At 60.9% G+C, this 57,671-nt stretch carries 42 protein-coding genes (1 of these 42 only partly in view); 30 read left to right on the top strand and 12 right to left on the bottom strand.

Annotated elements, in window-relative coordinates; translation table 11 throughout:
• Nucleotides 1-155, bottom strand: partial view of a hypothetical protein gene (locus VGG64_23160; GenBank protein HEY1602522.1) — the 5' portion only. Its footprint begins 442 nt before the window's first position; 155 of the gene's 597 nt are visible here — the first part of the coding sequence; its start codon is at nt 153-155; the stop codon falls past the left edge of the window.
• Nucleotides 156-703: 548 nt separating this feature from the next.
• Here VGG64_23160 and VGG64_23165 point away from each other — a divergent pair.
• Complete coding sequence (locus VGG64_23165) at nt 704-1,633, top strand: nuclear transport factor 2 family protein (GenBank protein ID HEY1602523.1); 930 nt, start codon at nt 704-706, stop codon at nt 1,631-1,633.
• Nucleotides 1,634-1,715: 82 nt separating this feature from the next.
• Nucleotides 1,716-2,516 (top strand): hypothetical protein, encoded by an 801-nt coding sequence (locus VGG64_23170; protein HEY1602524.1) that lies wholly within the window; start codon nt 1,716-1,718, stop codon nt 2,514-2,516.
• Nucleotides 2,517-2,560: 44 nt separating this feature from the next.
• On the opposite strand, the gene VGG64_23175 is transcribed toward VGG64_23170, so the two are convergent.
• The 4 genes from VGG64_23175 to VGG64_23190 all read right to left on the bottom strand — a co-directional run bounded on the left by VGG64_23175 (nt 2,561) and on the right by VGG64_23190 (nt 6,571).
• Nucleotides 2,561-3,130, bottom strand: a complete 570-nt coding sequence (locus tag VGG64_23175) for a hypothetical protein (GenBank protein ID HEY1602525.1) — start codon at nt 3,128-3,130, stop codon at nt 2,561-2,563.
• A gap of 38 nt (nt 3,131-3,168) precedes the next feature.
• Nucleotides 3,169-4,920, bottom strand: coding sequence for a HEAT repeat domain-containing protein (locus VGG64_23180; GenBank protein HEY1602526.1), 1,752 nt, complete (start codon nt 4,918-4,920; stop codon nt 3,169-3,171).
• 88 nt (nt 4,921-5,008) lie between these two features.
• A complete protein-coding gene (locus VGG64_23185) occupies nt 5,009-5,638 on the bottom strand; it encodes a hypothetical protein (protein HEY1602527.1) in 630 nt (209 codons plus the stop codon).
• A gap of 183 nt (nt 5,639-5,821) precedes the next feature.
• The gene (locus tag VGG64_23190) at nt 5,822-6,571 is read right to left on the bottom strand and encodes a hypothetical protein (GenBank protein HEY1602528.1); all 750 of its coding nucleotides are present in this window, start codon (nt 6,569-6,571) and stop codon (nt 5,822-5,824) included.
• Nucleotides 6,572-6,836: 265 nt separating this feature from the next.
• Between VGG64_23190 and VGG64_23195 the strand changes: the two genes are divergently transcribed.
• From VGG64_23195 to VGG64_23205, 3 genes are all read left to right on the top strand, one after another.
• Nucleotides 6,837-8,699 carry a glycerophosphodiester phosphodiesterase family protein gene (locus VGG64_23195; GenBank protein ID HEY1602529.1) on the top strand — a complete coding sequence of 621 codons (1,863 nt, stop codon included), beginning with the start codon at nt 6,837-6,839 and terminating at the stop codon, nt 8,697-8,699.
• 206 nt (nt 8,700-8,905) lie between these two features.
• Nucleotides 8,906-10,213: a carbohydrate porin gene (locus VGG64_23200; protein HEY1602530.1), complete on the top strand. Its 1,308-nt coding sequence runs from the start codon at nt 8,906-8,908 to the stop codon at nt 10,211-10,213.
• A gap of 467 nt (nt 10,214-10,680) precedes the next feature.
• Entirely contained in the window at nt 10,681-11,961 is a 1,281-nt protein-coding gene (locus VGG64_23205) for a Gfo/Idh/MocA family oxidoreductase (GenBank protein HEY1602531.1), read from the top strand.
• A 34-nt stretch (nt 11,962-11,995) separates the two neighbouring features.
• On the opposite strand, the gene VGG64_23210 is transcribed toward VGG64_23205, so the two are convergent.
• A complete protein-coding gene (locus VGG64_23210; protein HEY1602532.1) occupies nt 11,996-13,798 on the bottom strand; it encodes a serine/threonine-protein kinase in 1,803 nt (600 codons plus the stop codon).
• A gap of 641 nt (nt 13,799-14,439) precedes the next feature.
• On the opposite strand from VGG64_23210, the gene VGG64_23215 reads away from it, so the two are divergent.
• The 5 genes from VGG64_23215 to VGG64_23235 all read left to right on the top strand — a co-directional run bounded on the left by VGG64_23215 (nt 14,440) and on the right by VGG64_23235 (nt 19,656).
• Nucleotides 14,440-15,687 (top strand): efflux RND transporter periplasmic adaptor subunit, encoded by a 1,248-nt coding sequence (locus tag VGG64_23215; GenBank protein HEY1602533.1) that lies wholly within the window; start codon nt 14,440-14,442, stop codon nt 15,685-15,687.
• Between the two features lie 58 nt (nt 15,688-15,745).
• Nucleotides 15,746-16,465 (top strand): ABC transporter ATP-binding protein, encoded by a 720-nt coding sequence (locus tag VGG64_23220; protein ID HEY1602534.1) that lies wholly within the window; start codon nt 15,746-15,748, stop codon nt 16,463-16,465.
• Nucleotides 16,462-17,625: an ABC transporter permease gene (locus VGG64_23225; protein HEY1602535.1), complete on the top strand. Its 1,164-nt coding sequence runs from the start codon at nt 16,462-16,464 to the stop codon at nt 17,623-17,625. Before VGG64_23220 ends, VGG64_23225 begins: the two co-directional genes overlap by 4 nt.
• Nucleotides 17,626-17,628: 3 nt before the next feature.
• The gene (locus tag VGG64_23230) at nt 17,629-18,792 is read left to right on the top strand and encodes an ABC transporter permease (protein ID HEY1602536.1); all 1,164 of its coding nucleotides are present in this window, start codon (nt 17,629-17,631) and stop codon (nt 18,790-18,792) included.
• Between the two features lie 87 nt (nt 18,793-18,879).
• Nucleotides 18,880-19,656 carry an alpha/beta hydrolase gene (locus VGG64_23235; protein ID HEY1602537.1) on the top strand — a complete coding sequence of 259 codons (777 nt, stop codon included), beginning with the start codon at nt 18,880-18,882 and terminating at the stop codon, nt 19,654-19,656.
• Nucleotides 19,657-19,706: 50 nt separating this feature from the next.
• On the opposite strand, the gene VGG64_23240 is transcribed toward VGG64_23235, so the two are convergent.
• The 4 genes from VGG64_23240 to argB all read right to left on the bottom strand — a co-directional run bounded on the left by VGG64_23240 (nt 19,707) and on the right by argB (nt 24,154).
• Nucleotides 19,707-20,717: a TlpA disulfide reductase family protein gene (locus VGG64_23240; GenBank protein HEY1602538.1), complete on the bottom strand. Its 1,011-nt coding sequence runs from the start codon at nt 20,715-20,717 to the stop codon at nt 19,707-19,709.
• A gap of 102 nt (nt 20,718-20,819) precedes the next feature.
• Nucleotides 20,820-21,749: an ornithine carbamoyltransferase gene (argF, locus tag VGG64_23245; protein ID HEY1602539.1), complete on the bottom strand. Its 930-nt coding sequence runs from the start codon at nt 21,747-21,749 to the stop codon at nt 20,820-20,822.
• Between the two features lie 44 nt (nt 21,750-21,793).
• A complete protein-coding gene (locus VGG64_23250) occupies nt 21,794-22,993 on the bottom strand; it encodes an aspartate aminotransferase family protein (protein ID HEY1602540.1) in 1,200 nt (399 codons plus the stop codon).
• A 279-nt stretch (nt 22,994-23,272) separates the two neighbouring features.
• Nucleotides 23,273-24,154, bottom strand: a complete 882-nt coding sequence (argB, locus tag VGG64_23255; GenBank protein HEY1602541.1) for an acetylglutamate kinase — start codon at nt 24,152-24,154, stop codon at nt 23,273-23,275.
• A gap of 1,020 nt (nt 24,155-25,174) precedes the next feature.
• Here argB and VGG64_23260 point away from each other — a divergent pair.
• On the top strand, nt 25,175-26,986 hold the full coding sequence (locus VGG64_23260) for a BBP7 family outer membrane beta-barrel protein (GenBank protein HEY1602542.1): 1,812 nt from the start codon (nt 25,175-25,177) through the stop codon (nt 26,984-26,986).
• A 198-nt stretch (nt 26,987-27,184) separates the two neighbouring features.
• Here VGG64_23260 and VGG64_23265 read toward each other — a convergent pair whose 3' ends face one another.
• Nucleotides 27,185-27,367 (bottom strand): hypothetical protein, encoded by a 183-nt coding sequence (locus tag VGG64_23265; protein HEY1602543.1) that lies wholly within the window; start codon nt 27,365-27,367, stop codon nt 27,185-27,187.
• Here VGG64_23265 and VGG64_23270 point away from each other — a divergent pair.
• The 6 genes from VGG64_23270 to VGG64_23295 all read left to right on the top strand — a co-directional run bounded on the left by VGG64_23270 (nt 27,360) and on the right by VGG64_23295 (nt 33,935).
• On the top strand, nt 27,360-28,658 hold the full coding sequence (locus tag VGG64_23270; GenBank protein ID HEY1602544.1) for a glycosyltransferase family 87 protein: 1,299 nt from the start codon (nt 27,360-27,362) through the stop codon (nt 28,656-28,658). The genes VGG64_23265 and VGG64_23270 overlap by 8 nt on opposite strands.
• A gap of 207 nt (nt 28,659-28,865) precedes the next feature.
• Nucleotides 28,866-30,062, top strand: a complete 1,197-nt coding sequence (locus VGG64_23275; GenBank protein ID HEY1602545.1) for a hypothetical protein — start codon at nt 28,866-28,868, stop codon at nt 30,060-30,062.
• A 357-nt stretch (nt 30,063-30,419) separates the two neighbouring features.
• Nucleotides 30,420-31,100, top strand: a complete 681-nt coding sequence (locus tag VGG64_23280) for a hypothetical protein (GenBank protein ID HEY1602546.1) — start codon at nt 30,420-30,422, stop codon at nt 31,098-31,100.
• 1 nt (nt 31,101) lies between these two features.
• On the top strand, nt 31,102-31,965 hold the full coding sequence (locus VGG64_23285) for a hypothetical protein (protein ID HEY1602547.1): 864 nt from the start codon (nt 31,102-31,104) through the stop codon (nt 31,963-31,965).
• Between the two features lie 59 nt (nt 31,966-32,024).
• The gene (locus tag VGG64_23290; GenBank protein HEY1602548.1) at nt 32,025-33,077 is read left to right on the top strand and encodes a hypothetical protein; all 1,053 of its coding nucleotides are present in this window, start codon (nt 32,025-32,027) and stop codon (nt 33,075-33,077) included.
• A 75-nt stretch (nt 33,078-33,152) separates the two neighbouring features.
• Nucleotides 33,153-33,935 carry a glycosyltransferase family 2 protein gene (locus VGG64_23295; protein ID HEY1602549.1) on the top strand — a complete coding sequence of 261 codons (783 nt, stop codon included), beginning with the start codon at nt 33,153-33,155 and terminating at the stop codon, nt 33,933-33,935.
• A gap of 15 nt (nt 33,936-33,950) precedes the next feature.
• Here the strand turns inward: VGG64_23295 and VGG64_23300 are convergent, their stop codons facing one another.
• Nucleotides 33,951-35,390: a DUF1501 domain-containing protein gene (locus VGG64_23300; protein ID HEY1602550.1), complete on the bottom strand. Its 1,440-nt coding sequence runs from the start codon at nt 35,388-35,390 to the stop codon at nt 33,951-33,953.
• A 239-nt stretch (nt 35,391-35,629) separates the two neighbouring features.
• On the opposite strand from VGG64_23300, the gene VGG64_23305 reads away from it, so the two are divergent.
• From VGG64_23305 to VGG64_23365, 13 genes are all read left to right on the top strand, one after another.
• Nucleotides 35,630-38,773 carry a PSD1 and planctomycete cytochrome C domain-containing protein gene (locus VGG64_23305; protein HEY1602551.1) on the top strand — a complete coding sequence of 1,048 codons (3,144 nt, stop codon included), beginning with the start codon at nt 35,630-35,632 and terminating at the stop codon, nt 38,771-38,773.
• Nucleotides 38,774-38,783: 10 nt separating this feature from the next.
• Nucleotides 38,784-40,289, top strand: coding sequence for a DUF1501 domain-containing protein (locus tag VGG64_23310; GenBank protein HEY1602552.1), 1,506 nt, complete (start codon nt 38,784-38,786; stop codon nt 40,287-40,289).
• A 124-nt stretch (nt 40,290-40,413) separates the two neighbouring features.
• Nucleotides 40,414-40,800 carry a diacylglycerol kinase gene (locus VGG64_23315; GenBank protein ID HEY1602553.1) on the top strand — a complete coding sequence of 129 codons (387 nt, stop codon included), beginning with the start codon at nt 40,414-40,416 and terminating at the stop codon, nt 40,798-40,800.
• Nucleotides 40,801-40,950: 150 nt separating this feature from the next.
• Nucleotides 40,951-43,911: a PSD1 and planctomycete cytochrome C domain-containing protein gene (locus VGG64_23320; protein ID HEY1602554.1), complete on the top strand. Its 2,961-nt coding sequence runs from the start codon at nt 40,951-40,953 to the stop codon at nt 43,909-43,911.
• Between the two features lie 4 nt (nt 43,912-43,915).
• A complete protein-coding gene (locus VGG64_23325; GenBank protein ID HEY1602555.1) occupies nt 43,916-45,397 on the top strand; it encodes a DUF1501 domain-containing protein in 1,482 nt (493 codons plus the stop codon).
• A gap of 476 nt (nt 45,398-45,873) precedes the next feature.
• Complete coding sequence (locus VGG64_23330) at nt 45,874-46,047, top strand: hypothetical protein (protein ID HEY1602556.1); 174 nt, start codon at nt 45,874-45,876, stop codon at nt 46,045-46,047.
• A gap of 357 nt (nt 46,048-46,404) precedes the next feature.
• On the top strand, nt 46,405-48,567 hold the full coding sequence (locus VGG64_23335; GenBank protein HEY1602557.1) for a BBP7 family outer membrane beta-barrel protein: 2,163 nt from the start codon (nt 46,405-46,407) through the stop codon (nt 48,565-48,567).
• A gap of 449 nt (nt 48,568-49,016) precedes the next feature.
• On the top strand, nt 49,017-49,400 hold the full coding sequence (locus tag VGG64_23340) for a hypothetical protein (GenBank protein HEY1602558.1): 384 nt from the start codon (nt 49,017-49,019) through the stop codon (nt 49,398-49,400).
• Nucleotides 49,401-49,490: 90 nt separating this feature from the next.
• Entirely contained in the window at nt 49,491-49,724 is a 234-nt protein-coding gene (locus VGG64_23345) for a hypothetical protein (GenBank protein HEY1602559.1), read from the top strand.
• 181 nt (nt 49,725-49,905) lie between these two features.
• Nucleotides 49,906-51,828, top strand: coding sequence for an acyl-CoA dehydrogenase family protein (locus VGG64_23350; protein ID HEY1602560.1), 1,923 nt, complete (start codon nt 49,906-49,908; stop codon nt 51,826-51,828).
• 167 nt (nt 51,829-51,995) lie between these two features.
• On the top strand, nt 51,996-53,429 hold the full coding sequence (locus VGG64_23355; GenBank protein ID HEY1602561.1) for a VWA domain-containing protein: 1,434 nt from the start codon (nt 51,996-51,998) through the stop codon (nt 53,427-53,429).
• A 619-nt stretch (nt 53,430-54,048) separates the two neighbouring features.
• Nucleotides 54,049-55,776: an SPFH domain-containing protein gene (locus VGG64_23360; protein ID HEY1602562.1), complete on the top strand. Its 1,728-nt coding sequence runs from the start codon at nt 54,049-54,051 to the stop codon at nt 55,774-55,776.
• Between the two features lie 83 nt (nt 55,777-55,859).
• A complete protein-coding gene (locus VGG64_23365; protein HEY1602563.1) occupies nt 55,860-57,443 on the top strand; it encodes an SPFH domain-containing protein in 1,584 nt (527 codons plus the stop codon).
• Nucleotides 57,444-57,671: the final 228 nt, after the last annotated feature.

Below are 57,671 nucleotides of genomic sequence, written 5' to 3' on the forward strand. Positions count from 1 at the left end.
GCATAGCGCACGTCGAGAGTCTTCTCCGCACCGGAAGCGTCTTCAGATGCGGGGGCATCGTCTTTTTGCTCCGCCTGCAGGGGCGCCCCGATCTGTACGCTCAGCCAACCACAGGCCACAAGAACTGGTACGAATATCCACCGTCGGTTGTACATAAATTGCGCCTCGATCCCTGAAAAATGGTACGTGCGTTTGTAACAGACCACGACTCACCGGCAATTTCGCGGACCTATAGCTTGCCGCTCGGCGGGCTAAGTTGCAACGCGTTTTTTAAATGTGGCGAGCCCGCTGTGATTTCGCGTGGCAATATTTGAGACCAACCATCTTCTGGGTGTGGCCCTGTGGGCATTGTAAGTCTGTCCGCCCATTCCAACGATCGGGCGAGCCCGCCGGGGTGCGCCAGAAACAGCCCCTCCTACAAAACCATTGCGCGATGGCTGAACTCCGCCCGAGTCTTGCAATTGTTAGCCGTGACGACTTAGAATCGTGGGAGTTGCCATTCTCCCATCGGGCAACGATTTAGTCTGCACAGAGTTCGCTCTTGTGCCCCTGTCCCACGACTTCGCCGCCGTGGTAAAACACAACTTCTCTTGTCGTTGACAGGGAAACTTGGGGTCGATTGTGCTTTAGGGATCTCACTGCAAACCGTGCCCGATTCAAAACTATGAAGACACCCGGTCATTGTTTCTCGCTGATGCACATTATGCATCGATCGTGTCCAGCGCTAGCCCTCTGTGCAGCAGTCGTGGCGACGTTGCTAGGGCCGACCAAGGTGTCGTCCCAGGAGGCCGCCAAAGGTTCCGTGGCGACGGGCGAGGAAGCCATCCGCAGTGCCACGGCCGCTTATCGCGAGGCAGTCGAGAACGGCGATGTCGACGCGGTGGCAAAATTCTGGACGCCGGATGCTGACTATGTCGACCATGCAGGACACGCATTCAAGATTCAGGCCGCGTTGGCAGCCGCACGAAATCGCGCGCAAACAGCGGGTCGCATCGCGCGTCCTCCTCTAAAGATCGAAACTTTGGCAGTTCGGCTTCTCAGCCCTGATGTCGCTGTGGAAGACGGCATTCTCGAACGGGCCGTCGCGGCCGGAGACGAGCCTGCTAAGAGTCGCTATTGTGCGGTGTGGGTGAAACGGGACGGCAAGTGGCTCATTGACGGCGTTCGCGAGTCGGCCTACAGCCCGGTAACATCTTCCAATCATTTCGAAGGCCTCGATTGGTTAGTCGGTGACTGGTCGGCCGAAGGTCCACAATCCACAGCCGAAGCAACCTACATTTGGGGCCCCAAGAAAAGCTACCTCCTGCGTCAGCTTAAGCTGACGCCGAAAGGAGCCGAGCCGATTACCGCGACCCAATGGATCGGCTGGGATCCGGTACACGAGCATATCCGCTCGTTCGAGTTCGATTCCCAAGGCGGATTTCGCGACGGGGTTTGGAAAAGGGACAGTGACGACGCGTGGATTGTTTCCAGCACCACCGTCGCGGCAGACGGTCATGTCGGCACCGCGACAAGCGTCTACAGCCGCATTGACGACAACACGGCAACTTGGGAGTTGGTAGACGAAGAGATGGATGGCGATCAGGGTTCGGAAATCCAAATGCGTGCCACCCGCAAACCACGCAGCAAATAAAGGCTTGAATCACTTGATACGCAACAGCTCTCACAGCGCAGGCATTGAACGCAGTTCGACGCCAAATTACGGCGGCCGTGCCGTGCGGCTGCTCCCCACTTTGCTGGTCTTGCTGTGCGGGACGGCGGCGATCGGCCTGTGCTGTTTGTTGCCAAAGTCTTTGGCGGCGCAGGCCGGTGCAGCCAAGGGGAACGCACCGGCAACCAAGGCGCCGCGCAGTGCTCCTAGCGCGGGGGCGGCAACCGGTAAGGCTCCGGCGGCGGCGCCGGCTCGTCCGGCGGCCGACGACGCCGCCGCGCGGAACGATATTTTGCAAAGCCGCAGCTGGCAAGACACGATGCAGCAATTCGATAACTGGCTTTCCAACCAGATACTGTACGACGATGACGAAGTTCGGCACATTCGCGCGCGATTGAATGCCGGGATCGGTCGGATGTCGGCCACGCAATTGGAAGTATTTCTGAACGACATGCGGCAGAAGCTGGCCATCCTGTCGAGCGACCGCGCTTTGGACGCGCAGGATTATTTGGCGGAAAAATTCCTGGTGGCGTCCGACGCGTACGCGCGGCGGATCCGTGAGCAATTGCCCGATCTGCTGTCGATGTCGCCAACACAGGTCGAACAGCGCCTGTCGATGTTCGCCGCGAAACGCCGGTCGCGTCAGCAAGCACAAGGCGCGTTTGAACAGAGTCGCGAGCGGCGCCTAACCTCGAATACGGCGCAGGTGAAAGCTCGCCAGGAACACCGGCAACGGATCGCCACGCGGAGCACGGCTGCCACCGCGGCGGCATCGACGCCCAATGATTTCACACCGTCGCGCGATTATTTTCCCGACGTGGGTAACAACGGCCCGTCAATGGTCATTGGCGTCGGATTCTACTAAAGGGCTGCGTCGCCCGCGATCATGAATACGACTATTCCGCTCGCTCAGTTGGTTAGCACCCAATTATTGCGTAGCGTCTGCTTCATGTTTTCGAGTTCAGCCGGCGTCATGGGCGTTTGCTTTTTCAGCGCCTCTTGAGTGGCCTGGGCCTTTTCGACGCTGGCTTCTTGCACGAGACGTACGATGCCGTTGGCATCTTCCACGGCGAACCAGGTTGGTTCCAGTTTCAGACTGGCTGGATTTGTGGCGGGCAGACGCAATGTCATAAAGCCGCCCAGCGTTGGCTCCCGAAACCGAACGATCACAAACCCCTGTCCATTTCCCGAGATCCCCAAGATGTCGTCACGCTGGCCTGTTGTCGGCACCTTGACCGAGAAGAACTTTCCAGGCTGAACGACATAGCCGTCCGTCCATTTCACGCCATCGCGGCGATGCAGTTGGAAGGTAAATGGCCGGGACGTGAGGTTGTAAAGACGCCCCTCGCCGGTGACGCGTGGCGGAACTGTGCCTTGGGCAAATGTGGAATGAGCTGCCCCCACCGCCAAGGAGAGCGACAATAACAGCCCCACTACGTTCTGTCGCACGTGATTATCCTTCATCGAAAGGCGTGGCATCATTGTCCTCCTTTGGCAAGGGAACCCGCCGGGATTTGTTATTCACCGATTTTTACAAGCGCTTCGGCCGCCGCTTCGCGGACGGCCAGGCTATCGTCCGAAAGCGCCTTCTGCAGAGCCGATCGAGCAGGTTTTGCCTGCGCGCCTATGTCGCCCAAAGCCGCGGCCGCTTCGGTGCGCGCCAGATCAGTCTCTCCCTGAGTCACGACATTGGTCAGCTCCGGGACAGCGATCTGCACGATCTGGCTATCGTCCGGCTTGATGCGGAGGAGTGCCCAGATGCTGACCAATCGCAGCGTGCGGTCTTGCCCATCGATATACTTTCGCAAGGCGTCCACGGCGGCCGAGGCACCCGGGCCAATTTTTCCCAAGGCATAGGCCGCTGCCACGCGCACGTCTTCGTCCGAGTCGGCCAACAACGGTACGATCGCCGCCGTAGCTGCGGCGCTATCGGGGCCGATGCTCGCCAAAGTGAACAGCAGGTCGCGCCGCTCTTGGGCGTTCGCGCCCGGTAACGCCTCGGTCAACGGCGGCACGGCCAGCTTAGCCTCGGAACCCATTAGGGCGAGCACGCGCATCGCCTTATCACGCAGCCGCGGGTCGGCAAGTTTTTCGAGTAATCTTGGTACTGCGACCTGACCGAGAGAGGCTAACCCCGCATAAACATTGGCTTGCACCACAGGATCGGCATCTTCGAGTGCGGCCACAAGCGCCGTGCCAACCACCTCGGGCGGAGCGTTCAATTCCCAGAGGGCCTTGGCGGCCCCGCGGCGCACGTTAGCATCCTGGTTCTTGAGTGCAGCCACGATAAGCTCGATGGCCGTGTTCAGAGATTCCTTATCGTCGGGCTTTAGCTTCGCGACGGCCCAGGCAGCTACCAGACTGAAAAAGGGATCCGGATCGTGCTCGGCTTTTTCGAGATCCGGCAAGGCAGCCGTGGCGCCAATCTTTCCCAACGAAAAGCCCGCAGCATAACGCACGGCAGGGGTCGCGTCGGCGAGGGTCTTAATCAATGCCGGGGTAGCGGATACGGCATCTGGCCCAATTTCGCCTAGCGCCATCACGGCCTCCATGCGAACTTCCGGCTCGTCGTCGCTCAGCAGCGACGTTAGTTGAGGCACGGCGTCTTTCGCCTGGGGGCCCATTTCGGCGAGTGCAATGCAGGCCCAATAGCGGCCTTCCTTGTGCTTAAGGCCCTCGATCAGAGCCGGCACGGCCGCCGTGCCCCCTTCGGCCAAGGATTGCAAGGCGGGCATAACGACCGCGGGGTCGGCGTCTTCGAGCACTTGGACCAAGAGCGCAAACGTATCTTTACCGACGGGGCGCAAACGGACGAGCGCCGAAATCGCGGCACGGCGCACGCGCGGATCGGGATCGGCCACCAGCCCCACCAAACCTTTGATCGCATCGTCCGACTTTTCGCCGATCAATCCCAACGCGCGGGCCGCGTGGCCCCGCACGCGCGGTTCTGTGTCTCCCAGCGCTTTCAGCAACGCGGGCACTGCGGAGGCGGCCTTCGGGCCTACGTCCCCTAGCGACCTGGCGGCGCGCCAGCGGGCGTCGGAATCGGGACCGGCGACTCGGGCAGTAAGAGTCGGCACGTCCGCTTCGGCAGCGAGATTTGCACTAGCCGACTCCGTGATTTTCGTGAGAGTCCCATCCGTTTGCGCGGAATCTTTCTTGCCGTCGGCCTGGCGCGCCGGCTCATTCTTCTGTGGAGCGCAGCCGAGAGGCGCCACAAGTACGACGGTCCCCAGGGCAATCAACGAAACTCGAATGATAGATTTCACAACCCCTCGCTCGGTGATCGGCGCTTCGAAGTGTCGCCGCAAATCGCTAGAAACCGGCAATAACCCACGCCATTCGATGAACTCCGGTTCAACCGGTGGGAAACCGTACTTCGTACGCCAGGCTTTCCACGAACTTTCGTGCGCCAAGCCAATCATTAGGCTTGTATTGGGCGATGCTCTTCTTGAGTGTCGCCAGCAATTCGTCGGTATTCGTTTTGATTTCTCGATAAACGTCTGGCGAAACCGATGTGGCCTCGGCACGCTTGCCGAAAAGCTTTTCCAATTGTTCGCGTTCCGACGCGTACTGCGACTCTTGCAATATGACCGGCCAGTTAACCTCGCCGGTCAGTGGATCGAGTTCAGCCGAGGTGAGGCGTCGCGGCAGTCCCTGCCGGGCGTTACGGGCAATTTCTTCTTGCGAGAGACGGGGCGAGCGCTTCGATTCGCGATAGGCCCGGTTGGCCCTGCGCATCTGGTAGTAAGCTTCGGTCCACTGGACCCGGTTTTGAATGTCTTGCGAGCGGGCAGCGACATAGTTTTGTGCTGCCAGAGAGTCCATCAAATTCGCTTCGCCCGCCGAGCGAACGACGTCGGCAAAGCCGCGCTGATAGCCCTCTGCCGCTGTCGAGGCTCCAAAACCCGGCGCGAAGAATTGCGCCACCGCCGCGACGGGCGCCAGCATGCCCAGCCCAAGGAATGCCCAGCACAGCCGATTCATTTTGATCTCCTCGCGCGAAAACTTTCGCTCTATGGGCCGGTCCCACGTGCGCGACGTAAACATAGACACACGGCTAAGAAGGCGAACGCCGAACGGCGTGCGAGCGCAAGTTTCGGCAGCGGACAAGGATCGAAGCGTTATTCTAGCTTTGAGAGCGCGAATGTCCACGCGCGCAATCGTCTGCTAGTTCTTTGCATCGCGGCGGGCTTGAGCGCGCTTGCCACTGGACTTCACATGACTTTTCAGGCGCGTTGTTTTGCCGCTACGGGCCACGCGTGAATGCTTGGCTGCGGTGGTGGCTTGCCGCTGTTTCGCTTCGTTGACGATTGCCGGAATCTTATGGCGCACTTTTGGCAGCACTGATTTCTTTGTTGAAACCGCGGGCGCAACGGCCTTTGCCGGCGCTGCCGCCTGGTTCACGGATACCGAGGGCTTAGCCGCCGACGCCGTCCCCTTGGTGGAGTGCGTCGAGACCTTGGCCGAGGGAACGGCCGAAGGCTTCGTCTCGGCTTTCGGCTCGCTATTGACTAGATCTTGCGCGGCAATCATCCCTTTGCGAACGGCCGCGCGCGTGGCCCGATGCTCTGCGCTACGATCCTGCTTGGATTTGGCCCGTGGCTTGTCGGCGGAATGATCGGCAGAGGAGTCGAGCGAAGCTAACCTGGCTTCGAAGCTCGCCAAGGCCTCGCGAAAGATCTCTCCTTTGAGCTTCGTGTTTGCTTCGATTTTGCCAAAGCCGACTTGACTGCTGTGCGCCCGCGATTGGCCCCGCTTCAAATCGCGCCACTTAGTCGTCAGTTTCCTTGCGCGGGCGGCCAGCTGCTTGACCTTGGCAGGGCTGAGAGCCTCGAGTTCGCCTTTGCGACTCGCCCGCACCAGCGCGGCCTCGGAATCTGTACACAGCGTCTTCACTTTAGCAGCAGGGACTGTCATCGCGGCGGTTCCCAGAAGGCTGGTCGATCAGAGTCAACGAAAGCATAGCATACGTCAGAAATGTATGCATGTATCCGGCGCGATCTGAATCGGGTGACGCACAGCAGGCAGAGAGGCAAAATCACCGAATGCCTTGGACGGCGATTGCCGCTTGGGACAGGACGCGATCAATGAATGGCTGGCGCTGCCCGATAGCGTCGACGCTACGCTACGCATAGAGTAACGACTGAGTTGTTCCCAGCGAGCTTGAACCGATCGATCCCCTATGAGCCACCGCGATGCTATTCGGCCGGATTGCGACCGACCACGCGGCGCAGTGCCGGTGTTGCGGGCGATGGCGGGCAGTTGGAAGTCGCTGGTCATGTACGAATTGCTGATGTCGCTCGTCAGCGCAACGGTCCTAGCCCCCTTGGTGTTGGCCGGATCTTACCAGTTGATCGGGATCTCGGGCGAGGTAGTCCTCGGCAACTGGGATCTCATCCGGTTTTTGGCCTCGCCCTTGGGGCTAGTGGCGTTGTTGCTAACCGTCAGCCTGTCATTGAGCCTGCTGCTCATCGAATACGCAGGGCTAATCCTGCTGGCCGACGCTGCGCTGCACGGAATAGCGCCTTCGATGCGCCAGATTGTTGCCCGCATGTTTGCTGCGGCACCGCGATTGTTTGCGTTGGCGAGTTTGCAGTCGGCAGTTGTCCTGCTCGCGCTGCTGCCGTTTTTAGGTCTCGCCGGTGCCACGTACTGGTTACTGTTGGCAGGCTCGGACATCAATTTCTATCTCGCCGAGCGACCGCCGCGTTTTTGGCTGGCAATAGCAATCGGCGCTGTTTTTGCCATCGGACTTGCCATATCCGCGGCGTGGCTGTTCGTTCAGTGGGCCCTTTCCGTGCCGCTATGCTTATTGAACGGCCAATCCTGGCTGGGAGCGTTGCGTCTGAGTTCGCGACTGGCGCGTGGTCGAAGTCGGCGACTACTGCTTCTGATCGTTGGCTGGCTGGTGACCAAGGAAGTTGTGCTTCTCCTTGCCCTCAATGGCTTGGACGGACTCAACGAAATACTGTTGGCAGCTTTCTCGCAGCGCCTTTCGACCATTTTATGGTCCACGATGGCGCTGCTGGTGTTTGACACGCTCGCGCTCCAGCTTCTCGGGGCGGTGTTTGCCATCGGTTTGGCGGCGCTGATTGCCTATGAGTATGAGCAAGCTCGGCTGCAAGAGGCCGTTTCTCTGCTCAGCACGATTTGGGATCCGGCGGAATTGGCTGCGCCGTGGCCAGCCTGGCGAACGCGTGTGGCGATCATCGTTCTGGCCGTTGCGGGACCGATCGCCAGCATCGGTTACGCGATCGTGGCGACGCGCGAGTACGCTGAGCACCACGCGGCCAACGTCACCGCGCACCGTGCCGGCCCCAAGGCCGCACCGGAAAATAGTCTTCTGGCACTGCAAATGTCGATCGATGCCCACGCTGATTTTGTTGAGATCGACGTACAGCAGACGGCCGACGGACATGTCGTATTGCTGCACGACCGCGACTTGCGGCGGGTCACCGGGGACGTGCGCGATCTGCACGAAATGCAACTGGCTGAATTACAGGATCTGCGGTTGACGGTCGAGGGACAATCGACCGCGGCTCGCATTCCAACGCTTGCCGAGTTCATCGCCGCTTGCGACGGCCAGATCCGATTGAACGTGGAAATGAAAGATTTCGGGCATGGCACGCACTTGGCCGCGGCCGTGTTGGATGTGCTGCGCGATCATGACTTTGCGCAACGGGCCATTATTTCATGTTTTGAACTGGCGCCTCTCGCCGAAATACGCCGAGCCGAGCCGAGCTTGCCTATCGGGGCGATAGTATCCGTCGCTCAAGGCGATATCACCTTGCTACCGGTCGACTTTCTGAGTTTGAATCATCGCCTGGTAAGCGGAAACGTGGTGCGCCGCGCGCACCAACGAGGTATGCAAGTCCATGTCTGGACCGTCAATGAGCGGGAGATGGCGTTGCGCCTATTAGATCTCGGGTGCGACAATCTCATTACGAGCGACCCGATGCTGATGCGAGAAGTCGTCGATTGGTACGCCGGTTTGGGTCAGGTTGAACGGATGCTGCTCCGGTTGCGACGCTGGCTGCGCGAATAAGCGCCTCGATGGGATCGAAGAACGTCAATCAGGCAATTGCCCTGCGATGTCTTCGTAATCGGCAAGGTCGGTGCATATTGTCGCATTCGCCAAAATCGACCAATGGCGGCGCGTCGTAAGTGCCGAGAAATCGAAAATCATAGTTCGCCTACTTTTGGGCTAGGGTTCGCTGCTTTCTCTCCTCTCGCGCAGCCCGCGTTTTAATCGTGAAACTGCGTAAATCGAAAATCTCCTGCCGTTCGCAGCCCGGAATCGCCGGCCTATGGGCGCCACTGGGATTGGCGATCGCGCTATTGTTGTCTGGGTCTACTTCGGCACAGCAGTCGGATTGCGCCGTCGACTCCTCTTGTTACGAGGCCAGTCACCTTACCGGCGACTGGTGGGGAGCGCGGACAGGTCTGGCCGCGGGGGGCGTAACGCTGCAGGCAGACAGTACCAACTTTTTGTTCGGCAATACCACCGGTGGCGTACAGCGCGCCGCAGATTTTGGAGGCCACGGCGACTATGTGATGTTGATCGACGGTGAGAAGCTGGGAATCCAGGACGGCCTGTCGTTGAAGATTCGCGCCGAGCATCGCTATGGCCAAACCATCGTCAGTGACGTGGGCTGTTTCATTTCCCCGACGCTGACCGCCGATCTGCCTGTGTTCGGCAGCGACCAACTGTACCTTACCAATTTTCTGCTTACGCAAACCGTCGGAGATTCGCTAGCCGTCTACGCCGGCAAGATGGATACGCTCGACGGCGACATGAACGCCTATGCTCACGGACGCGGTAAGACTCAGTTTTCGAACATGGCGTTTGTCTTCAATCCGATCGTCGGCGCGACGGTCCCCTATTCGACGTTGGGGGCGGGGTTCGTCATTCTTCGCGAAAAGGTGCCGCTGCTGACCTTCAGCATCCTCAATTCGACTGACACGACTAACACCAGCGGTTTCAAGCAGTTGTTCAACGACGGTGTCTTGTTGTCCGCGAGTCTGCGGTTGCCGACCCAACTGCTGGGCATGTCCGGGCACCACTTGCTCGGGGCCACCTGGAATAGCCAGAATTACACTTCGATCAGTGAGGCGTACATCGAGTATCCGAACGTCGCAATACCAACCACGCGCGGATCGTGGTCTCTGTTCTGGAATTTCGATCAGCCTTTGGTCACATTTTCGGACGACACTGCACGTGGTTGGGGAACGTTTGGCCGTGCCGGTATTGCAGACGACAATACCAGTCCGCTAGCGTGGTTCTTGAGCTTTGGAATCGGCGGCGATAGCCCGCTTGTGTCGCGGCCGGCCGATACCTTTGGCGTGGGGTGGTACTACGGCGGAACAAGCAACAAGATTGGACCCTTGATCACCGCGCAGTACGGACCGATCGGCAACGGCGAGGGCGTCGAGTGTTTTTACAACATTCAACTGACCGAGGCGATTCGCCTGACGCCCGACTTGCAGGTAATCGTCCCGGCACTAGAGGATATCGGTACGGCGCTAGTTATCGGCGTGCGGGCGCAGTTGATCTTTTGATCCGCGAAGCCGTGCGCCCGAAAAGACAAAGGGCCCTGCGACCCCAAATGGAAATCCTTGGGCCGTCGAACTTCATTGGGCTCCGGTGGTACACGGTCTTGGCTCCGTGTGAGGGCGCAGATACCGCGGGTAGCTCTAAAAGCTGGCCGATGCACCGTTTAAGCCAACAAGCCCTAATCGCGCATCCGTCCAGACGTTCTTGCCGGAGACGTGGCAATTGTCAGCGACATTTGTCCCGACTATGCTGCCTTGCACTGCCCGTGAACACCCGCCTCAACCGAACCTTGACCCAAAACCTCACGTAGTTGCCCATGAGGCAACTATGTGTGTGAGTGACCGTACCCTAGTTTTTGACACACCCCCAGAGGGGCCATGCCAGAAACGGCGCGCAGATCCCAATCCCGTTAGTTCGCGGATGTAAGCACCTGGCGAGCCACTATTTCCCCCGTTCTCGGAGTACATCTGATATGCCGCCGATCCCTCCTGTATCGCGTCGAGATTTTCTTGCTACCAGCGGCGCCGCCACCGCGGCCGTTGCCTGGACGGCAAGTAGCTACGCGAAGATTATCGGCGCGAACGATCGCATTCGCACCGCCTTCATTGGTGCGGGCGGCATGGGAAGCGGGCATTTGGGCGCGATCAATCAGCTTAAAGAACCCGACAACGTCGAAGCCGTGGCGGTCGCCGATTGTTGGCTATCACGCGCGCAACAGGGGGCGTCTACCGTTGGCGCGCCGCACGCGATGCAGGACTATCGCAAGCTGCTGGATATCAAAGAAATCGACTACGTCACTATTGCCACGCCCGAGCATTGGCACAGCCGTATGACAATCGATGCGCTGGATTCCGGTAAAGCGGTGTACTGCGAAAAGCCCATGACGCATTCCATTCCCGAGGCACAGGAGGTCGTCAAAAAGCAAAAGGCCACGGGACTGCCCGTGCAAGTCGGCGTACAGGCCATGTCCGATGACAGCTATTCTTCGGCCGCCGCCGCGATCGAGCGCGGCGTACTGGGGCAGGTCGTGCAAGCGCAGATCGAATACGTGCGCCGCTATGACAAACAAGGCCCCTGGCGCGATCCCGATATTTCCGACAATACGCCGCAGCCGGTTGATCTCGATTGGAACGCCTGGCTTGGCAAGGCGCCCAAGGCGAACTGGAACCCGCATCATTATTATGAGTGGCGTTGCTACTCTGCCTACTCGGGCGGAATCTGCACGGACCTGTTCATTCATCGCATCACGCGAATCATGAAGGCCTGCAAGCTCACCTATCCGCGCCGCGTAGTGGGCATGGGAGGCATATGGCAGTGGCCCGATGGTCGCGACCTGCCCGACAACTTCGAGATGATCTGCGAATACCCCCGCGGCATGACAGTGTACGTGTTGGGCACGATGAGCAATCGAGTGCCGGTCGATCATCTCATCCGAGGTTACCGCGCCACGATGTATTTCACGCCTACCGGCTGGGTCGTAAAGGACAAAGATGGCAAAGTGCTCGAGACGCACACTAAGACCGGCGGTGAAGACATCGTGCCGCACCACTCGAATTTGCATCGCAACCTGCGGACGGGCGAGCCTTTGAATTGTCCGGTCGAGTTGGGCTTGGCGGGCGTCGTAGCCGTTAACATGGCCAACGAGTCGTGGCGCACGAGCCGTGTGATGGGCTGGGACACAGCTAACGAGCGGATGGTCCCGGCCGATACACTCGATTTGACTCACTCACCGGATCCCAAGGCGGCCGTATAGAAACGGTGCTGAGATGCAAATGTGCCTTGCACGCTCATGTGCAGAGCTTGACGATAACGCCGACCAGGATGATCACGCCGCCGAGTGCGGCCCCCACGGCAATCACAAACCAAGTCGACCCCATCCACTTCTCGAAGACGCCCCCTTTGCGTTTCTTGTTCGACCCGACCAGAGGCGCGCCGATGTCGAGCCCAGGCATATCTCCGGCCGGGCCTTTCAGCGTCTCACCAGCGAGCAAATCGTCCAAGGTATCGCCGGCCGTTGTCGGCCGAGAGCCGGGCATGACCTCGTCCAGGATCGACGTCGGCCTGGTTGCCGTGGTGATGGCATGGGCGCCCGACCGACTGCCGGCCGAGCTTGCCGGCTTGGCCGACGCGGCAATGGGCTGTGGTCCCGACTTGCGGGGGCCGGCGCCTGAATTGGGTTTCGTCTGACCTGGGGCTTGCCCGCCCTGGGGCTTGGCAGTTGAGTCGGGCTTCGTGGACGTGGCCGCAGGCATCGCCGGCGCGGCCACAATCTTGGGTGCCGAGCCTGGCTTGGCCGTCGTCGGCGTTGATGCGGTCAACTCGTCGTCCGGGCCGGCCGGCTTGTCGGCGCTGCTGGCGGCGATCGTCGCCGGAGCGGTGGCCGGGGTATTCTTTCGGTCGTCGTCCAAGGGGGCCAGCGTAAGGTCTTCTTCATCAATGATCTGTGCAGCAGTCTGACTCGTGGCGCGGCGGGCCATGTCTCCCAAGCGCGCCCACGATCCGCTGGTGCCAGGCGGCTTGAGCGGCGTGTCGGTAACGGAACCTGCGTGCCCACCGTGTACGCCCAGCCACCGCGACAGCGCCTCGACCACGTCATCGGCACTTTGATAACGGTGCTCGCGCTTCTTAGCCGTCATACGGTTGAAGATCGCGACCAAATCCTCTGGCACTTCCGGACGTTGTTTGCGAATGCTCTCGGGCTGTTGCGTCTGGTGCATCATCAAGCGCTGCGTGCAGGTGCCATCCGGAAACGGAGGATGGCCAACCAGCGCGAAGTAGAGCGTACACCCAAGACCGTAAATATCGGCCCGGGCGTCGACTGTGTGGCTATCGATGGCTTGCTCTGGGGCGAGATAGTCAACTGTCCCCAGCACCTTCTCGTCGTGGGCGATCGTGAGAGAAGCCTGATCGTCATCCGAGAACTGGGCCAGCCCCATATCTAGGATCTTGACGGTTCCCTTGCGATCCACGAGCAGATTGGCAGGCTTGACGTCGCGGTGGATCAAGTTCGTGCGGTGCGCATGCGCCAATCCCGATGCGGCCTGGCGGATATATTCCGCGGCCTGCGGCACGGACAGCGGCCCGTCGGCGGTGACCTGGACCTGCATGTCCCGACCGTCGACGTACTCCATCACGAGGTAATGTGTCCCCTCGTGTTGATCGACATCGTAGGCCCGGACGATATTCGGGTCGTCGAGCGCTGCGGCGGCGCGGGCCTCGCGATAAAATCGCGCCAAGTAGGAAGTGTCTTTGACCTTGGAGTTGGGAAGCACTTTAATGGCCACGCGACGGCGCATGGCTACGTGTTCGGCCAGGTAAACACTGCTCATGCCTCCGGTGCCCAGGTGGCCGAGCAGTTTGTACTTGCCGAGAAAGAATCCCTTGTGGCGCCCTTCGAGGAGCTTTTCCGTTTGCCATTGCGTGAGCAAGCCCGTCTCAACGAGATGCGCGCAGACGGGATCGCAATCGGTGACGGGGCTTTCGGGCGCACGCCGATCCAGCTCGGCCAAGGCAGAGTCCAACTGACTCTGCTCTATCAGGCCGCTGCGCCTGAGGAGATCAAGAAATGTATCGAGCTTGATCGTACTCATGCTGAGTCAGTTGATCACCCTAACCGGACTCAACGACGCCCCAATAATGCCGCAACAAACGTGTTGCGCGCAACGTTCAACATGCATGTATCAAGAGCAGTTACAGCATTGCAAGGATGGTAGCGAATGGCGCCAAACCTAAATAGTCTCTCTTATATAAAATTCGGCATTGCACCAGGCGCCGCTACGACATTCCCCGGCACTTTATCTTACGCAATCTCCATGCCCACTCAAAGCAAAAATCGGCCAACCGGCAGCTTGAATATGGGCCCTGCAATCGGCTGCAAGCTATTTCACGATAGCCATTTGCGCGCTAACGACTAGGACAAAGGGCGCCCAGTCGCCCGATCGGGACGTAGGGAGGCCACCTTGCGCAGCTGCGCGCCACCATTGTCTGATGATTCGCGCTAAGCGCGAAAGGGGGGACGATGACACCGGCGAGGGCCAACGAAACGGGGATTGGGGAAGCGCAAATCGGGCATCCGAGGACCCTTAGATCGTCCAATCTTTGCATAATTGCCGAGGCAACTGTTCTAGAAATTCGTTAGCGCTATTATCATCGTTGCATGGGGAGGCGCGGCCGCGAGGCCCTGCGCCAGCTGAAACACTTCTTGCATGGCTCTGTGCCACGTTGCTTGCCTGTGGCGACCGCACCCAAATTGCGCGAAGAATTGGCCGCCCTCCGGATCGACCGGTCGAGGGGGTCTCAGCCTTCGGGCGTAGGGCGCGGCTTGATTTTTGCCTTGGTGGTTCTGTTGCTTACCGGGGGTGGCGCCGCTGGCTACCTATTGCTTAAAGATCGGCTCGCTGGGGCCATCGTTGTCAAGGTCGATACCGTGCGCCTCGTCTCGCTCGGACAGATGAACACGGTGCTCACCGCTACGGGCTATATCGAGTCCCGCCAACAAGCGGCCGTGGGCGCCAAAGCGCCGGGGCGCGTGGCGCGCGTCTTAGTCGAAGAAGGGCACAAGGTTCGCGCTGGCGACTTGCTCGCCGAATTAGAGCATTCGGATCTCGACGCCATTTTGGCGTCGAAGCAGGCGCAAGTCGCCTATGCCGAGGCCGTCGCTGCGGAATCGAAGCGACAGGCGGCGCAGAAAGAACGTGACTTCGCCCGAGAGCAATCGGTCTTTGAAAAAAAGGCCGGCACACAGGCAGCTCTGGAAACGGCCGAGACGGATTATCACACTTCAGCGGCGCGGGCGGATGCGCTGGCAGCCAATGTCGCCGTAGCCAAAGCCCAGGTGCGGGAAGCCGAAGAAGCCGTCGCCAATTTGCGAGTCTTTGCGCCATTCGCCGGCACGGTGGTGACCAAAGATGCCGAAGTGGGGGAGACGATCATGCCGGGTGGAATGGGGTTGGCGTCCGGCCGAGGCTCGGTGGCCACATTGGCGAATCTGGATCAACTCGAGGTCGATACCGACGTCAAGGAAGATTATCTCGGCCAATTAGAAAAAGGTCAGCCCGCTGAAGTTACGGTTGATGCGGTGCCGAGCCGCCATTATCAGGGGCGCCTGCGCGAGATTATTCCCATGGGCGATCGCACGCGTGGCATCGTCAAAGTGAAAGTCGCGATCGTCGATCCCGACGAACATTTGTTTCCCGACTTGAGCGCGACCGTACATTTTCAACCCGCCAAGAGCGAACGCGCGACCGACGCCGATGCCAAGCGATTGTTCTTGCCGCTGGCTGCCGTCGTCACCAAAGACACGCGGCAATTCGTTTGGCGTCTGGAAAAAGACCAAGTTGTGCAGGCCGGTGTGACCACCAGCGGCGAACCAAAGGACGGACTGATTCGTGTCGAGGGAAGCGTCAAGGGAGGAGACCGTGTGGTAATCGACCCTCCTGCCGAACTAATAAACGGGGCGCGAGTGCGAATTCTGGAATAACGACCGCGGCGGTATGCGATTGCCATACCGTCGCTTTGCTTGCTCGAAAGGCCTCGCTATGCCCACTGGCTCCGAACCAGGTCTTGTGCAACTACGTGGCGTGTCGAAGGAGTACATGCGCGACAAGATCCACGTGCCGGTCTTGTCGAATACGAACCTCGACATTCCCAAGGGCGAGTTCGTCGCCGTGATGGGACCGTCGGGGTCAGGTAAGTCAACACTTTTGAACCTGGCTGCCGGGCTCGATCGACCGACGACCGGAAGCGTCACGGTGGCTGGCACCGAGTTGAATCTGCTCTCGGAGAGCAAGCTCACGCGTTGGCGCTCGCAGCACCTAGGGTTCATTTTCCAACTTTATAACTTGATGCCTGTGCTGACGGCGTTTGAAAATGTCGAATTGCCCCTACTGTTGACGTCGTTATCGCGCCGACAGCGGGCCGAACATGTGCAAACGGCATTGCGCATTGTCGGACTGGCAGAACGCGTGGACCATTACCCACGGCAGTTATCTGGTGGGCAGGAACAGCGCGTGGCGATCGCACGGGCGCTAGTAAACGATCCGATATTGCTGCTTGCGGACGAGCCCACCGGGAACCTCGACGCCGCCGCGGCGCAAGAGATTCTCGATCTGCTCCAGCAACTGAACGAAGAGTTCGAGAAGACGATCGTGATGGTCACGCACGATCCCCGGGCCGCGCGCAGGGCTCATCGCATGTTGCATTTGGAAAAAGGAACGTTTGTCGAGACCGAACTCGACGCGCTCGAGGCCGCCGGATGAAATTCCTGCCCTATATTCTCCGCAACGTGATGCGCAACAAACTGCGCAGCATCTTTACCGGCGTGTCAATCGCGGTGAGTTTGTTCCTGGTTACGGTCATGTTCGCCTACGTCAACATGCAGGACGAGATGGCGATCGAGTCACTAAAATACGCCCGCATCGTGACCACGGCCAGGCAAGGATTGACGTTTCCTGTGCCCATCGCGCACGTCGACAAGGTACGTGCAATGGAGGGGGTCAAGACCGTGGTGCCGTTGGCCTGGTTCGGCGGCAAATACAAGGACGATAAAATCCCCTTCGCGCAATTTGCCACCGATCCGGCGAAAGTCTTCGATGTATTTTCCGAGTTCACGATCCCGCCCGAACAATTGAGTGCCTGGCAAAAGGATCGGACCGGATGTGTCATCGGCGAAAAGATCGCCCGCAAGCGTGGCTGGAAGGTGGGGGACAAGATCGTGCTCAAGGGGGACATCTACCCGGTGAATCTCGAGCTTACGGTCGACGGTATCTACGATGGGCCATCGACTTCGGACAAAGAGATGCTCTGGTATCACTACACGTATCTCGACGAGCTGCTCAAGCAAGCCCGCTCGCAAATGGCGGGCAACGCCGGCACGATGTTCGTCAAGGCGGAACGCACGGAAATGCTCCCTGACTTAATGCGCCGCATTGATGCACGGTTCGCCAACTCGGAAAGCCCAGTGAGGGCCATGACGGAACAAGCCTTCCGACAGATGTTCACCGAGATGCTGGGGAACATTCGGGCGTTTATTCGCAATATCGCGATCATCGTCGTGGCGGCATTGATATGCGTAACGGGCAATGCGATGGCCATGTCGCTGCGCGAGCGCACGCGTGAGGTGGCCGTGCTCAAAGCGATCGGCTTCTCGCGCCTGATTGTACTGACGCTGGTGTTGGTTGAAGCGGTCGTCATCGCGGTTGGCGGCGGCATAGTAGGAGTATTGGCCGCCCGAGGACTATTCTCTTTCAGCGATCTCACGCTCAGCGGTATTCCCGGATTCAGCACGTTCTATGTCCCTTGGTCGACCGTGTTGTTCGGCCTGGCGTTGGCAGCCGCAATTGGCCTGGCAAGCGGCCTGATTCCAGCATGGCGCGCCGCGCAAGTTTCAGTTGTCGATGGTCTGCGGAAGGTGGTTTAAGCATTGATTCCCGTTAAATACAACATCCGTAGCCTGCGCACTCGATGGGTCAGCTCGCTGATGACCATCCTCGGCACCGCGCTCGTGGTGTGGGCAGTCGTGCTAACCTTCGGCCTGGCCGACGGGTTGGACCACACGCTGGCGGTGTCGGGCGAGCCGTTGGATCTGATCATTATGCGCAAGGGGGCCACGGCCGAGACCAACAGCATTGTTAACGAGGCGGCCGCACGCGAGATGGCGGCACTGCCAGGCATCGCCTCGGATGCGGTCGGCGAAATGCTCTGCTCGCCTGAGCTGGTGGTGGTCGTCAATACCCCCCGCCGCGGCGATACCGGTAGCGGCAATATGATCCTCCGCGGAGTAACGCCCGCCGCGCAGCAAGTGCGCACAGGGTTTCAAATCGTCGAAGGGCGCGAGAACAGGCCGGGCCTACGAGAAGCTATCACAAGCAAGCAGATGGCGCGCCGCTTCGAAGGAGCGGGTTTGAACGAAGAACTTGACGTGTTCGGCAACAATTTCACCATTGTGGGGCTATTCGAGGCGGGGCACAGCGCCACCGAGTCGGAAGTTTGGACCGATTTGGAAGTGTTGGCGCAAACGACCAGGCGGGTGGGCATCCGCTCGTCGATCCAGATTCGCGCCAACAGTGCCGACGATGCACAGTCGCTTTCCGATCGCATTGCCAGCGACGAGCAATTTGGCTTGGCGGCACTTAGCGAACCTGAATATTACGCCGAACAGGCCAAATCGAGCCGCGCCATTAAGGTGGTCGGAGTTTTCATAGCGGTTGTCTTGTCGGTCGGCGCGGTGTTCGCCGTGGCCAACACGATGTATGGCGCCGTCGCGTCGCGCGCCCGGGAAATCGGCACTTTGCGGGCCCTGGGATTTGGCCGCCGCACGATTCTGGTGTCATTCATGCTCGAGTCTCTTGCACTGTGCCTGGCCGGCGGCGCCCTGGGCTGCCTGGCTGCGCTACCGTTGAACGGCATGTCGACGGGCACTGCCAATTGGGTCACCTTCAGCGAGTTGGCCTTCACCTTCCGTTTCGGCCCCTGGGTGCAAGTTCTAGCCCTTCTGCTCGTCGCTGTGGTAGGAACCATGGGTGGGCTTTTTCCCGCGCTCCGTGCCACCCGCATGAAGATCGTTGATGCGCTACGCGAGATCTAAAGCCCCCGGCTCGACACTTGCAAACCGGCACAGAAAACAATCCCATTCCGCGATCTATACTTTCCCGGGGTAGCTGGGAGAGAAGCCATGGTCCGATCTTTGCGCGAAATCTTGATCGTGCCGACCGTGTTGCTTTCGATGTCAGCGGTCGCATTTAGCGCCGCCGCGGCGCCAGCATCTCGCGCCTTCTCGGTAAACGGCGTAAAAATCCACTACCTTGTCGAAGGACAAGGAGAGCCGGTCGTTCTGATTCATGGATTGCACTCGAGCGCCCTGATGAACTGGGGCCCAAACGGGATCATGTCCGAGCTGGCCAAAGATCATCAGGTGATCGCTCTTGATTTGCCGGGCCATGGCCAGTCGGACAAACCGAACGACGAGAAGGCTTATGGACTGCAACTCGTCGCTGATGTCGTCGCACTGCTCGATGAATTGAAGATCAAAAAAGCTCACATCGTGGGCTACTCGCTAGGGGGCATGATCGCCATCAAGTTTCTTGTCATGCATCCAGACCGGGCAATTTCGGGCACGATAGGCGGCATGGGCTGGCTGCGCGCTGGTAGCCGCCTGGAACGAAGTTGGGGTCAATTGCCGGCTCGTGAGAGGAGCCGTACACCGACGGTGTGCGTTCATTCGATGGGCGCGTTGTCGATCACTCAGCAGGAACTCGAGGACATTCACGTGCCGGTCGAAATCGTGATCGGCCAGCGCGACCCGGTGAAACGCATGTATGTATCTCCGCTACAGCAAGTCCGCCCGGACTGGCCGATCGTTGAAATCGAAGGTGCGGGGCATATCACCTGCGTCACGCGCCCCCAATTCGGCCAAGCAGTCGCCCAATTCGTCAGGAAACAAACGAAGTAGTAGCCGACAATCACTCGATCGGGCGGTCTTTCGACGTGCTTGATGCGACGTCATTTCTGCCGCAGCAGTTCCCGACCGAGACGGGCCGCCTCACTGTCGGGCTGTTCGTCGATGAGCTTTTGGATCGCTGCCCGCGCCTTTTCTCGCACAGCCGGCTTGGCCGAGTCGGCCAAACCACGCTGTTTCTCCAGTTGCTTAAGCGCCACGATTTCTTTTTTCAGGGCCGGATCCTTGGCCAGATCGCGGCGCGCGGCCGTCGCCTTCTCGGCGGCAGGATAGCCTGCGAATCTCTCGGTGATGGCGCCATAGCGATCATATGCTTGCAACTTATGTCCGGCCGATTCGCTCTTGGCCGTCAGGTTTAGTTCCTTGTCGCTGCGCGCTTCGACGAAGTTCGAGAGCTTCTGCGCGGCGGCCTTAATTTCTGCCTTGCGCGAGGTCAACGCCTTGGTAAGTGCCGGTTTCACTCCGACGTAATTGCCATACTCGATGCTCAGCCAGGTCGCATGCAGCTCGGCGGGAATCGCCTCGGGGTCGACATTCCATTTTGCGCCCTCCAGCGCCTGGCGGATCGTCTCGTCGAATTTCGACCAGTTACCGTGCTGTAGCTCGCCCCCTGGCGACAGGTAGCCGACTTGCATCGTGTTTTGCAAACTAATCTCACCGATATCGGCCCGCCGCTCGAACGATCTATCCGTGTCGACGATCACGGGCCAGGAAAGGCCAACGCTGCGGACATACTGCTCGACTTGTGCCTTCGACGTGCCGGAACTGACCGCGATGAACACTACCGGCTGATCCGCATATTTGGCGGCAGTGGCCATCAGCGCGGGCCAACGTTCGCGGCAGCGCGGGCAGCTCTCCTCGAAGAAGTAAAGAATCGCCGCCTTGCCATGCAACGATTCGGCCGAAATCGGATCGCTATTGGCCCACGTTGTGGGAAATTCAAGGGCCGATGCATTTGTTTCGACCTTGGTCGCGTTTTGCGCCGTGGCCGTAAAGGCCCACCACGTTCCCACTGCGAGCGATGCAAGCCAATAGATGGCTGCTGTGCGACGCATAAGAGCTACCCCGAAAAGACGACCTACCGAGGGGACACATTCGAATGCCGATGTTTCGGCAGGCCTATCTTAGCATGGGCAACGAGCACCAGGACGTACAGTCTACTCGCGCCCGTGCCCCTGCGCACCCAGCAGCCAGGCCAGGATGCCTTTTTGGGCGTGTAGCCGGTTGGCGGCTTGGGCTACTACGATGCTGGCCGGGCCATCGATCACGTCGTCGGTCACTTCTTCGCCACGATGCGCCGGCAGGCAGTGCATGAAATACGCGTCGCTCGGGGCGTGTGCCATTAATTCAGCGTTCACTTGGTAAGCGGCAAATGCATTGCGGCGCGCTGCCGCCTCGGATTCCTGCCCCATGCTTGTCCAGACGTCGGTGTAAACGGCCGAAGCAACCTTGACCGCCTCGCGCGGGTCGGTGCAGACAAGTAACTCGAGGTCTGGCACCTCGCTCTTAAGTGTCTTCAAGAAATCCGCTCCGAACTGATAGGCTTTGGGTGCCGCAATGGCGAACCGCATGCCCGTCTTCCCACAACCCATCGCCAGACTACGTGCGACGTTGTTGCCGTCGCCGATAAAGGCGAGCGTTTGCCCGACCAGCGAACCGGTCAGCTCGCGCAGGGTGTACAGATCTGCGAGTGCCTGGCAGGGATGATCTTTATCGGTCAATCCGTTGATAACGGAGCATTTGCAGAACTTTGCCAGCTCCACGACCTTCTCGTGGCTGTTCGTGCGCACCACAACGACGTCGACATACTCAGAGAGCACTCGTCCGAAATCGGCGATCGACTCGCGCGAGCCCCAGCCCACATCGTCGCCCAAAAAGAGACTATGGCCGCCGAGATTCACCATGCCCGCCTCGAAACTGACGCGCGTGCGCAGACTCGGCTTCTCGAAAAGCAGAGCCATTACGCGTCCCGGCAAGAGCGCCTCGCGCAGGCCGTTCTGATACTTCGTCTTTAGGTCCTCGGTGATCGCGAAGATCCGTTCGATCTCGCCGCTTTTCAAGTCGGCCAGCGTAATGAGATGTCTCATTGTTGCCACGGTCCCTGTTGCGTCTGCCGCCACGTGTAGTGTTTTTAGCCGACCTGATTCTTGAGAACTTCTGCCAGGATGTCGCAGCCCTGGTGCGCCTGATCGGCCGTGAGATTCAGTGCGGGCAGGAGTCGCAGGACAGTGCCGTGGGTACAGTTGATGAGCAGGTTCTTTTCGAGGCAGCCTTTGACGATCGCGGCTCCTTCGATCGAAAGTTCGACGCCGATCATCATGCCCAGCACACGCACATCGCGTACGATCTCGCATTCGCTGCGCAGCTTTTCCAGCCGCTCGCGAAAAACTTTGCTGACGGCCAGGCCATTTTCCAGCAGATGTTCTTGCTCGATCATCTCGATCGCCGCGATACCGGCCCGGGCCGCGATGGGATTTCCGCCGAACGTCGCCGCGTGCATCCCGGGGCGCAGGCTGGGGGCGATCTCGGCCGTGGTCATCAGCGCCCCGCCGGCGATGCCGCCGCACAACGCCTTGGCCAGAGTCATGATGTCGGGCGTGACGTCGAAATTCTGATAAGCGAACCATTGCCCGGTGCGCCCGCAACCACTCTGGACCTCGTCGAAGATCAGCAGCAGGCCGTGCTCATCGCACAGCTTACGCAAACCTTGCAGAAATCCGGCAGGAGGCAGGTTAATACCCCCCTCACCTTGCACCGGCTCGACCATGATGGCGGCCGTTTCCGCATCAATGCGGCGCGATACTTCGTCTAGATTTCCGAAGGGGGCATAGACGAATCCGGCCATCAGCGGACCGAGCCCCTCGTGATACTTCGGCTGTGCCGTGGCGGCCGTCGCGCCGAGCGTGCGCCCGTGAAAGCTGCCCTCGAAGGTGATGATCTTGTAGCGTTCGCGGGGTGTGTGCAAACGGGCAAGCTTGATAGCGGCCTCATTGGCCTCGGCGCCCGAGTTACAAAAGAATGCCTGGCCGCCAAAACTGCGTTCCGAAAGAGCCCGGGCCCACTGGCCCTGCGCCTCGGTGTACCAGGTGTTTGGTACGTGGATCAGGGTCGCAACCTGTTCCTGAACGGCGCGGACGACTGGCTCGGGGCAATGTCCTAGCAGGTTGCAGCCCCAGCCGGGGAAAAAATCGAGATATCTATTTCCCTCGGCGTCCCACACGTAGCTTCCCTCGCCGCGCACCAGGCAGACCGGATAGCGCACATAGTTGGGAACCACGAACTGTTTGAACAGCTCGACGATCTCGGTCGAGCTTGTGTTTGCGGTGGCCACGGCGTTTTGACTCCTGTTTGGGGAGATCGACTCGGACCCTTTGGCGTTGCGAATTGCGCTAGCTCATATTCGACCCGCGAGCGGCCCCACGGGTTCAGGGCATTAAGCGGACAGGCACGGCTCGCGCCACGACTACCAGTTTATTGACCCGATCGCCCCACACCTAAAACAATAACAACCACGAGTGACACGAATTACACGAAAGAGGTAAGACCACAGCCTTATTTGGTCTTTCTTCTGATTCGGGCGATTCGTGTGACTCGTGGCTTTCGTGCTCTCCTATCGCGACTTGACGATTTCGGTGCCGACGCCGCGGCTGGTATACACTTCCATCAACAGCGAGTGCCGCTGCCGCCCATCGATTATGTGTATCTTGCGGACACCGCGGTCGAGCGTTTCCAGGCAGGCTTGCACCTTGGGTATCATACCTGCCTCGATGGCGCCGGATTCGATCAACTTGTTGGCTTCCTCGGCGGTGAGCGAGACAATGAGCGAGTTCGGATCGTCCTTCGAGCGACGGACACCGTTGACGTCGCTGAGAAACACCAACTTTTCTGCGCCCAACGCCTGGGCAACTGCTGTGGCTGCGGTATCGGCATTGACGTTGAGTTTTTCCCCTTGAGCATCCAAGCACATCGAAGGGATGATCGGCACCGTGCCGGCATAACACAGGTTGGCGATCGTGGCGTGGTCGACGCGCGTGACGCGTCCGACATAGCCCAGGTCGATAGCCGCGCCTTCGTTATCGGTGAGCGTTAGTTTTTCGCCGAAGAGTACGTTCGTCGTGCGAAAATTGAGCGGCGATGCGCGTCCGCCGAGTTCTTCCACGCGTTCGACCAGGTGCTCGTTCGTTTCATAGGCCAACACTTGCTCGACGATGTCGCGAGTTTTGTCGTCTGTGTAGCGACGCCCCTGAATGAAGTGCGCTTCCAATCCGGCGGCCTCCATGGCGCGGCTGATGGCCGCACCCCCGCCGTGTACGACCACCGGTCGGACATCGACCGTGGACATGAAGACGATATCCAAGAGCAAATGCCGCAGCGCGTTCTCGTCCTCCATGACGCTGCCGCCGACCTTGATCACGACGACCTTGCCGCGAAACTTGCGGATCCATTCCAAGGCCTCGATGAGGACATCCGCCTTTTCGATCGCGCGTTCCAACGGTTTGCTCCCGGCGGTGCCATTCTGTTGGCCCTTCGCGGCGACCGTTCTGCTCACGGAAAACACTCCCCCCACTTTAGAAAAAGCTCTATTGTAGGTGGACAGTGAACAGTGTCAACGCTGCGGCGCTGACGACCCGAGGAGGACTGCAAAGTCAGGTATTGAGTATTTTCAGTCCGCGGGCGGGGTTCCAGGCGATATAGTCGGCGGCGGCTCGCAGGGGGATGGTGGGGTCAGAGCGGAGAAGGTGGATCGAGAGGGCGGCGTTGTTGAGGGCGGCCAACCAAACAAACCGACAGGCCTGGCCGTCGGGTGTGGTGGCGATCTTCGTCCCACCAACGGTCTTTCAAGAAGTGCAGACCGTTTTCCAGTCGCCAATGCTGGCGGAGGTGCCGCAACAGTTCCGCCGCCCGTGACCTGCTCCGGGTCGAGGCTGGAGATGAAGTAACGCACGTCGTGCGTGAGCACGACGCCGTCTGCGGAATGAACGATGTGATCGCCGCGCAGCGCTAGGCGACAGCTGTGCAGATCGAGCGATTCACGAATGTAATCCGCGTTGCCGAGATCGACCCACAGGCGGCGCGTTTCTTGGTGAGCCTCCTTTTATCGGTGGCTTCCGCGGCCGGTGGACGCAGCGCAAGCTGGGCAAAACAGTTCCGCAAAGCGTCCAACGTATCGCCCTGGTTGGCTTCGACCAAATGCTCCGTTGCTGGCGGCATCTGCGCGAAAGATGCCAGCAGCAGGCCCGGTGCCTGCTAGCGCCGGGCCTGCGGGAGGGCAATCCGAGCCGCAACGTCAGCTCTTTGCTTAACCCCGCTACGCACAACCGACTGGCGGGCCGCGATATCCGCCGCAAGACCAATTTTCTGGTCCCGTGACTCCAGCCCTATGACCGGTACAACCGATAAGCCAGATACAACCCGCAAGGTTTCCCGCATCGGAATGCCTCACCTCGACCAGGTAGGCAGCCGGGGCGCGAGCGTGCTGGGGGCTTTTAGTTCAAGAGGGGGGAGTGGGGGAATGAATCTACGTCTCTACGTGTGCCTGGCTGCGCTGTGTGGCGCCGGCCAGGCCGCGGCCGCGGAACAGCCGACGGTTGTGACGCAGCCGTACACGCAGTCATTGGAACCGGCGCGATCGGCCGACAAGCCAAGCCGCGCCCTCAAAGCGCGCCCGGCGAAGGGGCCGGTCAAGACATCCTCGGCCCAGGCCGAGCGGGCCCGAGCGGCGCTTGCGCAATCGCGGATGGTCCGCCTGGCCCAGGCATCGAAAAAGGACGAGCCAGCGGACACACCCTCGGATCCGTTCGAGGAAACCACGCCTCCGGCCGACGAGCCGGCTACTCCCTCAGAAGAAATGGAAACGCCTCTCGGAGCCGAACCGCCCACCCGCCCGGACGACCAGGTCTTCGAGATAAATCCCGGCGACGAACCTCAGCCGGCGGAAGTGCCCGCCGAACGATCAAATACTAAGCCCGGCCGCAAAGAGCCGACCGCCGCACCGCCGAAAGCGCCCGCCAAGCAAATACCGCGCTCCGAACCGCACGCGGCGCCACCGGCGGGTCGCCCTGGGCAGCCGGAGGAAGTGGCGCCGCCGCGCAGTGGCGTGCCGTCGCGTAACGGCGGACCACCGCCGGCCGAATTCGCGCCGTCGGCAGAGGAACCTTTCTATGAGGAATCGGAGCCGTATTTCGACGGAGAGGGCTGCGACGGCTGCACTTCTTGCGAAGAGGCCGTCGGTTCCTGCGGCTACTGGGAAAACTTTTGCTATCCACCGATTTCCATGCACCCACCGAGAGGGAGCTGGGTGACGGTCGACTACCTGATGTGGTGGAGCCGCGGCCAATCGTTACCGGCCTTGGTGACAACCGGCGATCGCGGCGGGGCGCTTACCGATCCCGCCCTCTCGATGCTGTTCGGCAACGATCGCGTCGATAATGGCATCCGCTCCGGCGGCCGGATTAACGTGGGCACCTGGCTCAATATGGAACAAACCTGGGGCCTCGGCGCGTCGTTCTTGCAGATGCAGAACGTGTCCACGAACTTCAGTGCCACGAGCAATGGATTTCCGACGTTGGCACGTCCGTTCGTCAACTCGCAAACCGGAGCAGACGACTCCTCGGTCGTGGCCCAGTCGAATATTCTCAGCGGCGGAATTCAGGCCCGCACCACTGGCAGCTTCGTGGCGGGGGATGCCTATTTTCGCCGCGCCTTGGCCTTCAAACCTGGCCGGCGGATTGATGCGCTCTTTGGTTGGAGATACATGCAGCTGGACGATTCACTGCAGATTAATGACCACTCGTTGTCGCTCGACTCGACCAATCCGCAGGTGCCGCTGGGCACGGTCTTTACCGGCCAGGATCAATTTCGCACCCGCAACATTTTTAACGGTGCGGAGCTGGGGTTAATGAGCGAGCGCCGCCGCGGCATCTGGTCGTTGAACACAGTGGCCAAAGTGTCACTGGGCAATATGAACCAAACAGTGCTGATCAACGGCAGCCACACAACCACCGAGCCCGGCGTGACTCCCTTTACAGGCCCGGGAAGTTTACTGACGCAACCCAGCAATATCGGCCACTACCAGCGCAACGTTTTCGCCGCCGTGCCCGAGGTGACTTTGAATCTGGGAGTTCAGATCACGCCCCGCCTGCGCGGTACGGTCGGTTACTCGTTGATCTACATCAGCAATGTCGTGCAATCGGGACGACAGGCCAACCTGTCGATCGATCCGACGCAAATCTCGGGAGGCACGGGCACACAGCCCTCCTTCCAGTTCCACGACAACACCTTCTGGCTGCAAGGTTTGAACTTCGGTTTGAATTACCAGTTCTAGAAATCGCCAGTCAATCTGAACTCCGGGTGACGGATGGCGGCCTGCCATCTCCACGCCGGGTGCCGTGTCCACGCAAGGCCTGGACATGTTAACTAGCACTCAAACCAGACATGCTCACGCGTTGCCTGAGCATGGTACCGGGCATGCACCCGTCGAAGTACAACGGTCGCGACATAGGTCGCCTGAGTCTTTTTATTCTCAAGCCTGGGCGCAGGGCCGGCCGATCCCCATGCGGACGACCTTACCGATCGCGCAGGCGGGGCGGCGGCGGTCGCTAGCAGTGCGCGCAGCAATCGCGATCGGAAAGTTTGGCCAGGAACTTTCCAGCTCGCGCCGACGCTTGTCGCCCATTAGGTTACAAAGGGCCGCTTCGATGCGCATCGAACCGACTCCATCCTTGTCGCCGCGTGCCGCGCGCCTGATCGCGCTGGGGATGTGCGCGCTCGTGCCGCTGGCGGCTGTGGAATTCTTTCTGTGCGTTTTTCGTTATGACAACGACTTCCTGTGGCATCGCTTGCTCGGAATCTCGTTCCTTCAGGACCAGCTGTACGACGCCTTCGGCCATCATTATCTACCAGCGCGGGCGATGATCGACGCCGCTACGGCGTGGATGCCGTATCGGCTGGACCGCGCCATCTGGCTCTTGGCAACGTGCGCGGGACTGGCGTGGTGTGTCAGATTCTGGTCGGATTTCGAAAGGCGACCCGTTCCCGCCTGGGCAATTCCCGCTCTCCTGGCACTGGCTGTGACCGGGTCTTACGTCCATCGCGACCTGGTCGAATGCGGCTTGCAGCTGTTCTTGCTGGAATTGCTTTCCGTGGCTCTGTGGGGATTGCTGCACGGGCGATCCTCGCTGTGCGGACTGTCGTTGGGTCTGGCCGCGGTCTACAAAGTCACGCCGCTCATCTTTCTGCCGTTCCTGCTCTGGAAGCGCCAATGGCGCGCCGCAGGCTGGATGGCTGGATCAACCGTTTTCTTTTGCCTGTTGCCGGGCCTCTTTGTGGGTTGGCAGCGGAATATCGAGTTGCATTCACAATGGTTTGACTATGCCGGCCGTCTGATGGCGCAAGACGACCCGGCCGAAAATGGCATCGAACCGGCAACGATGCACAACCAGTCACTGCCCGTGATGCTGGCGCGACTGGTGGAGGATTTTCCAGAGGGTCATCCTCTGTACATTGGTCGCGGACCGCTCGCACGCTGGGCGCGTTTCGATCCGCTATCCGCCAAGCGCTTCATGCAAGGGGCGCTGCTGGTGTTTGCCCTGGGGCTGGCGTGGCGCTTCCGGCGGTCAATTGACCTGACGGACGGTGGCGAAGCAATCGCCTGGGAGTGGTCCGCGATGTGCTCTCTCACGGCGCTTTTGTCACCTATGTGCTGGCTTCAGCACCTGGTGCTGGTCATTCCCACGGCTTTACTGTTCGCACAATATGCCGCTGCAGGTCGAGCCCGACGGTGGCAATGGAATGCGGCCGGAGCGGCCACGGCGCTGATGTTGTTGGTTCACAAGGACCTGTTGGGCTTGACACTCTGTGACCTGCTCAGCTCGTACCAGCCTCACACCGTGGCAAGCGTCCTGTTGGTGGTGCTGGCTATAGGCACTCGGTCGCCCGGTCCGTCGGCAAATGCTGCCGAGGAAGTATCTCCCAACGGTTACAGCCTGGCAGCTTGAAGGGTGCGTCCCTTCTCTTGCCCCGAGACCTCGACGCGTTTCCGCCGGTGGCCGTAATGAAATGCACGGATCGGCGGACCCTGAAAAGTCCGTTAGTTTTCCAGGGCCGTTTCGCTGCCAGGTGCGTAGTGTGATAGGGTGAGGCTTGTTCGCCCAAAGTCCGCCCGAGCCCGAGGGAAAGGATGGTCGCACATGGCGGGGCCAGGCATGTTGCAGATCTTTCGTGCCAGTGGCGTTGCGCTGCTCCTATCGGCGTTGTGGACCATGTCCGTTTGTGCCGCCCCTCCTGGTAGTACTTCCTCGTCGGCCGTTCCGGCAGTTACACCTTCGCCACGCACGGGCGAGGTCGACGGTGCGATGCTCGACTCGATCGAGCGTGTGCGGCAGGTTTCGCGGCAAGCGCTGGCCGCCGAGGTTCGGGCCGCACTGACCAAGGCCCACGAGCGGATGGCAGCAGACCCGGTGGGAACATCTCGCGCGCTGACGATGGTCCGCCAACGCGTCCGTGCCGCTCCTGAGCTAGCGCCGGCCGAGCGCGATCAATTGCTCGCGCAGATTGGCACTGTGCAAGGCCAGGCGGAGAGTGCTTCGAGAGCGCGCAACCGTCGCGCCATTGATCAGGACCAGGCCCAAAGGATGCGCGCGGCGCGGCAGGAGCTCAATCACGCGCTAGTGACCAATCAACAGGCAGCATCACGGAACGTGGCACGCGTCAATGAACTGGCGGCCGGCCAGCAATACCGCCAAGCCGAGGCGCAAGCACGCCTGGCCGGTGAGGGCACGTCAGCGGTTGCGGCCAGCACGGCCCTGGCTCTCGAATCGCGTACGCGCCTCCATATCGCGGAGGCGCAATCGTTGGCCGAGCGTCGACGCCAGAAACTGTACGAAGAGTTCCGAACCGAGGACAGGCAGCAGGCCGTCATTTCCGACGATCCGCCGATCGTTTATCCGTCGGCCACGCAATGGCAGTCGTTGTCCGCACGCCGCAGGAAGTGGGGCGAGACGGCCAGCACCTATCAGCCTGGCCCCGGCGAAGAGAAAATCAACAAGGCTCTCCGTGAGACGACCAGCATCGATTTCCAGAACATGCCGCTGGCGGACGCTGTCGACTATCTCAAGGACAAGCACGGCATCGAGATCCAGCTCGACAACAAGAATCTGTCTCTGGTCGCGATCAGTAGCGCCGTGCCCGTCACCTGCAAAGCCCGCGGCATCACACTGGCTTCGGCTCTGCGGCTGGTCCTTAATGACTTGGACCTGAGTTGGATCGTGCGCAACGACGTTCTGTTGATCACGACGAAGGAACAGGCTGACAGCGTGATGAGCACACGCATCTATCCGGTAGGCGATTTGATCATACCGGTGCAAAACCCGTTTGGTCTGCCCGGACATATGCCGTTCTAAAACGCCGTTCTGTTTCGGCGGCGGCCCACGCGCCGCGACGAAGTGCGGACGAAAGCCGTTTGCTCCGCCATGCGGCTTCTAAGCTAGCTCTGCAGGCAATGCCAGCACTCTGATTTCCGTTGTACCGCGCTGACGATCGATCACGTCGCCGGGACACCGGTCGCGAGCGGCCGATCAACCTTGACGCCTTTGGCGCAAACGAGTTACAAAATGCGGCCGTTAGCCTCGCGGGTTTGCTTCGGTGCCTGATTTGGGCTTAGACGAGCGAGCGATGCGATCTGTCGACTTGTTATAGACGAGTGCTGGCAGTTTCTTGCCAGATTTGTTAGCGGACGTTTGAACCCGCGCGGTGCGACCATGAATCATCGAGTCCGTCAAGTACGGCAGGTCCTCGGTAAAGTGGTTCGTCGGTATGCCCCGGGCTTACGGCGTGCGCCTCATTCTGAGGTACCACAGGCGGTCCTGCCCTATGAGTACGCGAACGGGGCTGAAGACCTCGTGCTGCTGTTCAACGCCGCATATTACCGCGAGATGAATGCCGACCTGACTCTCCCCGGCGATCAGCTATTGTCGCATTTCCTTCTCCGCGGCTGGCGCGAAGGGCGCAGTCCGCACCCGATATTCGATCTGCCATTCTACGTGCGCACGAACGGTTGCTTCCTCGATCAGGAGGTAAATCCCGTGCAGCATTTTCTCGATCACGGTTGGCGCGAGGGGCGCAATCCCAATCGACTGTTCGACTGCCGGTACTATCTGCAAATTCATCCCGACGTTGCCGCGGCCGATATGAATCCGTTGCTGCACTATTTGCGCTACGGCAGCAAGGAACTGCGAGTCGGCGGACCGTTGTTCGATACCCGCAGCTATACCGAATTCCACCCCGAGTGCCTGACCTCGGGCGTTGATCCCATGAGCCACTATTTGTGGCGTGGCATCAGGTCGGGCTACGCCCCGTTGCCGCTCAGCCATTTACGTGTGCCGATGCTCACCAAGCGCCCGATACACGTACACGGCGCGGAGCTGCCCCTGGTCGCATGACATGATCGTTAAAACACCCCACGAACCACCGCTTCACCTGCGCATGATCTCCGCGAAAACGAATACTTTGATTGACGAGCTGCTGGACCGGCGTCGGGAGTATCACGCATACTTCGAACGGAACGCGACCACAGGCGACCGTCCCTTCGGCGACGTGGACTATGTGCTCGTCTGGCACCTGATCGCGCGCCTCGGAATCAAGTCGTTGCAAGTTGACGATGCCGGCGTGATGGAGCTATTTCGTGCGGCGCAGCCTGTCGAAGGTTCAACGACTCTGCAGATCTCGCTGGCTGCTGAGTACGACCGAGCCGCCCCAGCTGGTGCGCTTCTGCTATTCAATGCGCATGTCCGGCCCGCCGACGACTGGCTGGCCGACAGCACGTCGGAAAACTCGCTGGCCTTATGTTACGGGTTGACCGGCACGCTCGATGGATCGCTTGCGCAATCCTTGCAAGCCGTATTGCACGGCGGCGCCGACGTTGTGTTCCTGCCGTTGTTCGCGACAGCGCCGCCCTTATGGCGCGCGGCTTGCCTGCTGATCGCGGCGCGCAGCCGGCTCGTACAGCTCAACGGCATTGCGACGGAACTGACGAGTACGTTCTCGGGTGACGATTTGGACGCGTTACACCTGGCCGAAGAAAATCTCCGTCTGCGGGCCACGATTGGTCGGCTGTCGACGGCGGACACCAACCATGGGGAGCTTGTCCATTTGAAGTCTACAATTGCCACGCTTGAAGCACAGGTTGTGGCGCTGCGCCGCACGGCATTGGCGCAGGAAGAGTCGATCGCCGCGCTGCTTATGCCGGCCGGCGGCCAACGGTCGCCCGTAGGAAACAACGGTCATTCGCACGGCACGGCACGCTAAGTACGCGACGGAACTGCAAGCCTTCCAGATTTGACGCTACGGCGATGAGGATATCGGCTTTGTTGCACATACTATATCCGTCGGGCTTGAACTGGTTCTATGAAGCCATTGCGCACGAATTGCAAGAAGATCTAACCACTCTTGGCATTCGCTCAAGGCTTATCACGCCGCAGGAATTGCTCGGGTCCACGCGGCTTGAGATCGGTTCGCAACAAGGCATTCTCATCGTTAGCGCGGCCGAGTGCCTGTTCAGCCTCGCCGGGCCGGCCAACTCTTCGGCAGGTTTCGACGCCTGGACGAATCGATTGCGAGACAAGCTGAAGGAATTTCATCGTCGCATGTTGCTGAATTTGGACGGGATTCATACTTCCTGGTTCCAGAACCAAATGTCGCAAATCGGCGACGCGATGACGCATGTGCTCGACCTGGGTATGGTTCCGCAAACCACGCTGCCGAAGCTGGGTGGGTTGACTTACGTATGGATTCCCGAATCGTTCACGTTACGGCACCGGCAGAATCTCACGCCGTACGACGCGGACCGACCGATTCCGTGGACCATGGTTGGCCACGCCACGCAGGAACGCGCCGAGGTGGTCGACGCGCTTTCGAGAATGCTCGGCGCTGCCGGCACGCTGTTTCTGCCCCCGTTGCGTCCGTTCGGCAGCGATGGCGCGCGTAATCTATCGGAACAGTCGCTCGATCGGGTACTCGCTCGAACGCAATACTACGTCTGGGCCAGCCATCATCTTTCGCCCTACCACGAGTGTTTGCGAGCGCTGCACGCCGTCCGCAATGGCGCGGTCCCCGTGAAAATCGATCCGCTGTTCTACTTTTTGTTCCAGGAGATTCCCTGGGTCCATGCCAGCGTTGATGCGTTTCTGGCCGCGATCGAAACACAGGGGCGTCGGGTGCTGTACAACCGCGCGAAAGATTTCCTAATGGCTCGCGACACGTTCGGCTCACACGTGGCCGGCGCGCTGGGCTTGCGGACAACGCACAACGCCGCACGTGCGGACTCTGCGGACAATGTGCCACCGCCGCATGGAGCACGCGGCAATCGAGCCGCAGGCGAATGTGCAGCAGCGCGCGTGGCCCTGCTTACTGAGAACTAAGCGAATGCCGTCGGTGCGCCTGTGATTTACTTCGGCGAGTCCGTCGGCCGTGATACTCGACAGGAAATTTGCGTGATGCAAGCCTGCAAACGTACCGACGGGATTTCGATCTGTATTCCCAATTGGAATCATCGATCCTATTTGTATCGCAGCGTCGGCTGCGCACTGGCAACGGCTCGAGAGCTAGCCCGGCATGGCTTGGGTTGCGAAGTGTTGGTGATCGATGATGCTTCGCGCGATGGCTCACAGCGGTTGCTGCTGCGTTTGGCGATGATGGACGCCACCGGCTCGCTGCAGATTATCGCGAACGACGAGAATCGCGGCTTGGGCGCCGCGCGCAATCGGGGACTCCGCGAGTCTCGCTACAAATGGGTCTGCTTTCTCGACGCCGACAACGAACTGATTCCCGAGAACGTCTTTCATTTTTACCGCGCCGCCAAGGATACCGGAGCGGCGTTTACTTATGGAAATCTCGTTGTGCGGATCGGCGGCCCAGATGGGCCCGTCAGTGAAATCATCTCCAACGATTTTCTCAACGAATCCATTTTCGAACGCAACTACATCGATGCCATGGCCGTGGTCGACGCAGACCAGGCGCTGGCCGTGGGGGGCTACGTCGAGTCGCGGACGATGCCCGAGGACCTGGAGTTCGTGCTACACATGGCTGCCGAAGGGCGGCAGATCGTGATGCTGCCGATGCTGCTGGGGCATTGGTACCTGCACAAACAATCGCTGGGGCAAGATCGCGGCGCCGTCGATAACCCCAAGATCGATCGCATCTTCAACCAGCGCAAGGCGGGGTTGCCGTTGGGTTTCAAACCGCGCATGTACCATCCCGATGTGGGATATCTGGTCTGAAAACACGCTCTGCCGCTATGCCAGCAACTCCCACAGCGGCGTGCCATCGGCGACGCGCAGCGGTCGGCCAAAGCGATCGTGAATCTCGGTTTCGGGGGGTACTCCGAGCGCGTGATACAGCGTGGCGGCAAAATCGCCGGCCGTAACGGGCTTGTCCGCCGGGAAGGCGCCGATTTTGTCCGACGTGCCGTAGGTGCGGCCTCCCGCGATCCCGCCGCCGGCCAACAGTGCCGAGAAGACGTTGCCGTAATGATCGCGGCCGGCATCGCCGTTGATCTTGGGCGAACGGCCGAATTCACCGGTTACAGCGACCAATGTCTCGCCGAGTAAACCACGCTCGCCGAGGTCGCCCAACAACGCCGTCAGCCCGCGGTCGAGCGGCGGCAAGTTGTGATCGCGCAAACGCGGAAAGTTCGGCGTGTTTCCCACGTGATGGCCGTGCGTGTCCCAAGCGGCCACGGCCACCTTGTCGACGACGCCATTGTTATTGAATGCTTCCGGCTCCGATCGGTCGGGCCAGTACACTACCGTGGTCCGCACACCTGCCTCGACCAGGCGGCGGGCGAGCAGCATGCTCTGACCGAACACGTTTTGCCCGTAGCGCTCGCGCATCGCATCCGATTCGCGCTCGACGCGGAACGCTTCCAGGAACTTGGGGGACAGTAGCAAGTCGAACGCCCGCTCGTAAATCGTGGCCAACTCGCCGAGCGATTCGGTGCCGCGCTGGGCGGCGAGACTGTCGAGCAAGCGGCGGCGCGCCTGCAACCGACCGATGTCGACGCTTTCAGGCAGCGTGGCCAACGGCACGTCGAACACCGATCCCGCGCGCTTTGCCGGTTCGACGCGCCAGGGATCGAACGCGCGACCCAGGAAGCCGCCGTTTTGACCTGGCACGACATTCGTACTCGTCGAAATGTTCCAAGGGTACGACACAAAGGGGGTGGTACCCGGTGCGGTTGGACGCAATTTGCCGAGCACCGCGCCGTAATGCGGAAAATCGTCTTCGCGTGGCGGTACTTCGCCCAGGTTCATCGGCCGCCGGCCCGTCAGCATGGTGTGCGAGGCGGAACCGTGCGAGCTGTCGCCGTGGGTGAGCGAACGGATGATCGAGTACTTGTCGGCTTGCCGTGCCAAAAGTGGCAAGTGCTCGGTGATCTCGATGCCCGGCACGTTAGTGGCGATAGGCTGAAACTCGCCGCGGATCCCGCTGGGGGCTGCGGGCTTCATGTCCCACATGTCGATATGGCTGGGACCGCCAAAGAGATAGACGAGAATCAGCGATTTGGCCCTGCCAGACCCTGGCTGGCCATTTCCGGCGGGGCTGGCCTGCGCGATATCACCCAGCGAGGACAAGCCGCCGACCATGCCGCAACCGGCGGCCAGCCCGACGCGCAGCACATCGCGTCGCGACCACGCTTGTCGAACGTCGGGCGTACCACCGCGGATATAGAGCATGCGGAAGTTCCAGCATGGAAGCCAAGCACTTCAGGCGTTCAGGGGCCCGCAGGCACCGGCCTCATGCTAAAGCGGTCTGGCCGGGCCGTCAAACCAGATCGTAAACGCCCAAACGCCTCGAACTTCGTCGCGCATTACGCTGGCAGACGATCGGGCGGCGGGTTTTTTTCGCCGTCGGCGGGCATTACACTGGAGGTCGCGATACCTGCCTTGCTATCCCTCCCGATCAGGTTCTTCTCATGCGGCTTTGGTGTACCCGCCTCGTGATCGTCCTTGTCGCGGCCGTCGTAGCGGCGGCGCGGGCCGGCGCGGATGAGCCGGCGGCAGTTGATTTTGCCGGCCAGATCCGACCGCTGTTCGAGCAGCGCTGTTACAAGTGCCATGGTGGCGAGAAGCAGATTTCGGGCTACCGACTCGACGTGCGCTCGCGGGCCCTGGCAGGCGGAGAATCGGGCGAGACTCCCATCGTGCCAGGCAAGCCAGCCGACAGTCCCTTGATCGCGCGTCTCGCGAGCGACGACAAAGACCTGCGCATGCCTCCTGAGGGGGAACGCGTTTCACCTCAAGAGCTGGAATTGGTGCGTCGCTGGATCGGCGCCGGCGCCCCGTGGCCTGACGAACTGGCGGGCGAAGATCGACTGAAGAAACCGCACTGGGCGTTTCAGGCGCCCACACGCGGCGAACTGCCGACACCTCGCGATGCGCGTTGGGCACGTAGCCCGATCGACCAGTTCGTGCTCGCGCGATTAGAGTCGGAGGGGCTCGCGCATTCTCCAGAGGCGGATCGCGTCACAATGTTGCGTCGGCTGTCGCTCGATTTAATCGGTCTGCCTCCCACGATTGCCGACGTCGATACCTTCTTGGCCGACCGCGCCGATGGCGCGTACGAGCGGGCCGTCGAGCGCTTGTTGGCTTCGCCGCATTACGGCGAGCGTTGGGGACGCCACTGGCTCGATGCGGCGCGCTACGCCGACAGCGATGGCTATGAAAAAGACAAGCCGCGGCAGACCTGGTTCTATCGCGATTGGGTGGTTGGCGCGCTCAATCGCGATCTGCCTTACGATCAGTTCGTCATCGAGCAAATCGCCGGCGACCTGCTGCCCAATGCCAGCCAGGACCAGATCGTGGCCACGGGCTTTCTGCGCAATTCGATGACCAATGAAGAAGGGGGCATCGATCCCGAGCAGTTTCGCATGGAGGCGATGTTCGATCGCATGGATGCCGTTGGCAAAAGCATCCTCGGCCTGACGATCCAGTGCGCGCAGTGTCACAATCACAAATTCGATCCGCTCACGCAAGAAGACTATTACCGAACTTTCGCGCTGTTGAATGACGCGCACGAAGCGAACATCGCCGCCTACACGCCCGACGAGCAGATGCATCGGGCCGATGTGCTGCGACAGATTGCCGAGATCGAAGCCGACTTGAAGCAGCGTACGCCCGACTGGACCGAACAGTTGGCACGCTGGGAGGCGGCCGTTCGCGACGATCAACCGAATTGGGTCGTCGTCCAGCCCGAGGTCGACACCAGCGGCGGCGAAAAGCACCTGCCGCTGGATGATGGATCGATTCTCGCCCAAGGCTACGCGCCGACCAAGCACACGGTGCAGATCACGGCGCGGACCGAGGCGACGCCGATCGGAGCTTTCCGCCTGGAATTGCTGACGGACCCCAATCTGCCTTTGGGCGGACCCGGTCGATCGGTCTTGGGGACCGCGGCGCTCAGCGAATTCAATGTCGAGGTCGCGCCAGCCAATGCGCCAGAGAAAAAGCAGAAGGTCAAGCTGGTGGCAGCTACCGCCGACGTCAATCCATCGGAAACGCCGCTGGACAAAATCTTTGACGATCGCAGCAATAAGCGGCGCATCACGGGGCCGATCGCCTTTGCCATCGACGGCAATAACGACACGGCCTGGTGTACCGACAACGGGCCAGGCCGCCGCAACCAGCCGCGCAAGGCGGTGTTCGTCGTTGCCGAGCAGATCGTGCACGAAGGAGGAACGATCCTCACGTTCTCGTTGCTGCAGAACCATGGGGGATGGAACAGCGACGACAATCAGAACTATAACCTGGGGCGATTCCGCTTTTCCGTCACCGCCGCGCCAGCGGTAGTTGCTGATCCGTTACCGGCGCAGGTGCGGCAAATTCTGGCCGTGCCTAGCGCTGAGCGTTCGCCGCGTCAGCTCGACGCGCTGTTCAGCCACTGGCGCACGACGGTACCCACCTGGCAAGAGGCGAACGCCCGCATCGAAGAATTGTGGCGGTCGCATCCGGCCGGCGCCTCGCAATTGGCGCTGTTGCCGCGCGACATGCCGCGCGAAACGCATCTGCTCAAGCGCGGAGATTTTCTCAAACCAGACCGTGTCGTCACGCCGGGCGTGCCGGGCTTTCTGCATCCGTTGGCCGCCGATCAACCCGCCACGCGGCTGTCGTTCGCACGCTGGCTGGTCGACCGGCGTTCGCCGACCACAGCCCGGGCGCTGGTGAATCGAGTCTGGCAAGCCTATTTCGGTACAGGACTGGTAGCGACGAGTGAAGACCTGGGAACGCAAAGTGAGGCGCCGTCGCATCCACAGTTGCTGGATTGGCTGGCAGTCGATTTTATGGAGCGTGGCTGGAGCCTGAAGCAGTTGCATCGCTTGATAGTCACCTCGGCGACGTACCGGCAGGCGTCGCGTGTGTCGCCAGAGTTGCTGGCCCGCGATCCCTATAATCGTTTGCTCGCGCGCGGGGCGCGGTTCCGGGTCGAAGGTGAAGTCGTGCGCGATGTGGCGCTGGCGGCCAGCGGCCTGTTGAGCGCGCGGCTGGGTGGACCGAGCGTCTTTCCCCCGTTGCCCGAGTTCATGCTCTTGCCGCCGGTAAGTTACGGACCGAAAACGTGGCCATTGTCCACCGGCGAGGATCGGCATCGCCGCGCGCTGTATACGTTCCGCTATCGATCACTCCCCTATCCGGTCCTGCAAACGTTTGATGCACCTAACGGTGATTTCTCGTGCGTGCGGCGCGTTCGCTCGAATACTCCGCTGCAGGCCTTGGCCACGTTGAACGAGCCGGTGGCCGTCGAGTGTGCGCAAGCATTGGCCAGAAGAACGCTGACCGAAGCTGGACAGGCGGACGACGCGCGATTGACGTATGCCTTCCGCTTGTGCGTAGCCCGCGCCCCCACGCTCGACGAAGCGGCCGAACTGTCCCGATTCTATGTGCAGCAAAAAGAGCGGCTGTCGGCCGGCTGGCTGAATCCTTGGCAACTGCTCGGCCCGGCGACCGCAGAGACGACTGCACCGACGAATTTACCAGAAGGTTCGACCCCCACCGAGCTGGCTGCGTGGACGGCTGTGGCCCGCGTGTTGTTGAACCTGGACGAAACGATCACGAAAGAGTAGAGGCCACGCGATGAGCGGACAGAACAATGACACGCCGGCACGACGCTCAAAGTCATCTCGCCTCCGGGGAGATGGCCGGCCGAGCGGTACAAGTTCCGCTGCCGAGAATTCAAGACTCACGGCTCGTCGCTGGTTTTTGCGAGATTGCGGCGTGGGGCTGGGCTCGATCGCGCTCGCACAGTTGCTCGGCGCCGATGCAATGGCCGCCGATTCGCCAGCTGGCATGGCCGATCCGCTTGCCGCGCGCACTCCGCATCACGCGGCGAAAGCCAAGCAGGTAATCTTTCTGTTCATGGCCGGCGCACCCAGCCACCTGGAGCTGTTCGATTACAAGCCGCAGTTGGCCAAGTTCGATGGGCAACTCCCCCCCGCCGAATTGCTCAAAGGGTATCGCGCTGCCTTCATCAATCCGAATTCGAAGCTGCTGGGGCCGAAGTTCAAGTTCGCCCGCCACGGCCGCTGCGGCGCCGAAGTCTCGGAGTTGCTGCCGCATCTGTCGGAAATCGTCGACGACGTCACGATCGTCCGCTCGATGGTCACCGACGCGTTCAATCACGCGCCGGGACAGATCCTGATGAACACGGGCAGCCAACAGTTCGGCCGGCCCAGCGTGGGCGCCTGGACGTTGTATGGCCTGGGTAGCGAATCGCAGAACCTGCCGGGTTTTGTCGTCATGAACTCAGGCAAGAAGGGCCCCAGTGGCGGCAACTCGAACTGGGGAAGTGGCTTTCTGCCGACCGTCTATCAGGGTGTGGCGTTGCGCACCAGCGGCGAGCCGGTGCTGTATCTCTCGAACCCACCGGGCGTCGACCGGCAATTGCAGCGTGACTCGCTGGATACGCTGGGGCAGCTGAATCGGATGCGGCTGGACGTCGTAGGCGATCCGGAAATCTCGACACGCGTCAACTCGTTCGAAATGGCTTACCGCATGCAGGCCAGTGCTCCGGAACTGATGGAACTGGCACAGGAGTCGGCCGAGACGCTGGCCATGTACGGCGCCGATCCGGGCAAGCCATCGTTTGCTAACAATTGCTTGCTGGCCCGCCGGATGATCGAGCGCGGCGTGCGCTTCGTGCAGCTATTCCACGAGGCTTGGGATCAACATGGCAACTTGAAAGCGGATTTGCAAAAGAATTGCCAGGACACCGATCGCGCCACCGCCGCACTGGTGAAGGATCTCAAACAGCGCGGCCTGCTGGAAGACACCATTGTGATCTGGGGGGGCGAATTCGGCCGCACGCCGATGGTGCAGGGCGGCGACGACGGACGCGATCACCATCCCAATGCCTTCACCATGTGGCTGGCCGGCGGCGGGTTCAAGCCTGGCATCACGATCGGTGGCACCGACGACTTGGGCTTCAACGCGGTCGAAGAGCCCATTCATGTCCACGATCTGCATGCCACGATCCTGCACCAGTTGGGCTTTGACCACACCCGCTTGACGTACCGCTTTCAGGGGCGCGACTTCCGCCTGACCGACGTACACGGCCGGGTGGTGGAAAAATTGCTGGCGTAGCTCGCAACGGCACCGGCCAGGTGGCATAGCTCTCCCCCGCGCGAACCTGATACGTTATCCTCTGCGCGGCGAGAGAAACGATTGCACCCGACTACCTGGTCTCTCAGCGCGCCAGGATTATCCCATGTCCAAACCGGAAACCGGCTCTCGCAATTCGTGGGTCAACAAATTCCGCTGCGCTTTTCGCGGCGCAAAATTGGGGGTCCGCGGACAGAGCAGCTTTTCGGTCCATTTCTTCGTGGCTGCGGTGGTGATTGCGGCGGCGCTGGCGCTGGGAGCGACGATCGTCGATTGGTGTCTGCTGCTGGGGTGCATCACGATCGTGCTTAGCGTAGAGATGGTGAATTCGGCACTCGAACAACTGGCCAAGGCCGTCGACGACCGACCCAACATCCACATTCGCGATGCCCTGGATATCGGCAGCGGAGCGGTGCTGGTGGCCTCGATCGGCGCGATGGTCATTGGGGCCGTGGTCTTTCTCAATTTACTTGCGCAAAACCTGAACTGGTGAGGCCCATCCGTAAGGGGATCAGGCCGAAAAGCTTGAGCCGCCGGAGTCTGCTGTTACACTGAACCCAGCGGTTTTTTGCTTCCCCAAACCCTGCCCCAGCCTTCCGGCCCCGCTAGCCCGCCCTGGCCATTCACAATTGCGACGATCACCATGGCCGCACGCCATCGTCATTGCCCTGCCCGCCGAGTAGCACTGGCATTAGTGCTGGCGTTCTTTCCGGCCGCGCTCTGCGTGGCGGCCGATGAACCAGCGATCAAGTTCAATCGCGACATCCGCGCGATCCTGGCCGAGAATTGCTTCGCGTGTCACGGCCCCGACAAGGGCAAGCGGGCCGCCGACCTGCGGCTCGACACGCAGTCTGGCGCGACGGCCGATCTCAATGGTTCGCACGCCATCGTGCCAGGCAAGCCGGAAGAGAGCGAATTAATCAAGCGCATCACGAGCGAAGACGAAACGCTGCGCATGCCGCCTGCCGAGACCGGCAAGCATCTGACGCCGCGCGAGATCGAACTGTTGAAATCGTGGATCGCCGCGGGCGCCACTTGGCAGGAGCATTGGTCTTACACCGCGATCGAACGTCCGTCGGTATCGTCCGCCAATGCGGAGCTTCGCAATCCCATCGATGGCTTTCTCGCCACTCGATACGCCGCGACCGGCCTGGCGATGGCGCCCGAAGCCGATCGCGTGACGCTTGCCCGCCGGCTGTCGTTCGATCTGCTTGGTCTGCCGCCGACGGCGGAACAGGTCGCCTCGTTCGTGAGCGACGCTCGACCGGAAGCTTACGAGCAGTTGGTCGACGTACTCTTGGCCTCGCCGCACTACGGCGAACGGATGGCCATGTATTGGCTCGACCTGGTTCGCTATGCCGATACCACGGGCATTCACGGAGATAATCACCGCGACGTGGCCCCGTACCGCGACTATGTGATCGACTCGTTCAACGCCAACATGCCGTACGACAGGTTCGTCGTCGAACAGTTGGCCGGCGATTTGTTGCCCGACGCGACGCTCGCGCAAAAGGTTGCCTCGGGCTACAACCGCATGAACATGACGACGACCGAGGGGGGAGCGCAGCCGAAGGAATACATTGCCAAGTACGCCGCCGATCGGGTACGCAACGCCTCGACCGTGTATCTCGGCGTCACGATGGGCTGCGCCGAATGCCACGATCACAAGTTCGACCCGTTTACGACTAAGGACTTCTACAGCTTTGCGGCGTTCTTTGCTGATGTGCAGGAACAGGCCGTCGCACTGCCGGGGCCAGCCGTGCCGGTTCCGTCGGCCGAGCAAGAAAAACGTCTGGCCGAGCTGGACGCGCAGATCGCCAAGGTCCGCCTCACGCTCGACACGCAAACTCCGGATCTCGATTACGCACAGCTGGCCTGGGAAGCGCAAGCGCGCGAGCAATTGGCCCATCCGCCGCAACTGGGCGGGTGGCATGCCCTGGGACCATTTGCGGCCGAAAGCTATGAGAAGGCGCTGGACACGGCATTTGGTCCCGAGAACGGCGTCGACCTTTCGGCCGTGTTTGCCGATGGTGCGCTGCGCTGGATGCCACACGCTGAGTGGGCCGATAGTGCGGTGATCAATCTGCCTGGAGATCGCGGAGCGACGTATCTTTATCGGGCGATCGAGGCGCCGCGGGCCATGCCGCTGGTCCTGTCGCTCGGCTGCAAAGACGGATTGCGCGTGTGGCACGACGGCAAGGAAGCGTTCGCCCAGCGTGCCAAACGGGCTGCCGCTGCCGACCAGGACAAGGTCACCCTGCCATTGCACCCTGGTACGAACCATTTGCTATTGAAGGTGGCCAGCGCCGGCGGTGCGAGCGGGTTTTACTTCCGCGTAAGCGAGGGGGACGTGCCCGCGGCCATTGTGCCCATCGTCGGCAAGCCGGCGACCGACCGCAACGATGAGGAAAAGAAAACGATCGCGACCTACCATCGTGGGATCGCGCCCTTGTTGAATCCCGCGCGCGACGAGCAGGCGAAGCTCGCCGCGCAGCGCAAAGATGTCGACGCCAGAGTGCTGCGGACTCTGGTCGCCATGGCGGGCGAGCCGCGCATGATGCGCGTGTTGCCGCGCGGCAACTGGCTTAACGAATCGGGCGAGATTGTCTCGCCGAACGTACCGGGCTTTCTCAAGCCACTGGCCATCGAATCGCGTCGGGCCACGCGACTCGATCTCGCCCGGTGGATGGTCTCGCGCGATAACCCACTCGTCGCACGAGTGCTGGTCAACCGTCTGTGGAAGCTGGCGTTCGGGCGCGGCCTGGCAGCGCCGCTCGACGATCTGGGCGCCCAAGGATCTTGGCCCACGCATCTGGAATTGATCGATTGGTTGGCAGCCGAGCTGATCGACAGTGGTTGGAACGTGAAACATGTGTGGCGGCAGATCGTCACGTCGCAAGCGTATCGACAGTCGTCGCACGTGACGGCCGAGGCGCAACAGAAGGACCCTTACAACTTGCTCGTGGCCAGGCAGGGGCGTTTCCGCCTGGATGCCGAGATGGTCCGCGACGATGCCCTAGCCGTCAGCGGCTTATTGGTTCCGACGATCGGCGGTCGCAGCGTGCGGCCCTATCAACCGCGAGGGTATTGGGCCCATCTGAACTTCCCGGTTCGCGAATACGAAGCAGACCACGGTGCTGATCTCTACCGTCGTGGACTGTACACCTATTGGTGCCGTACGTTCTTGCATCCGAGTCTACTGGCGTTCGATGCCCCCTCACGCGAGGAATGCACCGCCGAGCGGAATCGGTCGAACACGCCGACCCAGGCTTTGGTACTGTTGAACGACCCCATCTTTGTCGAAGCGGCACGCGTGTTCGCCGAGAGGACAATGCGCCAGGGAGGTGCCGACACGCCGCAGCGGATCGATTGGGCGGTGCGTCGCGCGCTGTCACGCGCGCCGACGCAGGATGAGCTAACCGTACTGGCCGATTTGCACGAGCGGCACAGACGGTATTACCTCGGCAATGTCGAAGAAGCCCGCAAGCTGCTGACCGTGGGCGAAACTCCCGCGCCGCAGGATATCGACGCGGCCGAATTGGCTGCCTGGACGTCGGTCGCACGGACGATTCTAAATTTGCACGAGACGATCACGCGGTACTAAACCTATGAACGGTCACAATCGCGGCAATACGTTCGACGTCGCTGCAATTAAGCAAGAAATTTGCCGGCGCACGTTCCTGGCACGAGGCGGAGCGAGCGTCGGGGCGTTGGCGCTAGCGGCCATGGGCAATCCCGCGCTGCTGCGTGGCGGTGACGCGGCCGTGCGCAGTGCTGCTCTACCGAGCGAGGCACCGTGGTCGGGCGTGGTGAGGCCGCTGCACTTTGCGCCGCGGGCCAAGCGCATCATTTATCTCTACATGGCCGGTGGTCCGTCGCACCTCGAGACGTTCGACTACAAGCCGAAGCTGGCCGAGATGAGCGGCCAGCCCATGCCCGAGTCGTTCACCGCCGGGCAGCCGATCGCGCAATTGCAGAACGCGAAGCTGACCTGTCTCGCGCCGCAACATACGTTTGTGCGCTGTGGCCAATCGGGCCAGCACATCTCGAGCGTCTTTCCGCGACTGGCGGAAGTGGCCGACGAGATGTGCATCATTCGCTCGCTGCACACCGACGCGATCAATCACGATCCGGCCCACACGTTCATGAATACGGGCACCACGATCTCGGGGCGCCCCTCGATGGGGGCCTGGCTGACGTACGGGCTGGGAAGCGACAGCCAGGATCTGCCCGGTTTTGTCGTGATGACCTCGCTGGGTAAATTTGGCCAGGCGCAGCCGATCGCGGCCCGGATGTGGAATAGCGGATTTCTGCCGAGTCGTTTTCAGGGGGTTGAATTTCGCTCCAAGGGAGACGCGGTACTGTATCTAGGCAATCCGCCCGGAGTCGATCGCCAGCGGCAGAGCGACGTGGTAGAAGCCGTGAAGGCGCTGAACGCTCAGGGCAACCAGGTGCTGGACGATCCGGAGATCGCCACCCGAGTCAGCCAATACGAAATGGCGTTTCGCATGCAGGCCAGCGTGCCGCATCTGCTGGACGTGTCGGACGAACCGGCGCACGTTATGGAAATGTACGGCACGCCCGGAGCCGATGGTTCGTTCGCTGCGAATTGCCTGCTGGCCCGTCGATTGGCCGAGCGTGGCGTGCGTTTCATCCAGCTTTATCACCGCGATTGGGACCATCACGGCAGCGTCAAGGAACACGTCAAGGGCACGGCGGCCGAGGTCGATCGTGGGGCGATGGCCTTGATTCGCGATTTGAAGCAGCGCGGCATGCTCGACGAAACGTTGATCGTTTACGGCGGCGAATTTGGCCGCACTCCCATGGCGCAGGGCAACGGCCGTGACCATCACATGCAGGGCTTTTCGATGTGGTTGGCCGGCGGCGGCATTCGCGGCGGCATCAGCCACGGTGCCACCGACGAGCTGGGCTACAAGGCGGTCGAAAATCCCGTTCACGTCAATGATCTGCATGCCACGATGCTGCACCTCTTCGGCATCGATCACTCGCGGCTGACGTACCGCTTTCAAGGCAGGAACTTCCGCCTCACCGACGTCGCCGGCCAGGTCATTCGGCCGATCCTGGCCTAAGAAACGTGCCACGCCGTGCGGCGGCCGACGCGCGAACCTCGCGAGTCGGGGGTACGTCTCTCTTCATGTAGGGCCGGCGCGATGGATCGCAGCCGCTATTGCCCTTTTCGCCAGCCGGATTTTTTCGCCCAGGTTATCGCGATGCATTTCATGGTCAAACGTACGCCGAACGCTGACATGACGGTGGACACGTGCGCCGGCACGCTACTCCGCGATCGTGCGCAGCGCGGCATCTCGCATCCTCCTCCCGGGTGAAACGCGGCTCTACGGGTCCTGCTGGATTCTTCCAGGCCCGCTTCGCCGCCAGGCGAGGCGGGCCTTTTTTGTTGGCCTGTCGCGATGCGCGAAGTCAACGACGCGATTGCCACCCCCCCGCGCAGAGGAATCACAAAACTGCAGGAACCACTTGTTTCCATCACATCCAGCCGACCAACACCGCGCAACGCGGCCGGGTCGCATCGATAGGGAGTCTTCCAATGATCTTCAGTCACTTTCAACCACCAACGCAACAAAAGGCATCCGCGGCCGCGCTGCGGCGGAAATTCCTGCGCGAGACTGAATCGTTTCTGGCCAAAGAATTGCGACTGCGCGACACCCAATGGCCCACCAAAACGCGCCGCTTGAGAAGCCGGTTATTCGCAGGCCGTTAAACCGGCTGGGCACACGAGGCTGTACCGCGCGGCGACGACGCCCACAGCCAGCAAATAACTGATCTTGCACGCGGCCGACAGATGAACTATTTACACGCCTTCCCCTCAGAGTTTTTGCGCCGTTCTGGCGTAGTTGCGTCCGTGCGCTTGTGTAAACGGGCTTGGACGCGCAGCGGCTGATTCCGCGCGCTCTCCCAAACCACATCCAAGGTCAGAAATTTTCATCGCTCGAGGCAGGCCATGCTTTTCGCTGCGCGCCGCACAAACGCCTGGCGCGGGAAAGATAGCCGGAATCGCCGCGCCATCGGCGTGTCGGTAGCAATGCTCCGTCATGGTTTGGCCTGCGCAACGATGGCAATGCTAGCGATCGTTGCGGCTTCGGCGCGGGCCGACGAGACAACGTACACCGCCCTGGTCGAGGCGGATCATGTGCATGTGCGCAGCGGTCCGGGAACCGGGTACTACGCCACCGAAATTCTGCGACATGGCGACCGCGTGGAAGTCTGCGGGCACGACGCCGGTGGCTGGTGCCGCGTGCGGCCGCCGGCTGGCAGCTTCAGTTGGGTGCCCGCCGAAGCGATCGCCTTACAACGCGACGGCACGGCCCGCGTTGTTCGTCATCGGACCGAGGCCGGCGTCGGCAGCCGCTTCGACGAGCGTCGCGATGTCGTTCAGGTGCTACTCGATCGCGATGAGACGGTGGAGCTTTCGATCGAACAACCTCCCGTGACGCCTGGCACGGAACCCACCTGGTACAAAATCACACCTCCGGCGGGCGAGTTTCGCTGGATTCACGAGCAGTATCTGCGACCCGACGCGACCGTCGGCCACGAACGCCGCAGCGAACGCATTCCGTATGATACGTCTTCCCGGGCTGGCGATCGCGTCGCGCTAGTCGGCTACGAGGACGAGTTGGCCGAACCGGAATTACTCGACGAACCACGCGCCACGCGGTTGCCGGCGACGATGAGCGAAGAGCGGCCCGTGTCCGCGACGCTCGACGATTTGGAATTGGCAGTCGCCGCCCTTACAGCCGGCCGGCCGGTCGCCAAGGATGCCGGCGCGCTTGAGGCCGAGGCCCGCGAGGCCTGGCGTCGCGCGCGTACGGCCAGCGATCGCAACCGTGCGGAGATACTTGTCCGCCGCACCAGTCGCCTGGCCGGGCAAGCGAGTGGTGTGACACCGATCCCGGCCGAGATACCGTTAGTAGGAAGCTTTGCCGCCGTAACACAGTATCTGGTGGCACCGGTCAGCAGTCCCTTCCAGAATCCATTTCGGCCGCGCGCGGTGGCCACGTCGCCTGTTTCTTGCGGAACACCGCCGACCGCTCCGATGTACGCCGCTCCACCCGCTATGGTTGGTCCGGCGTATTCGCCTCCGCCCCCCATGTTTCCCTATGCGCCACCAGGGCCGAGACATTACCTCAGCCTCGATGCGTTGGGCTGGTGGGTCCAAGGAGATCACGTTCCGGCGCTGGCTACGACCAGCCCCATTGGCACGCCACAAACGAGTGCTGGCATTTTGGGACTGCCAACAACGAGCGTCTTGTTCGGCAACCAAACGGTCAATACGGGCATCCGGCCCGGCGGGCGCGTGCAAGGAGGGATCTGGGTCGACGACGCCCAGACGTTCGCCTTCGAAGGCCACTATTACGCGCTGGCCACGGCCTCGACGGACTATAACGCGACTTCGACGTTCGGTTCCGGTTCCACGGGCACGATACTGGCGCGACCGTTCTTCAACGACAACCCGGCGGTGAATCATGCCAGTTCGCTGATCGTGGCATTTCCCGGATTCATGCCCGCGCCGCCGGCGACGATCGCCGTTAACGTCAACGGTTCGATCAAAATCAACGAGACCAGCAACATTCAATCGGCCGGCGGCGGCGGCCGACTATCGTTGAGCCAGTACACTTCGCCGGTACGATTCTTTCTTGTAGGCGGCTATCGATTTTTCAACGTGGCCGAATCGTTGTTCGTCGCCAGCACATCGTCCCCTCCGACCGAAACGTTTTTGGCGGGTTCGCGCGTGATGACTTCCGACTACTTTGCCACCAGCAATGTCTTCAACGGTGGCGACATCGGTTTGGGAACGGAGCTGCGCCTGCGCCGCTGGTGGTTCGGCGGCGAGACGCGCGTGGCGATGGGCAATATGCAAGAGACGCTGACCGTCGACGGCGCGACGGCCGCGATTGCTGGCCCGTTCAAGGCGCAATACGTAGGCGGATTGCTGACACAGGCCTCGAACATCGGCACCTTCACGAGCAACCACTTCGCGGTCATTCCGAGCGTCGATCTCAAGCTCGGCTATCAGGTCTTTCCCGCCATGCGGCTGACGGTGGGCTACAACTTCACTTGGGTCTCGCGGGTGATTCGCCCCGGGGCGCAGGTCGATACGACGGTCAACACTTCGCAAGTCGCCGGCGGCACGCTCGTCGGGCCGGCCCATCCTCAGAACACATTCAGCCAGTCGAGCCTTTGGCTGCAGGGAGTGACAGGGGGCCTTGAGTTCACGTTCTGACGCGCTTCTTGCCGGTTTGACGCGTAACCTACCTCCAGGGGGTGCGCCGCTGGAAGCAGCTTCTCTGTACGTTCGGCCGCGCAGTTGGGGTCGCGCGTTAGGAACGGCGAAAAACCCGGCAAATATGCCTGATTCCGCACTCTTTGCACGAGCTAAACCCATTTGGGTGAACTCTTTGAAACCCGGACGCGTCTTAAGGAGTAGCCCCTGGTAGCCGAAAGACCGGCGGCATTTTTCCTACTCTTATGTAATTTTCGATTTTCCCCCTTGTGAAAAGCACCTCGATGACTGCAAACTGCGGACATAAGCGTTCCCCCCGCCGGGCAGCCCCGACACGGCGTGCTCAGCGACCGCGGGACACGGAAGGTACCCCCCGCACCAGGCCGTCTGGCCGGTCGCCGACCGTCGGCACTCGTCAGAAGGCCGCCAAAGCCCCCCGCCAAGAGTCCATGAGCAAGACCGAGTTGACCAAGTCCGAGACCAAGAAGACCCGGCGTCGCCCCTGGCGGCATCCGACCGTTCGCGGCATCAAGGTCCCCTATTCGGCAGCGGCTGCCATCTCGCTAATGGAGATGGGCATCACCGACTACGAACGCATCGCCGCGGCGGTGGGCCTGAACGCAGCGGAAGTCGAACGTATCGACATGGCCGAAGATAAGGCGATCCGCCAGCTTTGCCTGGCCGGTGTGCCCTATGGCCACTACTTCACGCTCGAGAGCCACATCCGTTGCCCCAAATGCAGCGGCATGATTACGCTCGCCCCGTGCGTGGCCTGCGATACGCCTAGTGCCTCGCGTCCGCCGCTGCCGGAAAACGCTCCGCAGAGCGCCTAGGATCGGCCTAGACGTATCGTGGAAAAGTCGCAAGAGCGGCGTTCGCTTAGTACGCGCCACGCGCTTGGCCTTTAATTCCTCTATGAGCGAATGCCCCGCACCGTCTGCGTGTCGGCAGCGCAATGGGACGTAAAGGACGGAATCCAGACGGCTCGTATCCAGAGCCCTCGGCGCTTCGACGGCTTCGGGAAAAAATTTACCGAAGAACGAAGCCTTCATGCCTTTCGCCACGCCTTCGATCGGGAACCGACGTCCGAAGTTGAGCTCGATTTGTTCATCGAGAATCTTACTCTGGAAATGTACAACTCTGGCCTCGAAGACTAGCAAAGCGCCGGGCACATCCTCGTCGCAGCCCGCCACTGGCTGACAGAATTAGCCGGGCGCTGGCTGGTCTGTTATAAGTGAAGCTCGCCGGGGTATCGCGGTCTCACTTTTCTGGATTGGTGCCGCCCGGACGGCCGCGCACGCGTCGCCCACCTGTCGCCCGTAGGGAGGGTTCATCGCCATGTCGCAGATCAAAACGCCCGACACCGGGTCAGAGACATTCGTCGAAACGTCGCTGAAGCTGGGGGGCAAAAGCGCAGAGGAAGCTCGCAAGACCGGTGCCATGGACCGGGCCGACGAGCACCTGGAATCGTTCTTCGAGGCTCGCTACCAGACCACGGCCAGCCCGATTCATCGCGCGGTGTGGGACCACCGGTTTCCGCTGGAGTTGTTCCAGCCTTCGCCGCCGCCCGCGCCAACCCCGGCCTGCGCGAAGTCGATGGAAGAATCGCTGTCGATCGTTCGCCGCCACATCGCGGCCGGCACACTCTTGGACGAGCGCGGCAAGTTGTATCCACACGTCTTTGCCGAGTTAGGTGCTGCCGGCTACTGGGGAATGCTGGTCGATCAGCAATACGGCGGCCACGCTGCGCCGATGTCTGTCTACATGCCGTTTCTGACGCGGATGACGACTGTGTTTCCCACGTTGGCCGGACTGGGAAGCGTACACGGCTGCGTCGGCGCGGTCGATCCGCTGCACGGCATGGGGACGCCCGACCAAAAGGAGCATTTTCTCACCAAGTTGGCCAGCGGCGAACGGATCTCGGGCTTTGCCCTCACCGAGCCAGGTGCCGGCTCCGATCTGACTGCTCTCAAGACGCGGGCGGTGCTCGATGGCGGTGATTATGTGGTCAATGGCGAGAAGCTATTCATCACCAACGCCATTCCTGGTCGCATTGTGGCCCTGGTCTGCATGATCGACGATCGGCCCGAGGTGCTACTGATAGATCTGCTCGAAGAAAGCGAAAGCTTTCAACTGGTGCGTTACGGGCTGTACGCGCTGAAGCACTCTTATAACAACGGACTTTTGTTTAAGAACTTCCGCGTGCCCAAGGAAAACCTGCTTAAGCCCAAATTCGGCAACGGACTGACAGTTGCCTACCATGGCCTGAACCGTGGACGCGTGGCGGTATGCGCCAACGCGGCGGGCGGCTTGCGTGTGATGCTGGCCAGCATTCTGCCTTGGGCTCGCTATCGCCACACCTATGGCGAGGCTATCTTCCGCCGCGAACTGGTGCAAAGGCGCGTGGGGCAATTGGCGGGGCTGATCGTGGCATGCGACGCGCTTGTGGCGTGGTGTTCTTGGCTGTTGGACGCGGGCTACCGCGGCGAAATGGAATGCACGATCGCCAAGATCTTCGGCAGCGAAGCGCAGAAAGACGCGGCGGTCGAATTCCTGATGAAAACGCACGGCGGGCGCTCCTTCTTGCACGGCCATTTGTTCGGCGACAACTGCCACGAGTATTTCGCGCCTTGTATCTACGAAGGCGAAGGCGAGATGCTGGGCATGGCGTTCTTCAAGTCGCTGGTGAAACAGCACGGCAAAACGTTCTTCGAGCCGGTGGGCCGCGTGCTGGCGCAGCTAGGAGTGCGACAGCCGAACATGGCCAATCCGGCACATTTAGCGAAACTCGCCCCAGTGCTGCTGCCCTATGCCAAGTGGCTCCTCGGCGAGCGCTTCGGCAGCCGTCACGTGGGCCCCCTGCCGCAGATGCCGCGGCAACTGACCGAGCATGCGCAGTTCGCCATCAATGGACTGTCGCACATGGCGCGCGAGATCAGCGGCGCGATGCGCACCCATCAACTGCAACTTGCCGATCGACAATGCCGGATGTCAAACCTTTCATTGCGGGTGCAGAACCTGGTGACAATGCTTGTCACTTCGCTTTACGCTGGCCGGCAGGCGGACGAAATGATCCGAGCCGCCGGCGACGTGGCCTGCCAGGACCTGCGGCACAAGCTGACCCACGAACGTCCCAGCGACGCCTATTTTCGTGCGGTCACAAAGCTGGGCGCCCAGATCGCCGAAGGGGGCTTTGAGCCGATCGCCGGTTTGCCGCCGGGCGAGATTCTGATGCCGTATGAGACTGTTACCGACAAGTAACGGATCATTAAGGCTATCGATTCTCCCGGAAATGCCCCTGGACATCCACGTGCCCAACGTTGACGTAGGCCACGTTCCTTCCGAGAATGGAGCGAGTGATCGGCTCCCCGTGGTGTAACGTGGCAAGCCGCAGAGCGCCGCACGGCGAGCGCTGTGGGAGACAATTGATGTCCGTCCGGATTGCAGCTTCGGTTGCGGCACTCTTGCTGTTGGGCGTGGTCGTTGGCCCTGCCGAACGAACTCGCGCGGATGACCAGCCCGCTCCCAAGAAAAGCGTCTCCGCCAAGGTCCCGGAAAAAACCGCGCGCGACGCGGCCAAGGACGCCGACAAGGACGAATTCCGCACGGCCAAGCGTGAGATTCAGGTCAAGCTGCGCAACAAGCAACCTTTCGAACGCGTGGCGGGCTTACGGCAGTTGCATGACTATCCCAACGCCGAGGCGGCCAAGCTGCTCGTGACCGTGGGCCTCAAAGACGACTCCGCCGAAGTGCGCAGCGCCGCCTACGACACGCTACTCGACTTGAAAGACAACGGCGAGATCGCGCGCTATCTTCTCGTCACGGTGAACAAGGATACGCGGCACGGCGCGGTGAATCAGAAGACGTTTCAATTGCTGGCCGTGCTGCTGGCCTCGACCTCGCCCGACATCGAACGCGAGGTGGGCGTCTTGTTGGAAAAACAGGCCGGCACGCATGACGGACTCATTCTGGTCGAGTCGCTGGCCGACGAGTTGGGGGAGCATGGCCAGGCCGAAGACGTCGGCCCTCTGAAGAAGCTCGCCGCGCTAAAGGCATTTCCCGAACAGTTTGGCCTGCGTCGCGCCGTCGCATACGCGCTAATGAAAATCAGCGCGCCCGAGGCGATCGGCCAATTGGTGGCACTGCTTGAAAACATCAAAGGAGAAATTGGCGCCGAGATCGTCAAGCACCTGACCGAGGCAACGGGGCAGGATCTAGGAATGGAGCCCGCGGCTTGGCGCGAATGGTGGAAGGATAACGAAAAGACGTACCAGGCACCGGGCGGCGCCGTCCCTCGCAAGGATCTAAATAATTTCGCGCTCACGGCACCTGCCCGCGGCGGATCGATGTACTACGGCCTGTCGATCTATGCCCAAAAGATGGTGTTCATCATCGACACGTCCGGCAGCATGCTGCGCGGCGGGCGTTTGATGGCAGCCAAGCGCGAGCTGCTGCAAGCGATCGACGGATTGGCTGACGACGCACAATTCAGCGTGATTGCTTTTAACGGCGAAGTTTATATCTGGCAAAAGCAATTAATGCAGGCCAACGCCACGATGAAGCAAGCCGCGTCGCGCTGGGTCGGTATGCTCGAGACGGGCAACACCACGGCCTCTTACGACGCGCTGGAAACCGGCATGCGTTTCGATGCCGAGGCAATTTTCTTCCTCACCGACGGCGCACCACAGGGCGGCTCGATCGATAATCCGGCCGACATCGTGACGTTGATCACGCGCGCCAACTACGCCAAACGCATGTCGATCTACACGATCGGCATCGGTGTGCAAGGTGGCATCTTCGACGAATTCTTGACGTCGTTGGCAAAGCACAACTGGGGCATCTATCGCCGTGTCGACCAGTAAGGGTCGCGTCGTGTTGGCGAAGCGATGATGGCGAAAGGCGGCCGTCAGCAAATTCAGTGCCCGCCAGTATTTCGTCCCTATTTGCGATGTAGCTACTTACCGATCGGTAGTGGTTGCAGTTGCTCTGCCGACAATGACTTAAAGCGGCAGCCATAGCTGGCGCCATGCCATTGGGATTTTCCGGCATGTCGATTGCTGCGCCGGGAGCGCGACCGAACGCCTGTATAATAGGGAGCGTAATCGCTTAAAGCACGCGGCTCTCGGGCCAGGGTGGCAATCTGAAGCATTCACGTCCTGAACCTTGTGATGGGTGCGAACACGCGGTCAGTTGTTCGTCGCTGACCACGCTCATGTCTGTGTCGCACGCTGGGACGTACTTTCTTGCGCAAGCGAACGCTTGGATCACGCGGGCGAATCGCAGCATTTCACGCATCGCCGACGTGGCTCGGGGCAGGACTTGCCGGGGATTCTCGGCGGGGGAGCCGAGTTGGCGACCGCGACCTAAGCTCTTAGTACATAGAACGAATTGACACTGGGGGGCCGATCGGCACGAGATCGTCGGCCCGGGGTTGCTCCGCTGGCGGAGCCGCTCTTAGCAGAATCTCGCAGGAGAGATATCGTGACTTTCTATCGCAACCCTCGCTTTTTGGTCTGGTGCGCGGTCGCACTGGCGTCGGCCTTCGTGCTGCAGCAGGTTTGGCACTGGGAGGTCGAGCGTGTGGATGTGCCGGCCGGCAAATTCCTGGTGCGTATTCACCGTTGGGGAAGGGATCTGCCCGAGAACGACGTCGTGGCTCCTGATGACTCCTACAAGGGCGTCATGTTCGATGTGCTCCCTGAAGGACGGCACTTCCTCAATCCGCTCTTCTGGAGTTACGAGGTCCACGAGATGAAGCAGGTGCCGCCGGGCAAGTGCCTGGTGGTCACGCGGCTGTTTGGCCGCGAGCTTCCCGCAGAGCGCATCGCCCAAGGCAACATCTTGGCGCAGGAGGACAGCAACGATCCCGTGCAGGGGGAGCGCGGCATCCTGGAGCGCGTATTGCTGCCAGGCGCCTATCGCTTGAATCCACATGCCTACCAGGTCGAGGAGGTTGCAGCCGTAGAAGTCCGCGTCGAGCAAGTCGGCGTCCGCACTTTGAAGATCGGCAAAGACCCGCAAGGGCTGTCCCGCGCTGAGCGCGGCGGCGACTACACCGTGCCCGATGGCTATCGGGGTGTTCAGAAAGCGTCGGTGCCACCGGGAACATACTATTTGAACCCTTACGTCGAATCGATTACGCCGGTCGAGGTGCGCAGCCATCGTGTGGAATTCTCTGATATCGAGTTCCCGTCACGCGACGGCTTTATCCTGGCGCCGCACGTGGTCGTCGAGTACGCCGTGATGCCGAATAAGGCGCCCGAGATGCTGGTCCGGCTCACCGATTCCGGCGTCTTGCACCAAGCCGATCGCACGGATGACGAAAAGCTGGAAAACGAAGTTTTGCAGAAGGTCATTCTGCCTCATATCCGCGGCTACGCGCGTATCGAGGGCAGTAACTTCGACGCCCGTGACTTCATTCTCACCGTCGTGGAAAACCCCGCAGCCAAAATGGCCAACGCACGCGAGTCGTTGCAGCAGGCGTTGCTGGCCAAGGTCAAGCCACGCTGTGAGGAATTGGGCGTAGAGCTGCGGGCCGTGGCGCTGGCCGAGTTCCGACCGCCGGCCGAGCTTTCTGAGCAGATCTCGCAACGCGAGTTGGCCCGCGTCGAGCGAGAAAAGAACGTGGTACGCCTAGGCCAATACAAGGCCGAGCAGGACTTGAGATCCAAGGAAGCCCTCAAGCAGCAAGCCAAGGAAAAGGTCGCGGCCGAAACGCGCAAGATCCAGGCTTCGAAAAAGTCCGAGCAGCTGAAAGAGGTTGCCCTCTTGCGCTTGACGCAAGAGCTGGCCAACGCGCAGCTGCAACTCGATGCGGCCCGCAAACTGGCCGAAGCCGCGCTCTCCAAAGGACGCGCCGAGGCGGCGGTGATCATGCTCGAGAACGAGGCGGAAACCTCTGGCCTGGCCAAGGCCGTGCAGGGCTTCGACAACGTGCAGAGCTTTGCCCAATATCAGGTCCTGTCGAAGCTGTCGCCGGCGCTAACCGAGATTTTCGCCTCGGACGATAGCGACTTCGCCCGCATCTTTGCCAACTACATGACGCAGCCGGCGAACACGGCGCCCGTGCTGGTCCCCGCCTCGGCGTCCCAGCCGGCGGAATCGCCACGCTCGGCAGCGGCGGTTCAACCCGCCAGTGCTCTGCCAGTTGATAACTCCACTGCCACCCAGGATGCGCCGCCCGGCAACAATCCAGGTGATGGGAACTAACGCGCGTCAGGCAAAAACACTCGCTTGGGCAGTTCACACCAAGACATAAAAGCTTTCAGCAGCTGTTGCAGGAGAATTAGACCATGACCGAAATACTCGACATGCATAGTTCCGGCTCGTTCAAACTCGATCCTCGCTACATGCGCCGCCAGATCATGTTCTGGTGCGGGGCGGCTCTGGTGCTGCTGGTGGCGGTGATCCTCACCTGGCACGAATTCTTCGTCTATGTGCCACCTGGCAAGCACCTGGTCATCATCTCGAACGGCGGCCAGCCGCTTCCCCCGGGACAGGTTTTGGCCGAGGCGGGCGAAAAGGGAATCCAACGCGAAGTGCTGGGCGAAGGCTGGCACTTTGTCATGCCGATCGTTTATTCGCGCGAAATTGAAAAGAACACCGTCATACCGCCCGGCAAGGTCGGCATCGTCACGGCGCAGGGCGGAAAGCCGCTGCCGGCCGGTCGTTTGTTGGCCGAAGCGGGCGAACAGGGCATCCAGCGCAATATATTGCCGCCGGGCGCCTACCGCATCAATCGTCACGGCTTCCAAGTGGACGAAGTCGACGCCACGAATCTCGAGCCCGGCTATATCGGCGTGCTCCGCCGACTGCTCGGACAGGACGGCAGCGGACGGTTTGCCGACAAGCCGAACGAAAAGGGCATTTTGCGGACAATTCTGCAGCCGGGACTGTATTACCTGAACACCAAGGAATTCGAGGTCGTGCCCAGCGAAGTGGGCATCTTTCAATCGACGTTTTTCTACGACAAGGACCCACGGCAAAGCACTGCCATTACATTTATCTCCAAGGGGGGCTTCGAGATCAGCATGGACTGCACGGTCGAATGGGAGATTCGCCCCGAAGACATGCCGGTGCTAGTGGCCGAATACGGCTCGCGGCATGCCGTTGAACGGAACGTGATCGACGTGCAGGCGCACGCCATCGGACGCGACAAGGGCATCGACTACGGCGTACAAGATTTCCTCGAAGGCGCAAAGCGCGAGGCGTTCCAGACCGACTTCACAAACGAGCTGACGCGCGTGGCCAAGGAAAAGAGCGTCACCGTACATTCGGCGTTCATTCGCAACATCGTCATCCCCGAGGCGTACCTGAAACCGATCCGCGACAAACAGATCGCGGCCGAGACCAAGGTCACCAACCAGGCCAAGGAGGCCACCGCCCAGAGCGTGGCCGACGTCGAGCGCGAACAGCAGATGATCCCGCAGCGCGAAGCCGAAGTCGCGGCCGAGACGCAGCGCCTGGTGGCGGGCATCGATCGCGACGTGGAAAATGTCCAAACGCGCACCGAGAACGAGGTGGAAAAACTCGATGCCGAATACCAGGCTCAGATCGCCGCGCTCGACGCGCAGCGCATCCAGGCCATCGGCGAAGCCGACGCCCAGGTCAGCAAGCTCAAGGAGACCGCCAAGGCCTCGCTGTACCAGATGAAGATGAATGTCTTCCAGAACAATGGCGAGGCGTTTCTCAAGTATTCGATGGCGGATCAGCTGAATCCACAAATGATCGTGCGGCTATTTCACAGCGGGCCAGGCACGTTCTGGACCAACATGGAAGGCAAGGGGCTGAACTTCATGCTGCCCGCCGGCGGGTCGACTCCGACGGCGCAATCGGTCCCAGCCAAGGAAGGGAAATCCGATCCGTCGGCCCGGTAACACCCAGGCGCATGGCGTATTCGGGCGCGGCAGAAACCCTTAATGTGCGCAAGCGCCGCTTGTTCCTGTTGTGTCGCGTCTTCAGGTTCGTGGTCGCGAAATCGGGGCCTGCGGGCGTCGGCCGAGCCTGCAGACCGCCGACGGTCACTTGCCGAACCAGTCCTGTTGCGTAAGCTATTCGTAGCGGGAGGCTGGTAAGCGCTAGGCGGTGCCAGCATCCTTGCATGG

The organism is Pirellulales bacterium, assembly GCA_036490175.1.
In the GTDB taxonomy this organism is placed as follows: domain Bacteria; phylum Planctomycetota; class Planctomycetia; order Pirellulales; family JACPPG01; genus JACPPG01.

What these genes read in the sequence shown, in the direction of transcription:
- VGG64_23165 (HEY1602523.1), top strand. Translation starts at nt 704, where the DNA reads ATGCATCGATCGTGTCCAGCGCTAGCCCTCTGTGCAGCAGTCGTGGCG.
- VGG64_23175 (HEY1602525.1), bottom strand. Translation starts at nt 3,130, where the DNA reads ATGCCACGCCTTTCGATGAAGGATAATCACGTGCGACAGAACGTAGTG.
- VGG64_23185 (HEY1602527.1), bottom strand. Translation starts at nt 5,638, where the DNA reads ATGAATCGGCTGTGCTGGGCATTCCTTGGGCTGGGCATGCTGGCGCCC.
- VGG64_23190 (HEY1602528.1), bottom strand. Translation starts at nt 6,571, where the DNA reads ATGACAGTCCCTGCTGCTAAAGTGAAGACGCTGTGTACAGATTCCGAG.
- VGG64_23195 (HEY1602529.1), top strand. Translation starts at nt 6,837, where the DNA reads ATGAGCCACCGCGATGCTATTCGGCCGGATTGCGACCGACCACGCGGC.
- VGG64_23205 (HEY1602531.1), top strand. Translation starts at nt 10,681, where the DNA reads ATGCCGCCGATCCCTCCTGTATCGCGTCGAGATTTTCTTGCTACCAGC.
- VGG64_23210 (HEY1602532.1), bottom strand. Translation starts at nt 13,798, where the DNA reads ATGAGTACGATCAAGCTCGATACATTTCTTGATCTCCTCAGGCGCAGC.
- VGG64_23220 (HEY1602534.1), top strand. Translation starts at nt 15,746, where the DNA reads ATGCCCACTGGCTCCGAACCAGGTCTTGTGCAACTACGTGGCGTGTCG.
- VGG64_23225 (HEY1602535.1), top strand. Translation starts at nt 16,462, where the DNA reads ATGAAATTCCTGCCCTATATTCTCCGCAACGTGATGCGCAACAAACTG.
- VGG64_23235 (HEY1602537.1), top strand. Translation starts at nt 18,880, where the DNA reads ATGGTCCGATCTTTGCGCGAAATCTTGATCGTGCCGACCGTGTTGCTT.
- VGG64_23240 (HEY1602538.1), bottom strand. Translation starts at nt 20,717, where the DNA reads ATGCGTCGCACAGCAGCCATCTATTGGCTTGCATCGCTCGCAGTGGGA.
- argF (HEY1602539.1), bottom strand. Translation starts at nt 21,749, where the DNA reads ATGAGACATCTCATTACGCTGGCCGACTTGAAAAGCGGCGAGATCGAA.
- VGG64_23260 (HEY1602542.1), top strand. Translation starts at nt 25,175, where the DNA reads ATGAATCTACGTCTCTACGTGTGCCTGGCTGCGCTGTGTGGCGCCGGC.
- VGG64_23270 (HEY1602544.1), top strand. Translation starts at nt 27,360, where the DNA reads ATGCGCATCGAACCGACTCCATCCTTGTCGCCGCGTGCCGCGCGCCTG.
- VGG64_23265 (HEY1602543.1), bottom strand. Translation starts at nt 27,367, where the DNA reads ATGCGCATCGAAGCGGCCCTTTGTAACCTAATGGGCGACAAGCGTCGG.
- VGG64_23275 (HEY1602545.1), top strand. Translation starts at nt 28,866, where the DNA reads ATGTTGCAGATCTTTCGTGCCAGTGGCGTTGCGCTGCTCCTATCGGCG.
- VGG64_23280 (HEY1602546.1), top strand. Translation starts at nt 30,420, where the DNA reads ATGAATCATCGAGTCCGTCAAGTACGGCAGGTCCTCGGTAAAGTGGTT.
- VGG64_23285 (HEY1602547.1), top strand. Translation starts at nt 31,102, where the DNA reads ATGATCGTTAAAACACCCCACGAACCACCGCTTCACCTGCGCATGATC.
- VGG64_23295 (HEY1602549.1), top strand. Translation starts at nt 33,153, where the DNA reads ATGCAAGCCTGCAAACGTACCGACGGGATTTCGATCTGTATTCCCAAT.
- VGG64_23300 (HEY1602550.1), bottom strand. Translation starts at nt 35,390, where the DNA reads ATGCTCTATATCCGCGGTGGTACGCCCGACGTTCGACAAGCGTGGTCG.
- VGG64_23305 (HEY1602551.1), top strand. Translation starts at nt 35,630, where the DNA reads ATGCGGCTTTGGTGTACCCGCCTCGTGATCGTCCTTGTCGCGGCCGTC.
- VGG64_23310 (HEY1602552.1), top strand. Translation starts at nt 38,784, where the DNA reads ATGAGCGGACAGAACAATGACACGCCGGCACGACGCTCAAAGTCATCT.
- VGG64_23315 (HEY1602553.1), top strand. Translation starts at nt 40,414, where the DNA reads ATGTCCAAACCGGAAACCGGCTCTCGCAATTCGTGGGTCAACAAATTC.
- VGG64_23320 (HEY1602554.1), top strand. Translation starts at nt 40,951, where the DNA reads ATGGCCGCACGCCATCGTCATTGCCCTGCCCGCCGAGTAGCACTGGCA.
- VGG64_23325 (HEY1602555.1), top strand. Translation starts at nt 43,916, where the DNA reads ATGAACGGTCACAATCGCGGCAATACGTTCGACGTCGCTGCAATTAAG.
- VGG64_23330 (HEY1602556.1), top strand. Translation starts at nt 45,874, where the DNA reads ATGATCTTCAGTCACTTTCAACCACCAACGCAACAAAAGGCATCCGCG.
- VGG64_23335 (HEY1602557.1), top strand. Translation starts at nt 46,405, where the DNA reads ATGCTAGCGATCGTTGCGGCTTCGGCGCGGGCCGACGAGACAACGTAC.
- VGG64_23340 (HEY1602558.1), top strand. Translation starts at nt 49,017, where the DNA reads ATGAGCAAGACCGAGTTGACCAAGTCCGAGACCAAGAAGACCCGGCGT.
- VGG64_23345 (HEY1602559.1), top strand. Translation starts at nt 49,491, where the DNA reads ATGCCCCGCACCGTCTGCGTGTCGGCAGCGCAATGGGACGTAAAGGAC.
- VGG64_23350 (HEY1602560.1), top strand. Translation starts at nt 49,906, where the DNA reads ATGTCGCAGATCAAAACGCCCGACACCGGGTCAGAGACATTCGTCGAA.
- VGG64_23355 (HEY1602561.1), top strand. Translation starts at nt 51,996, where the DNA reads ATGTCCGTCCGGATTGCAGCTTCGGTTGCGGCACTCTTGCTGTTGGGC.
- VGG64_23365 (HEY1602563.1), top strand. Translation starts at nt 55,860, where the DNA reads ATGACCGAAATACTCGACATGCATAGTTCCGGCTCGTTCAAACTCGAT.